This is a genomic window from Thermoproteus sp. CP80 (assembly GCF_002077075.2).
GTDB lineage: Archaea > Thermoproteota > Thermoprotei > Thermoproteales > Thermoproteaceae > Thermoproteus.
Genome location: NZ_LCWM02000009.1, coordinates 1 through 54,406 on the forward strand (window position 1 = coordinate 1; position 54,406 = coordinate 54,406).

The following is a 54,406-nucleotide window of genomic DNA, read 5'->3' on the forward strand; positions in this document are numbered from 1 at the left end:
CGCCCCGGGTAAGGTTTCCGGCGTTGACTCCAATTAAGCCGCAAGCTTCACCCCTTGTGGTGCCCCCCCGCCAATTCCTTTAAGTTTCAGCCTTGCGGCCGTACTCCCCAGGCGGCGGGCTTAACGGTTTCCCTACGCCACCGGCCGGGCCCTAAGCCCGGCCGACAGCTGGCCCGCATCGTTTACAGCCGGGACTACAGGGGTATCTAATCCCCTTTGAGCCCGGGCCAGGTCGGCTTGGTGAAGTAAAGATGAGGGGGATTGAAAAAGGAGGGTTAATACGCGCGGGTCGTCGTAGGACTGGACGATCAGATCTAGGAGATGGTTTTTCTCAAGTCCATGGAATCTTTTGGAGTTGCGGGTTATTTTTACTCCGTCAAGAAACCTAATCTCCTTGGCGTAGCATATGATGTCGTTCTTTGCGCTGAGGTAGACATGTTTTTCCTTGTCATCGTGAGGATTAAACTTAAGCTCCCTCAGAATGTTAATAACTTGTGTTCTTATGTCTACACTCTTGGCTGTGATGAATACCTTTCTTACCAAGAACTTGTACTTACCCTTTCTGCCAAGCGACACCGAGACGCCACCGTCACACGATGCCAGAACCTTTATAAACCACCTGGCGAGGTCTAAATCTTCATATAAGTCGCTTGGCAAGGTAACTCCACATCTGGGCTTGCATAAAATTCCTGGTGCAACTTCTGCTATACGCCTCACGTACCCTTCTCCTTTTATTTTCACTACGTAGGAGTGATTACTTCTCTTCACGACATAGCCCTTGTAGTTAAACGCCTTTGCGGCGGCTTGTCTGAAGCGTTCTATTAGGGCTGTATCTGTGGTGGTGAAGTAAAGTTCTTTCCCACGATATATGCCGCCATCGGAGAGAATAAACGGTAGCAACTCTATGGCCGAGCGTCTGTCGCACTCCATGGCGTTTTGCTACGCTTCAGTATATTAAATCTTACGCAACGCCGACCTGGGCCCGGTTTGCTCCCCCGGCTTTCGCCCCTCACCGTCGGGCGCGTTCTGGCCGCCCGCTTTCGCCACTGGTGGTCCTCCGGGGATTATAGGATTTCGCCCCTACCCCCGGAGTACCGGCGGCCTCTCCCGCCCCCTAGCCCGGCAGTATCGCCCCCTGCCCCCGGGTTGAGCCCGAGGATTTCAGGAGCGACTTGCCGGGCCGGCTACGGGCGCTTTAAGCCCAGTAATCACCCTGACCACTCGCGGGGCTGGTATTACCGCGGCGGCTGACACCAGACTTACCCCCCGCTTATTCGCCCGGCTCCTTACACCGGGCAAAAGCCGGGCTCTTCGCCCGGCACTCGGGGTGGCCCCGTCGCGGTTTCCCGCATTGCGGAGTATTCGCGCCTGCTGCACCCCGTAGGGCCTGGGCCCTTGTCTCAGTGCCCATCTCGGGGCTCACGGCTCTCACCGCCCCTACCCGTCTTCGGCTTGGCGGGCCGTTACCCCGCCAACAACCTGATGGGCCGTGCCCCCACCCTCGGGCGGATCCCGAGAGATCGCCCGAGATCCCTTTGGGGGAGGGGGCCTTCCAGCGCCCCTCCCCTATGGGGGATCAGCCCCAGTTTCCCGGGGTTGTCCCCCTCCCGAGGTCAGGTTGGGCACGTGTTACTGAGCCGTGCGCCGCGCCCGGCGCCCCGGGCGCGCGACTCGCATGGCTTAGCCCCACCCCGATAGCGGTCAGGTCCGGCAGGATCAACCGGTTTCGAGAGCGGCCGCAGGCCGCCCTCGGGGGCGGGACCACCCCGGACTCCGCGCGCGTACGGCGGCGTGGGGTTTTCTCCTCCGCGCCCCCGCCCGGGCTAGCCCCAGGAGGGGACATCGGAGGAACATGAGGGTAGTTCGGCCGAGGCCCCGCCTCGGCCACACGGATAAAGGCGCGTTATCTGTTGAATGCAACTAGTTAAATACTTTTCGCTATCTCTCCCCCCAGCTATCTATTTCCGTTATTATCCTGTTTATATCTCTTTCGGACGGATATAAGGGCGGGCGTTTCCATCTCCGTGTGTTTCGTGGTTGAGGGGAAGGCCTATGTAGGGGGCGCCGTCCGCTACGTATCTCTGCTGGTCGAGGGCGGCGTAATTAAGTCGCTTAGGGGGAGGGGCGAGGGGTGCAGAGTCCTCCAGTTTTCGGGGAGGCACCTCATACTGCCGGGCTTCGTGGATATACACGTCCACTTTAGGGACTGGGGGCTTTCCCACAAGGAGACGCTGGCCGGCGGCTCGGCGGCGGCGCTGGCGGGCGGCGTGGTGGCGGTGCTCGACATGCCTAACACCAGGCCCCACATAAGGACCGCGGGGCTCTACGCCAGGAGGCTGGCCGAGGGCTCCTCCCTGCCTATACTCTACGGGGTCCATATGGGCGTCCCGGAGGACCTCGGGGAGCTGGAGGCGGCGAGGCCCGGTTCGGTCAAGATATATCCCGAGGACGTGGCCCAGTTCGGCTGGCCGCATGTGGAGCGCCTTCTCGACAGATGCAGAGAGCTGGGCTGCACCGCCGTGTTCCACTGCGAGGATCCCCAATATATATCTGGGCGCAGGCCTCCGGAGGCCGAGGCCAGATGCGCCGATCGGGCCGCCGTCTATGCGCGGCGGGGCTACAGGATACATATCACCCACGTCTCTCTGCCCTATACGGTCGAGGCGTTGAGGGGGCTGGCGACCCTCGACGCGACGCCGCACCACCTCCTCCTCAGCTCGGACCGCTGCTCCGGCCCTCTCTGCAGGGTGAACCCTCCCCTCCGCTCCGAGGACCAGAGGAGGCGCCTCCTGACCCTCTTCCTGGCCGGCGCGGTCGATATGTACGCCACTGACCACGCCCCCCACGCGCTGGACGAGAAGCTTTCGGGCTCGCCGCCCCCCGGCATCTGCAGCCTGGACGTAGCGTCGTCCCTCCTGCTGAGGTTCTGGCGGGATGGGCTCCTCGGCCTCGACGACGTGCTGCGGCTCTACTCCTTCAGGCCCGCCCGCTTCGCCGGGCTCGACGTATCCCTAAGGCCCGGCGCCCCCGCCGCCTTCTCGGTGTTCCGGCTCGAGGAGTTCGCGGTCTCGGAGCGGGACTTCAGGGGGACTTGCAGGTTCTCGCCGCTGGTCGGCCTGAGGGCGTTCGGGAGAGCGGTGGCGGTGGCCTCCAGGGGCGTTCTGCGCCTCCTCGATACGGGCGAGGCGGTGGCCTAGCCCCGGCCGGGGCGAGCCGGTCTGTACCAGTTGTCCCTCTCGACGGGCTGGAACCCCGCCCTCCTTATGAGCTCCTCGACGTCCTTCCTAGTGGCTATGGGGGACCTCCTCCTCTGTCCCTCCAGCACCTTCTCCTCGTACAGAGTCCCGCCGAAGTCGTCGGCGCCGAAATACATGGCGAGCTCCGCCGACTCGGGGCCGTTCGTGAGCCAGGAGGACTGTATATGCGGTATGAACGACTCGCCGGTGAAGGCCAGCCTGGCGGCTGCCACTATTCTGAGCAACGTCGCCGACGTCCTTGGGTATCTGACCTTGGCCCCCAGCCTGTTGCCTTCGGGCTCGTAGTTCCACGCTATGAAGGCCAGGAACCCGTGCGTCTTCCTCTGCAGTTCGGCGATCTTGCGTATGTGCTCGGCCCAATCCTCGGGCCCCTCCACGTGGCCGTACATCATCGTGGCCGAGGTGGGTATCCCAAGCCCGTGGGCCTCCTCCATGATCCTCAGCCAGACCTCCGCGCCTATCTTCTTGGGCGATATCTCCTTCCTCACTCTGTCCACCAGTATCTCGCCGCCTCCTCCGGGCATGGAGTCCATGCCGGCCTCCCTCAGCCTCTCCAGCACCTCGCGCCACGTCATTCTCTCCCTCCGCGACAGGTAGTCCACCTCGAGCGGCGAGAGGGCGTGTATGGCTATATGGGGGGCCTTGGCCTTGATGGCTCTGAAGAGCTCCTCGAAGTACTCGATACCTATCTCGGGGTTGATGCCTCCCTGGATCAGAACTTGGCTGAGGCCGTGCTCGGCGTCGACGGCGAGCACCCTCTTCACCGCGTCGCCCACCGCGAGGGCATAGGCGTCCCCGTCCCCCCGCGCCCTCCAGAAGGGGCAGAAGTCGCACTCGACGACGCAGATGTTGGTGTAGTTCAGCACCATGCTCGATATGTACGTGGCGGTTCTGCCGTACAGCTTGGTTCTGAGCCTCCAGGCCTCCATGCCGAGCTCCCAGAGGTCGCGCCCCAGAAGCTCCCCGACGTCCACGGCAACCCGGCGACTCCGCCTTTAATAATTAGCGCCTCCGCGGCGCCTCATTAATTAAATACATGTCGTAGCTGTCGATGGAGCCGCGCGAAATCGTCGAGGCGGCCCTCTCGGGCTTGAGCAGGGGCGAGGCCGTCGAGCTGCTCGCCGAGGGGGACTTCATGGCGCTGGCCAAGGCGGCCGAGGAGGTGACGCTCAAGCTATGGGGCGACGCGGTCACCTTCGTGAACAACGTGGTGATCAACTACAGCAACGTCTGCGTGGCGAGGTGCCCCATCTGCGCCTTCTACAGGCCGTTGGGGCATCCCGAGGCGTACACCCGCCGGCCGGAGGAGGTGGCCAAGGCCGTCGCCGAGGCCTCCGCGAGGCTCGGCGTGACGGAGCTACATATAAACGGGGGCTTCAACCCCGAGCTCGATATAGAGTACTTCGAGGGGCTCTTCAGGTCGGTCAAAAGGGCGGCGCCCGGCGTGGCCGTGAAGGGGCCCACCATGGCTGAGGTCGACTACTACTCCCGCCTCTGGCGCATGTCGTGGAGGGAGGTGCTGGAGCGGTGGAAGGAGGCCGGGCTTGACGCCATCTCCGGCGGCGGCGCCGAGATATTCGCCGGGGAGGTGAGGAAGGCGGTCTCGCCGCATAAGATCTCGGGCGAGGAGTGGCTGAGCATAGCGGAGCTGGCCCACAGGCTGGGCATCCCCAGCAACGCCACCATGCTGTACGGCCACGTGGAGAGGCCGGAGCACGTGGTGGACCATATATACAGGGTGAGGGAGCTCCAGGAGAAGACCGGCGGCCTCCTCCTCTTCATCCCCGTCAAGTTCAACCCGCTCAACACCGAGCTCTACGCGAGGGGCGTCGTGAGGGGGATGGCGCCGGCCGCCTACGACGTCAAGGTCGTGGCGATAGCCCGACTGATACTCCTGGATAGGCTCAAGGTGGGGGCCTACTGGCTCTCGACGGGCAAGAGGGTCGCCTCCACCCTGCTCCTGGCTGGGGCGAACGACCTGGTCGGCACCATGTACAACGAGGCGGTGCTGACGGCCGCCGGGGCCAGGCACGGAGCCACTGCTGAGGAGCTCGCCGCATTGGCGAGAGAGGCCGGGAGGAGGCCGGCTCTGAGGGACACCTTCCACAGAGTTCTGCGATGGCTCTGAAGGTCGTCAGAATTAAGTACGCCCACAGCGAGCCGCTCTTCTGGAGGGCCAAGGTGCAGGCCATCGAGGCGGGCAACGTCGAGGCCGCCGGTCTGCTGCTCAGCGGCGTTGCGGATATAGGCTTCGTCCCGATTACCCTCGCGGCTGAGCACGGCCTGCCGATAATCCCGCGTCTTGCCATCTACAGCGTGGGGCCCATAATTTCGTCGCGTCTCTTCGCGGGGCGCGGCCGCGGCGGGCCTTGCGCCGTCAGCGACACGACAGTCAGCGCCAGGGCTCTGTCGGTCCTCCTCGGCCTCAAGTTCGAGAGGGTGGACGACCCCTGGCGCGCCTTGGATGCCTGCTCGCAGGTGCTGGTGGTGGGCGATGAGGCGTTGAGGATGGCCGATAGGGGCGTGCCCCACGTGGTGGACGTGGGCGAGCTGTGGAGCGAGCGGGTTGGCTCGCCTCTGGTCTTCGCGGTGTTGGCCGCCAGGCCCGGCGCCTCCGGCTTCGAGGAGGCGGTGGCCGAGATGGAGAACTCGGTGGCCAGCTTCTACGAGAACCCGGGCCCCTTGATAGACGCCGTAGCTAGGAGGCTCTCAGTAGGCAGGAGGCTCGTGGAGGAGTACTACCAGCGCTCTCGGTATCTGGTCAACAGCTCGGTGTCCGAGGCGATGAGGAAGGAGGCGGAGATCTTGGGCCTCCCTCCCCTGCGCTTTGCGCAAATTTAAAATAGGGACGGCGGCGGGGCCATGGAGCTGGTCCTGGCCCATTCCCCCGACGCGGACGACGCCTATATGTTCTACGGCATAGCGTCCGGCGCCGTCAAGAGCCGCTTCGCCTTCAGGGAGTTCCTGGCCGATATAGAGACCCTCAACAAGCTGGCCGTGGGCGGCGCGGCCCTCGACTTCACCGCCCTCAGCACGGCGGCCTTGGGCTTCACCGATAGGTACTACGTCTTGAGGGTCGGCGCCTCCATGGGCGACGGATACGGGCCTGTCGTCGTGACGGCGCGTAGGACCGACGACATAAGGCTGGCGGCGGTGCCCGGCAGATACACGACCGCGGCGCTCTTGCTCAAAATGGCTATGCCCGGCGTCAAGGCCGTCGAGGTGCCCTTCGACAAGATACTCGACGCCGTGTCGGCGGGCGTGGTCGACGCAGGGGTCCTCATACATGAGGGGCAGATCACCTACGGGCGCCTCGGCTTGAGGAAGGTGGTGGACCTAGGCGAGTGGTGGCTCAGCGAGAAGGGCCTCCCCACGCCTCTGGGCGTGGACGCGGTCAGGAAGGATCTGGGCCTCGACGCGGCCGAGGAGCTGAAAAGGCTCCTCCTAGAGTCGATAAGATATGCCGAGACCCATAGGGAGCAGGCCCTGGGCTACGCCTCAAGGTTCTCCAGGGGGCTTCCCCTCGACGACGTGGCGCGCTTCGTGGATATGTACGTAAACGAGTACACCAAGGATATGGGCAGGAGGGGGGAGGAGGCCGTCGAGGAGCTCCTCTCGGAGGCCAGGAGGCGGGGTCTCGTCGAACTGGGCGAGGCGGAGCTCGTTTGACGCAGGGAAAATTTTTAACGACCTGCATCAAGGGGGCTCTATGCAGGTCTCCATGGAGATCGCCCTTCTCCTCGAGGCGCTGGCGGCCTTCGGCCTGACGGCGGCCATGTACAGAGCCTTGCTGAGGCTCGTGAGGATAGACCCGACGGTGCTCGCCATAGCTTTCTACATGGTGCTTCTCACAGTCTCGCAGTACGCGGCCTCCAAGATAACCGACTACCTGGGCTTCTTGGTGCCGGCGGGCACCATGACCTACATAGCGACCGTGGCGATGCTCGACGTCATAGTCCTGAGGGAGGGGTTCCACTACGCCAGGAACGTGGTCCTGGCGGGCTTCCTCTCGCAGTGGCTGATCACCGCCGTCAACTACATAGTGGTGTATCTCCCCTCCCCCGTCGCGCCCAACTCGATATACGAGGCCGTGTTCTCCACATCGGCCAGAGTGGCCTTCGCCTCGCCGATAGCCTACCTCGCGGCGGAGACCTTAGACGCCTACATGGTCGCCAGAATAGGCGGGGCCATCTGGAAGAGAGTCTTCTACTCGGATCCGGTCGCAATGGCCGTCGACACCTTGGTGTTCATGCCCATAGCCTTCTGGGGCGTCTTGCCCCCGCAGGTCTTCTGGACGGCGACCGCCGGCTTGCTCATATCCAAGATCTCCATGGCGCCTGTCGTGGTCGGCGTCGTGTACCTCAACAGAAAATACTTGTTGAGACAGGCCTACGAGAGGGCCTCTTGACCGCGGTTCCGCGCGGCCGCCGACCGCCTCGCCACCATGTACTCCACCTTGAGCACTCCGCGGCATCTCCTGATGCGGCCCAGCAACGCCTTGAGGTCCGACGGGCTTTCGACGCTGGCCCTCGCAACTATGTACCCCGAGGGCGAACTGTAAACTTCGCTGACGTTCGGCGACTTGCTTATATAGGAGGATATCTCGTCGGGCCAGCCCAGATGGGCCACTAAAATCAGCACCTCCATGAACTATAATCTGCCTTAAAAATTTTTCCCATAGCTAAAGTCATTGTTTAAAAATAATAATTTTTATTATTACATAAAAATGAGTATTATCCTATTTTATAGCTAAATAGAGGCCGTAGGCGTTGAGCTGCCCTAAGCCTGTCACGGGATTCCACTGCTGCATAAGCACCGTGTAGAGGCCATTCTGGCCTCCGTACGTCGGGAAGAACACGCCTTGGAGGCCGCTGTAGAAGGCCGCTGTAGGTATCACGGTCCCCTCGACGTAGGGGGCTTGGCTTCTGGCGTAGGCCGCGTAGAGGGTCGGCGCCAGCAGGCCTATCTTGAACCCAGGCAGGCCGCTCTGTATCGCGGCGGTCATTCCAGCCGTCAGCGGGGACGCCAGGCTCGTGCCGCCGATAAGGCCTAGCAGACTCCCGTTGATCACTATGAGCACGCCCGTGTAGGGATCCGCGTCGGCGGCTACGTCGGGCACCCCTCTATGGCCCGCGGGGTAGAAGAAGTACTTATAGCCGTAAAGGGCGCTGAGGGTCGGCTCGTAGACGATGGGGCGTTGGTATGTTATTCCGGCCATCGCCTGGCCCGGCGTCTCGCCGAATATGAAGGAGTACCCGCCGCCGGAGCCCCACATGTAGCGGGAGTTCCAGCTCCACGCGCTTTCCACCCTAGTTATGAAGCCGTCTGAGACATATGCATGTAGCGACGTGCCGCCCACGGCTGTCACCCAGGGGTCGCTGGCCGGATACAACACGCTGGGCTCTATAGGCAGGCCGAGGTACTGCCAGAATATGTCGAAGGCGCCCCAGTCACCGGACGAGGCGAATACGCCTATCCCCTCGGCCGCCGCTTGCATGAATATCTCGTCGTATGCATACAGGAGTTGCGGCGTTGGCGGGGGCGCTATGTACGCATCCTCAGGCGCGCCCCAGCTCAAGCTTATGAAGTTCGCCATGGAGTTGTTGACCAGATATTCCACCGCTATGAACAGATCGTCGCCTGCGTCGGGCGATACCGCCAGCACGATGTTGGCGCCGGGCGCCATGGTGTGGGCGTACTCTATATCTAGCGCCGTCTCGTAGGACCAGCCGAGGGCTGAGCCGAGGTTGTACTGCGTTATCATCGGCATGCCCACGGGATAGACCACGCTGAGGGGCGCCTGGGGTAGACCGAACAGCTTGTTGAAGAGGGCGAGGTCGTAGGCTGCGGCGTCTTGGTATACGTACCTATAGGCCGCGGTGAAGTTCACGTCGCCGAAGGCGTCCACTATGCCTATGGTCACGCCTCTGCCGTCCGCGCCGCCTGACAGCAACGGCAGTTCGTCATATATGAACTGGAGGCCCTTGGGGAGCCATATCTCGAAGTCCCTGTACCTTATTTGGAGGGGCAACCCGCCGACATAGGTCACGTTGCCTAGGGCCTGCGACAGATCTCCGACGTTGGCGGTCACGTAGGCCGGCCTGTAGGCAGGCGCGCGGCTACTGCCCGCCGCGAAGTACCCTACAGGTATGCATTCGCCGACTATGATCCATTTGGCGATCGAGCTGGGGGCCGTCTGCAGGTCGGCTATCGCCGCCTGCACCGCCGAGACCGTGCCGTTGGCCACTACGGCCATTGGATACATACCGATTGTATTAAGGCCGTGTGACGACGCAACGCTCTCTACGTACGAGAAGACTTGGGCAGGCGGGCTGTACCACTGGGCGAACTGCTGCGGCGTTATGAATTTATGGTAGTAGGGGCTGGACGGCACGTAGTACTGCTGGTTGAGGAGGTAGTTCAGGCCGTTGGGCGTGGTCGCGTTGCTCAGCCACAGCCACACTATCAGATGCGCCGTGGCGTTCTGGGCGACGCCGGGAACCGTCTGGCTACAACTTAGGTAGAGCGGCTGGGCCGCCGCCACGGCCACGAACAACATCGATGCGATTACCAGTAGATTCTTGGCCATAAAGAGAATAAAATATAGGATTTTTAAGTATTGATAATTTGATATATCACCGTATAATAATTATTTTGTAATTAAATCGCTAAAGTTCTTATCAAAATATTTTATACAATATTTATAGACATTATTCAATATATTGAAATATTTAAAAACCCATCAGATCCGTCCAATATGCACAAATTGAAAGTAATCGCAATAACAATGGTGTTGGTGACACTATATCTGGTCGGGATCGCATCTGTGCCGAGCGCACCTCCCGCCTTCCCTCCCGTGAGGCCGCCTTCCACCCATATGCAGGTCACGCTGCCGCCCTCCTGGTATTCAGGCAACCAGGCTCCCGTCGGCGTGACGGACTACGGCGCTTACTACTCGGGCTCGGTGGAGACGCCCTACAAGTACTCCACCAGCGAGTTCATGGGCAACTTCACAATATATACCGCCAGCTTCACGTCTAACAGCAGGTATTATCCAAACAGCTTCTCGATACAGCTAAACGTAGTCCTCAACTACACCAAGACTAATGGACAGAGCGCATACCTCTGGGTTCAAGACGTCGCAGTTATAAACACAGCGACGAACCAGATGAACATAGTCGACAATATTTGGAACCTAACCTCAAGCAAGTCCGTGTTGAAGGGGGTGAGCGGTAACGGCAAGATCTATACATATCAAGGCCAGAACTACTATGCATACCAATATCCGTCTACGATATCCTTCGCATATCCTCTCCAGGTATCGCTCTTCGTGACGGTCTCGGTTAACTCGCAGAGATACCCCGTGATAAACTTCTATTTCATATACGGCGGGAAGGTGGTCCAATATGACAGCGTGGTGGTCAAGGTGCCCGTCCAGTCCGCCGCCTTCTACGTAGAGGGGTACACGACGTTGCCCAGCGGCCTTTATGAAGACGCCGAGCTGGTCACCGGCGGCCCCGGCGGAGGCTCCAACGCGTCGCCGTCGGCCTACAAGGCGTACTACACGCTCCAGTTCCTCAACGGGACTAAGCTGGTGTCGGTGCCTCACGCGTTCGACTACGGCGCCGATACGGCCGAGACCGTGACCGGCATGGCGGATACGGCCGTCGGGTCCTACACAGCCTACCTATATCCAGGCTCCGAGAGCTGGAGCGCCCTCTGGTGATTAGAGGAGGGATCCGGCGAATTCCGCTATTTTTTCCCTGGTCTCTCTGTCCTCTATCTGTAGGGCGGCGGCCAGCAAGATCTGCGCCAGCAACGTCCTCCCCTTATCGGCGCCCAGCCCGTTGACGAGCTGGGCCGTCAGGCTACCGACGAAGGCGACTGCCTCGTCCACCCTCAGCTCCAGCCCCTCCAACAAGCCGGACACCTTGTCCTCCGTCTTGTAGAGGACGTACATGGTGGAGAGGACCAGGAAGTCCTTCTCCCCTATCTTGTTCCGCTCTGCCCACTCGGCGACCGCCTTCTCGTCGCCTCTGGACATCGCGTCTGCGAATTCGGCGAGCTCCTTGGCCGATATCCCGAACAACTTCTCCGCGTCGGCTATAAACCTTGCCGTCCAGTCGGACGACATAAATTTATCGCTGTCCTTAGTATAAAAAAGTGAGGCCTAGCCGCGTCGGCGCCTCGTGGCTTATAGGGGGCGTGTCGGTGGATGTCTCCGAGCCCGTCCACGTCAAGTACGTGCTGTTGACTCACCACCACGCCGGCCATATCTCAGGCCTGGACAAGATATCTCCGCGGGCCGTCGTGGCGAATCCCTTCGAGGTCGCCATGCTGACCGACGGGGCGAGGTTTAGGGGCTACGTCGCCGCGGTGCTGAGAAGGGCGGGCGCGCCCCCCAGAGAGGTGCAGGCCGCGGGCGCCCGTGCGCGTTTCGCGAGGATGGCGGCCGGCTGGGTCGATCTGGACGAATTCTCGGCGCAGGTGCTGCCCTGCGGATCCCACACGTGGGGCCATACCTGCTTCAAGACCGAGGAGGGAATCTTCGTGGGCGATGTGGGCGGCTGGGTAGTGAGCGTGGGCTCCCTGAGGCGCGTAATAGCCCTGTTACGCTCGCTGGGCGGCCTCGCGGCCTACCCTGCCCACGAGCCCCCCACCACCGCCGCCCAATATGCGGAGATCCTGGAGGGCCGTCTGAGGAGCCTGTTGAGGGCCTACGGGGAGTGCTCCTCCGAGGGCGTTCCCTACGCGATGGCTCTATGCGCGAGGGGGGAGGGGGATCCGCTCAGGCTGGCCGAGGAGGGCATAGCGTTCGCCAAATACCTAGCGGAGCTCGGCCTGGCCAGGCTTGTCGTGAAGGACGGCAGATATCGCGTCAAGAAGCTGGGCTAGCGACCCGACCTTGAATAAATGCGACGGCGCGCGTCTGTCGTCGGTGGAGCCGAAGCCCTTGACGTACTCGGCGCAGGCCGAGAGCCGTGCCGCGAGGTCGGACTCCCTCAGGCGCGTGGCGAACGCCGCGACGGCCTCGCAGGGCAGATAGTCGACGTGCCAATGCCTTCTGGCGGGTCTTCTCAGATGTCTGGCGATCCTTTTGTGGCACGAGACGCCGCAGGAGCCGACATATGCGTAGAGCCCCTCGTCCAGATAGAACCTCCTCGCCTTGGTCTCCACCACGGAGCTAGGGCATCTGAACAGAACTAGGTAAGACATCTCCTCACCTCGGCGACGAGTCTCGGCAGTATCTCGGCCGCCTTTCCCCGTATCTTGAAGTCGGCTATATCGTCCAGCGCGGTCTCGCCGGGATCCACGACGGCAATGACGGCGCCGTTCCTCTTGGCGATCCGGGGTATGTGCGCGGCGGGGTAGACCGCGCCCGACGTCCCTACCACGAGCATGAAGTCCGCCGAGGACGCAAGGGACAAGGCCTCCTCCCAGGCGCCGCGGGGCAGGGGCTCGCCGAACCAGACCACGGCAGGTCTGAGCAGGCCGCCGCAGATGGGGCACCGCGGCGGTATCTCCCCCACGGGCTTCTCCACGGGGAACTCGCGGCCGCACGACGTACATCTAACGCGCCATATGTTGCCGTGGAGCTCCACGACGCGCCGCGAGCCCGCCTTCCGGTGCAATCCGTCGACGTTCTGGGTTATCACGGCCTTCAGGACTCCAAGCCTCTCCAGCTCGGCTAGAGCCAGGTGGGCCGGGTTGGGGTCTGCTGCATAGATCAGCTCCTGCCGCCATTTATACCAGCGCCACACCAGGTCGGGGTCCCTCTCGAAGGCCTCCGGAGTCGCGAGCTCCTCCGGCCTGTACCTCTCCCAGAGGCCTCCGGCGCCTCTGAATGTCGGCACGCCGGACTCGGCCGAGACGCCGGCTCCCGTGAAGGCCACGGCGGACTTGCTCGCGGCCAGCGCTCTGGCGACCTCCTCCATATAAATTGAGGCCTCTTTTAACCTTAGGTGATGAGCCAGGCTTAGGTGAAGGGCGGATGTGCGTCTGGACCTACGCTGAACTCGCCCGATGTGAGCAACCTTTAAATTTGAGAAATGCTGATCGGCGCATGAGATGGGCGCTGATCTTCGCCGTCTTGATGGCGGCTGCGCTCACGGCGGCCGCGTTGACGCTGGCCCCGCTAAGGCCCGGACAGACCGTGCAGGTTATCGGCACGACGACCATCAACGCGCTGGCGGTGAGCTCCAGCGGCGGAGGCGCCCTCGTCCCCATAGAGGTGACTCTGCTCTCCCCCGGCAACGGCAGGGCCTACGTCGCCGGCGTCCCCGAGGCCGGGGAGGGCTTCGGGCCGTCGGCGCAAGTGGCGCTGTACGTGGCCGCCAGGCTTGCCGACGTCCCTGCGGCCAACTACACCGCGTTGTTGAGAGTCACGGGCCTCGAGGCCAGCGTGGGAGGCCCGTCGGCCAGCGGCTACATCACGGCTACTCTCTTCGCCCTCATGAAGGGGCTTCCGCTCAGAAACGACACCGCCATGACGGGCATAATTCTGCCCGACGGGACCATAGGATGGGTCGGCGGCGTTAGGGACAAGGTGGCGGCGGCCGCCCAGAACGGCATAAAGCTGGTCTTGGTGCCTCTAGGCGAGCAGGACCAAGCCAGCGGCGTGCGCGGCGTCCGGGTGGTGCCTGTGGCCACAATACAGCAGGCGATACTATATCTTACGGGCTACAACGTGACTTTGCCCTACGGCCCGTCGTACCTCAACACGACCACGTTCGACGAGGTGTCTAGGTATCTCTACCAACAGGTTCTCGCCATATACAAAAACGCGACCGGTAAGTCGGCAGATGTCTACGCCAACATGAGCGCGATCTCGTCTGCAGCGGCCGGAGGCCAGTACTACACGGCGGCGTCTCTGCTGTTCAACGGTATATACAAGTACTACCTGTCGCAGGTGTCGAGCGGGGCGTTGAGCTCCAATGCTCTCTATAATGATGCCGTAAAACTCGCTAAAACCTATGAAAAAATCTCTAATAATATAACTATAACTTCTAATAATTTAGGCATTATAATAGGTATATATGAAAGAATTTATCAAATATATCAGCAAGCCAACTCCTCGAATCCAGATGCGGCCTTTATGTATGCGCGCGCTGTGACGCTACCCCCCTGGATAAATGCGGCGGAAATGCTGGCCTACGGCCGCGCGGTCAACGAGAGCTCGCTGAGGGATATGGCCGAGACGTATCTTGAGTACGCATACGTGATGTACTCCTATGTGACGGCGACGTACGGATCTCAACTGCCCTCAGATCTGATGGCCGAGCTGGGGCAGAGCTTCCAGCTGGCCCAGAGTCTCTATTCCAGCAGGCACTACCTCGCCTCGCTCGCCGCCTCTCTCGACACGATATCTCTGGCCGAGAACGCGCTCGCATCTCCAGGCGCCGAGAGCTTGGCGCCTGTCGAGAGGCAGACGGCCCTCGAGAATATATATAGGGCGGCGGCCTGCGGGTCCCCCAACATACTTCCGCTCAGCTACGTCCAGTTCGGCGACTACTATGCTAACAGCGATGTGGTGACCGCTCTGTATATGTATGAAGAGGCCTCTATGTACGCCGCGGCCATAGGCGACATTCTATGTTCCCTGAATTCCACCTATATAGTTGTCAAGGCCCCGACCACCATGCCCACGCTCGCGCCGCCTCCGGCGGTCACGTCGCCGGCAGGCTCCAGCTTAACTAATTATATAATTTCCATAATACTTATAGTATTTGTAATATCTGTAATTATAGTTTCTATAAAAAAGAAATAAATTACCAATATTCCTTTTCTGCCCTAAAAACCTCCCTGGATCTTCTGCGGGAGGTCCCGCCTTGGGTTTTGGTGGGCAACAACAGCGCTACGGCGAAGGTCAGCAGAGGTAGTACATATTCCCAATACGGCGAGTAGGCAAATACGGCAGCCACTATTCTCTCCACCACGCCTCCGCTGACGAAAAGCGCCGGTATGGCTATCAGGAAGAAGCCGACGACGCCCAGCACCGCCAACGCCCTATCTCTCACCCTCCTCATGGCAAGCCCCAGCAGTATCGCGACGGCCGTGAGGGCAAGCAGAGGCAGAAGCATGGTCCGTTCTACTCCCCCCTCTAAAAATGTGACGGTTAATTTAATCCATCGCATTATTAATATTTATAAGCCCCTCGACGGGGCGGGGCCATGTGGTTGCTCCCGTTGTCGAGGGCCGACGCCGAGAGGATAATCCGGAGGTCTTACAGCATAGCCTCCGACCACGCCAGAAAGGTGGGAGCCAGGGTCGAGCCGCTCGCGCCGAAACATATATACGGCGGAGATGCGGACAAGTACGGCTACAGCCTGGCCCTAGGGAGGATAAACCCGCCTCTAACGGAGGCCTCGCTCGTCGTCATATGGGGCTTCTATAACTACGACGAGTATTTCGACTACGTCAGATTTGTGGAGGGCGGCAGAGCCGTCGAGTGGTTCGTGGAGCCCATAGCCTACTACCCCGAGAAGGTCGCGGTCTGGATCGACGAGCCTCTTGTGTTCAGGTCGGGCTTCTCCATCGAGACCCATACGACCTCCAGCGAGCAGAGGGATAGAGTCTACGGCTGGCCTCTAGGCTTTGCCGTGTTGCCGAGACAGCCCCCTCCGAGGCCTAGGGGGAGGCGGGGCGCCAGGGGCGAGACCAGGGCCGGCGAGCCTCAGGCTTAATTCCTTTATCCGGCATATACAGCACGGTCTGAACCCAGCCCGCAATCTGCCCAGCTTGCGGGCGGCGTTCGCCCTCAGGCAGATGGACCCCAGAGGGCAGGCAGCGCAGTCGTATCTGGCGCAGTATCTCTTGTCGGGCGGCCTGCCAGCCCCAGGCGGGGGCCTGCCTCATGAGGTGCCTATCCACGGGAACCGCCGAGGTGTTCCCCGTGAAGAGCAGATATAGGCCCACAACCTTCGGGCCCACCCCAGGGATCCGCAGGAGGTCCGCCCTATCTCTGGGCCCAGCCGATAGGTAGGCGCTTAAGGCGGCCGGCAGACGCCTCAGCTGGTAGCTGTTCCCGACGGACGGCGCCAGTCCGGCGGCTTCGTCTAGGCGCTCGCTCCGGGAAAACAAGGCGCTGGTCTATCTGAGCGCGTTGGTGTGGTATGCGGTGTTCTGGGCGAGAAACGCGGCTATGAAGATCAAGCCCTCGTCACCCGGCGATATCGAGAGGTCCACGCAGTCTCCGTACCTATCCAGCAGCCCCCACACGGCGGGCTCCACGTCTCTATCCACGTCGTTTACATAGCGCCAGGGGCTGCACCATCCGCCCGAGAGGCGCGGGTCGGCCGAGGCGTCAACGCCTTTCCTCACGCCGAATTTCTTCACGTAGGAGCCTCCTCTCGGGGAGGGGCGACGTGAAACTGGGGTAGAGGGTCATCTATCAACCCTGAACCTAAAACAACGCCTCAACACCGCGCCTCCCTCCTCCCTCACCGAGAACTTAAGCACCAGCCTGGTGAGCTCCTCGGGGATCTATCACGGCAATGCCCACGCCCAAAGATAACCTCTTCTGCGGCGCGCCTCGGCGCGACCAGCTACGGCACGTGCGGAGCCCGCGATGACCCGGAGCCCACATGCTCGTAACGCCCGGCACGGCTGGGAACCGCGCCACGCATATGCGCTGCCGTCTTGTGAAAACTCGCATTATAATAACCCTGTTGTACCTCCCTCCTCAACCGCCTCGGTTCCACTTGCGCCTCCCGCCGGCATCGCGGCTCCGGCCCGGCGTAGGAGGCCGCCGATCGTCTTGCGGCCGGAGGGCCTTATGGGCATGGAGAGAGGGGGGAAGGAGAAAAGGAAAATAGCGCTGGAGATACTGAACGAGGCGGATAAGATAATGGAGATGGCCAAAATGCTGGCGGATGAGGACGACCCCTTCGCGAGGCGCGGCCTATACGCCTTCATGGACGCCGAGATGAAGGCACTGAGAACTTTGGTGCATGATCTGGTGTTCTTCCCCGAATAATTCCCCTTTTTCCCTTTATAGTGACGGCGCGTTGGTTCGACTTTTTCGGCGCCTCCTCCTCGCCTCGGCTTAGGGCCGGCGTCTTGTGCGGGGAAAAAGAGGGGGGTTATTCCCAGTCTGCCGGCTCCATATCACTAAGCTCCACGTCGATGTCGGCGGGCCTGCGCTCGGCGGGGCGGAGCCCAACGCGCTCCGTGGCCCCCGGGCGCCAGGGCATATCGCGGGGTCCCTGCGGCAGCCGTCCGCGCAGCGGTTCGTGCATGCGACGCAGCACCGCCCGAATTCGTCATCCATGTGCGCTCCGCTGTGCGTTGGTAAGTCGATCCGCCCCTCAGCGGATCCGCCGACGCCTACAGGGAGTGCATGAGAAAGGTTTGACAGGGGGCTAGCCCCCTGTCGGGCTTTTCATGGATGTTCCCTGTAAGCGCTGGCGGATCCGCCGAGAGGTGGGCGAGGCGGTTCAACTTGGCGGTATGCGCGGAGGCGCAGATGCTCCCCGCGGCCGACGCCGCGAAGAGGGATTCGAAACGTGTCCCACCTAACGCTCTAGGCGGCGCATCGAATCAATAAAACGGCCTTCTCTAACCTAGATTATGGAGAGGAAACTCTCCACGGACGAACCTAGACGTCGCCTTAAGCTCGCGCTTAAGCCGGCCGAGGGGCCTGTAATAGAGGAGGTTCTTGAGCATGTCTCCAACCACGGGGTCCTCCGCGGCCCCGTGGACTGGGTATTTAAGGCGTGGATCGCCTACGTCGAATACGCGACGCGGGGGATCGCCGAGGCGTTCCCGCTCACAGAGGAGGAGAGGGGGCAACTCCTCCACTTCCGGGACGCGGTGAAACGCCTCCTGCTGGAGGCGCAGAGGCAAGTAAAAGAGAAGCTGGCGTCTATATACAAAGCCGTTGTCGACGGCACCTACAGGATGAAGGGCAACAGGCTGTACGCGCCGGACGGGGCATGGATGTATGTAAGAGAGGGGTTCGCTCCGCGCATCATAATCCGCGGCGTAACAGCTAAGACACGCTTCCCCGACATACTCAAGCTTCCGCGTGAGCGGCTTGAGCTGCTCCAGCTGGGCTGGAGGGCGAGCGATGAGGGCAATGATGGCGGCCGACCCTACATGGGCACTACACAACCCTGGCAGGTGTTCGCCTGGGTTGCGACGAGATACGGGGCGCTCCGCGCGTATGTCGCCTCGGTCAACTTAACGCGTGAGGGGGCGAGCGTGGAAGTGGTTATCACAGCGAGGGGCTGGATGCAAAGGTGGAGTAAGGCGGAGGCCGTAGATCTGGTGGCTAGCCACCTCAGGCGCGGCGAATGGACGCCCTTGCTAACCATGTGGCTTGGCGACGGCAAAGCCGAACGGAGCGAGGTGTTAAGTGGCGAATACAAGCTTGTTATTGCGGCTAAGGAGCCCTGGAGGTTGGGCAGTAGCATAGGCGCAGAAAAGGCCCTCGTCGCCAGAGGCAAGGAGGCGTTTAGGAGGCTTAGGGAGTCGGCCGGCGTATACGGCGTGCTGCTGGATCTGCTGAGGGCCCACAAGTGGATTGAGATAAAGCTGGCCACCGACGACGCCCTCAGAGCGGCCTACAAGCTGAAGGCAAGGAAGAGGGGCATAGACGTCCTTAGGGAGGCGTTCGGGCAAAACGGCGAGATCCCTACGGAGCAGTTCTCACATGCCGAGGACGGACAGAGGAGAGGCGCCGTGGCTGTGGCGGGTGTCGTGATGTCCTTACGTCTCGTTAATGGTAGGGGCGGTTCGCTCTTGGCCGAACGCTACGTCCGCGATCTCGGGAGGGCGCTCGCCGTCGCCGGGAGGCTTGAGTCGGCCGGGCTTAAGCCTAACGTCGTCCGCACTAACCCCGGCTACACGGTGTATATAGCCACGGCTGACCTCTTGAGGCTGGCGGAGAGGGACGGCGAAATCAGGAGGGCCGTAGCGCTTTATCTCGCCGAGAAGGCCAAGAACGGCACGCAGAGGCAGAGGGAACTCGCCGAAAAGATCTTGCAAAGGCACCCCTTTTTATTCTCCCAATGCCTTTCTGTCGCCTCGACATCGCTATGCGTTGACCGATATCGAACCGAAACGCCGAGCTTGGCCGATGTGTGATGTAGAACCGACGACGGTATACGGAATCGGCCGACGTCCGGCCGCGCCGACGATAGCCGGAAAGAGCTCGCTGGAAGCCCCGGCCGGGATTCTTGGGCGGGTTCCCCTGAACCCGGGACCTCCCGCTTACAAGGTCCGCCGTGGACGTCGGCGGTAGCGCGACGCCCACTCCTACGCGGGGCTTAGCCCCAGGGCGCTCTACCGCGCTAAGCCACCGGGGCCTTACTCTTTACATATATTTCTTGTTTTTAAGTTTTCCACCAACGTTGACGGCTAGGCCCCCTGCTAGCGGCTATTCGGCGTCTCGACGGCTTCACGCGGCGGCTAGCCCTCGCGCGTCCTCCGCTCAGATCCCCTCTGTTATTTGTCTTGGCTCTAGCCGTAATATGCATAACGTACATAGCTACGCTCCGGCTAGCGCTTCCCCACCTCGTTGAGGGCGGCCTCTGCATGGATTCTAAACCCGAGACCACTGGGATCCCCCGGCCGTCGCATCAAGAAGAGCGTGGGGCCTGTATCCGGAGCTGCCTCCGGCATAGATCCGCCCTCCGAGTCGGCCCGATGGGCCATGGAGGGATGGCGCAATTGATCGGGCACGTCGGCGGGAGGTCCTCGGCGCGTCGAGGGGCTGACGTGCCGCTAAAGCGACCGGAGGCCGTGCGCGGCGGTCTTGAGCGTGGAGGCCGTCTGCGGCCGTGTGGACAGGTCGACCGTCCGGCCTGTCGGGACTCCTAGGCGTTAGATCTCCGCGGGGTCTGGGCTCGAGTCCCGGACTGGGTCTCGGCCAGCCTGGACCTGGGCTTCACGGCATATCCTCTCCTCAACGTGAGCTCTCTCATGCTGTATAGAAGTCTGCCGACGGCGACGGGCTTCCCGTCTTCGTCGAGTACGAGGACCTCGACGTTTGGCCTTAAGCCGCGCGAGTAGGCCTTGATGAACTTCGCGGGGACGCTACGTCCTTGCGACACAAATTTAGCCGTCTCCCTGTCGACGACCACATAGGGGGCCTTCATGTAGGGGGCCGCCTCGGCTAGGGGCAAGAGATATCCGTCGTTGTTTCTGAATGCAAATATCGGCTTGCCTTCATAATATATATATTTTATCCTTTTATATTTATTATATTTTATTTCTATTTTATCTTTATCTATATCTATATTTTTATATCCATATATGTATGTCAAAAGCCCATAGGCGTGCTCCTCCGGCGTCATGCTTTTAACCATGTATCGAATCCCTATTAATGCTGTACTGCGACATCTGCGGCGCCCCGATAGAGGGGCAGCCCTATGTAGTGAAGCTCGACAACGCGGTTCTCCACGTCTGTAGGCGGTGCGCGGCGTCTTACGGCGCCGTCTCGGCAGCCGAGCCGCAGACACAGAGGCGCGTGGCCCCGCCTCCGCCCAGACGCACGTCCGCCGCCAGGAGGTCCGCCGATAGGTACGAGGTCGTCGAGGAGTACGCCGAGGTGATAAGGAGGGCGCGGGAGTCCATGGGCCTCAGTAGAGAGGCGCTGGCCTCCTATATGGGCGTCAAGGAGAGCGTGTTGAGGCGCGTGGAGAGCGGCCAGCTGGTGCCCGACGTCCAGTTGGCTAGGAAGCTCGAGAAGGCGCTTGGTGTGAAGCTGTTGGTGCCGGCGCAACAAGGGGAGGCCGACGCGGGCGCTCCCGCCAGGAAGGAGCTCACGCTGGGCGATGTGGCGGAGGTGAGAGATGAGGAATAGGGCCCTTCTCGCCTATGTAGGCCCCAGGGATAGGAGGCTCGGCAGAAGGCTCGCCGAGTTCGAGGCCTTGGCTGAGGTGGCCGGCTATGAGGTGGCCGGCGTAGTGGCCCAGTACGGAGAGCGGGATACCCGTTTCTATCTCGGCAGGGGGAAGCTCGACGAGGTGGCGGGCATGGATTTCGACATTTTTGTGGCCTACCACGAGCTGACGCCGCTCCAGTCGTACAACTTGAGGAGGAGGTTGGGCGTCGATGTCATGGATAGGGTGTTGCTGATACTCAAGATATTCGAGCGGAGGGCCGGCGGCATAGAGTCCAAGCTGCAGATCGAGCTGGCGTCGCTCAAGTATCAACTGCCCTTGGTCAAGGAGTACCTCAGGAGGGCAAAGATGGGCGAGCAGATCGGCTATATGGGCGCGGGCGAGTACGCCGTCGACGCCTACTATAGGCATATGGTGAGCAGGATCTCCCACATAAAGAGGAGGCTCGATAGGATGAGGGAGGATAGGGTCGGGCTTATGAAGAGGCGGAGGGATCTCGGCGTGCCCGAGGTCGTGTTGACGGGATATACCAGCGTGGGGAAGACCACTCTATTCAACAGATTAACGGCGGAGCATAAATACGTCGACGGCAAGCCGTTCGCCACGCTGGACACGTATTCGCGCCGCATAAACCTATGGGGGAAGGAACTGGTGTTGACCGACACCATAGGCTTCATCGAGGATCTGCCGCCGGTTTTAATAGAGTCGTTCTACTCCACTCTGCAAGAGGTCGCCGACGCCGATCTGGTCCTCCTGCTGGTCGACGTATCCGACGACGAGGGGGAGCTGGCGAGGGAGCTCCAGACCTCGCTCGACGTGCTGTCGACCATCGGCGTATATAGGGAGAAGATCCTCCCCGTCTTGAGCAAAGTCGATAGGGTTGGCCTCTCCGAGCTGGTCGAGAAGGCCTCGATCGTCAGGAGGCATTTCTCCCTCTTCGTGCCCGTCTCGGCGTTGACGGGCTTCGGCATCAATACGCTCAAGCTTCTGCTCTTCTGGAAGACGCCGGGATATGCGATATACGAGGCGAGGCCCCCGATCGGGGGGCTCATGCTGGACGGGAAGTCGTACCTCCCGGTCAAGATGGGCGAAGTCAAGCGGTTCGAGAGCTCGTCTCTTAATTTATATACCGAGCTGAGGAGAGTCCTGTGAGCGAGGAGAGGCTCAACGCCTATCTCATAATGGTTGAGCGTAACGTCTCCTTCGAGTTCAACAGCCCCGAATACGGCAAGCTGGCCCGCAAGATGGTTGAGATGCTGTACTCAAGAAAGGAGCGGCTCTCGGACGACCGAATAGCCATCTTGATGAATATATCTACGGCAGAGGCCAGGAGAATTCTGCAGTTTCTTGCTAAGGGCAACATGATAGGCGTAGTCAAGACGACCACGCCCGACTATAGGATCGAGTACGCTTGGTATGTCGACGACGTGGTGATAGCCAACGCCATAAAGAAGAGGATAGAGTTGGTCTCAGGGAAGCTGGCCCTCCTGGTGAGAGCTCTGGCCGAAGGGACCTACTACGTCTGCCCGAACTGTCATCGGCGCTATTCGCTCGACGAGGAGCTGGCATACAACGGCGTTTGCCCTATATGTAAAGTACAATTAATTTATATAAATAATATAGATGAAATAAATAGAATAACTAAAGTTATTGAAAAACTTGAGAAATATGCGAGTAGTATTTAATGTAATTAAGCCTTTCGCTAAGGAGATCTTCGTTACGGGGTTTCACGGAGTAGGGATAGTGGGACATATAGCGGTTAAGCACCTCTCGAGGAGTTGCGACGTGGTGGGCTACGTGCGCTACAAGAAGATGCCTCCCGTGGTTGCCTACGAGGGCGATAGGCTGGCGCTCCAGTCCGAGATATTTTCCTGCGGTAAGGTGACAGGCGTCGTCAACAACTACGGCCTGATCGACGACGCCGTCTACGACTTCGTTGAGGCCCTATCCGAGTGGGTCGTCAGAAGCGGGTTCAAGCTGGCGGTGCTTTTCGGCGGCTTGGACGGCAGATTTAGGCGGGAGCAGGGCGATCTATTGAGAGTAGCCTACACAACGCCCTATATAAAGGCCGGCTACCCCCTCGAGGGCAGGCGGCTGGAGCAAGGTCTACAGATAGTAGGTCCTCTGGGGCTCCTCCTATCCCACTTCGAGATGAGGGGCTTCCCGGCTCTGGTAATACTGCCCTATGCGGACAGGCCGGCGGACCCGCAGGCGGCCAGCGTGGCTCTAGACCACTTCAGCCGGCTTTTCGACGTTCGCGTGGATACGACCGACCTGAGGCAACTAGCTGAGGAGCTGGAGAGGGAGTACGCCGAGGTCAGGCGCCAGCTTGAGGAGACCAAGAGGGAGGAGTCGCATTACTATATATAGTATTTAAGATCGAAACTATATCATCGATATTATTAGTAATTATAATATTTTTGTTGCTTAAATAATAATTATAAGCTATAATATATTTATATACCTTAGATATATGCGCTATATCGTCGTATGGAGCCTCGGAGGCGCCCCAAGACTCGTGCTGAGATAGGGGATACACCTCTGCCACCTCCTCAGGGATTACGCCGAATATGTCATCTATGAAATAAATATGTATGTACTTTCTAAATTCGCCTAATATTTTATTTAAATATATATATTCCCACGATTTGTTATAAGGTTTAAAATCCACCTTTAATAGTATAGCTACTGGCCTATCCGGACGCTTATAGTAATATCTGACCCTTATCCTATGCCTATACGGCTCCGGCCTATAGGAGGAGGTATCGCCGAAGAACAGCAGGCCGCTTGGCTCCGGATGGGTCGCGGGGTCGTACTCCTCCAATAGCTTCAGGTACTTCCCCATCCTCCTCAACGCGTTGTAGAGAGATCTGTGGGCGCGCGCCTTCTCCTCGAGATACTCCCAAAGCGTGCCTTCATGTATCCTCTGCTTGATCTCGAGGATCTCCTCTCTTAGTATGGCCAAGTTGTGTTCCGCTATGAGCTCGGTTCTCTCTAGCTTGGACATCTCCCTAAGCTCCTCGACCGGCTTCTCGCAGAGCTTGGTGCTACAGGGAAGGTAGTCGATCTTAGCCTCGTCGAGCCTCACCGTCCTGTCCCTCAACATTATTCTGTCGTCTCTGGCGTAGAGCACATACGACGCGCTGTCGAAGAGGTCTACGCCCGCGGCAACCGCGAAGGGCAGTATGAGGGGGTGGCCTGCGCCGAAGAGATGAAGAGGCGCCTCCCTCCTCATGTTCAGCTTGACCTTCAGGACCATCTCTATAATCTCGTCGAAGCGGTACTCCTCCAGAAGCGTTGTGGGGCTTCCCACCGCATATATGTCGAAAGGCAGTGCGGACATGCGCCTGGCCGATCTGACGAGCAGATCTCCGTAGATTCCGCCCTGTATAGGCCCCACGAGCAACATGTCGCCCAGCTCGCCGCGCATCTCGACGGCCCTTAGAGCCCTCCTCAGAGTTTCCTCCACCTTTATGGAGGCCGAGGAGTAAGACTCCTCGGAGTCCATCGGAAGGTCCAGCATCACGCCTATATCGCTTCCGATCTCAAACTGGTATCTAAGTATTTCGTCGGGCTCTATCTCTATTACGCCATATCTCATCAACTGATAGGCGCCTGAATCCGTCATCACGACGCCGTTCCACCCGAGGAGCCTCCTTACATCTATAGGTTTTCTAAAAATATTATATATAAAATATGAATTAGTTATAATATTTTTAAAATATTTTTCTATTATTTTTAATGAAACTTCTTGTTTTTTAGGGTCAACTACGGGGAATATGGCAGGGGTCTCCAATACGCCGGACTTCGTGTAGAGCCTTCCGACCCTCCCCAGAAGGTCTTTCGCCTCTAGCTCGAAACTCATTCACCGCGCTGCCTCCTGACGAACTCCTCGTATATCTGTTTGACCCTCTCGGCCAGCGGCCCCGACCCCTCTATGCCTATCTCGCTCACCCTGACCTTATCGCTGATGAGCACTATATTGGACTCCTCGATGTATTTCACCATGCCAGGGAAGAACTTCTCGGCATATTTCGCGAAGCCCCTTAGATCTATTTCTCTCTCCACGGAATTTATATATACAATATACCTAGATATTAACAATGATTTTGGATATTTATTTCCAGATTTTGTTACTGAATTCATAAGAATTATATTTAACTGGCTATCCACTGCGTGCAACACGCCTCTATACTCCTCGCCGTTGTGAAGACCTACGATAACCTCCTTACCCAGCAAGTTGTTAATCTCGGCGATAAACCTTTTATTGGCCTCGGCGAGTACAGACATACGGTGGTCAACATATTAGTTTTAAAGCTTTATTCGTATCGTAATTTTGTGTTTTATTAATACATACTATATAAATCTATTAAATCAATTATATCTTTAATAAAAGTGAAAGAAAAGAAGGAATTAAAACTTTATATTTTCAACAATTCCGGAAACACATGCAGTTTAAGGAAAAAGTCGAAGATATAAGGAACTTGGAGGGCTCTTTAAAACGGATACTGCTCAGCGGCGATGCAGAGGCAGATTTGGAAATTCCACTAGATCTTTTAAATTTAAATATGAATAAAAATGATGTAATTATAATTAATATTGATAAAAATAAAGATGAAAATTATAAAAATAAATACGATATATATATGTGGGGTATTTTGTATAGCAAAAATAATAATATTTCCTATATATCTATTGGCGGTTTAATATTTAAGATAAAAATAGATTTGCTATATAACGTTGGTGATAAATTATATATTGGCATCAAGTTTAGTTCATAGCAACTCCCACCGACTACTCCGCCCTAATATACACCAAGCTTATTCCTCCCCGTGATACCTAGTCCGTGATCTGTCCCTATTGCGGATCTCCCAGAGTTGCCGTGTCCAGCGGGGAGTATGTATGCACCGACTGTGGAAGCGTCATAGGGCCTGTCCTCTACGTGCCGCGTCGAAACATCCAGATTCCCATTGATATTAAAAAAATATCGCTTAAATTCCTATTATATAAATTAAATAAAGAAACAATAATATACTCAAAAAATGTAAAATATAAAGATAGAATAAAACAATATATGGAATCTCTAGCTAAGGACTTGGATGCGCCCGGCTACATTCTCAATACCTCAATCAAGGTGTTGGAGTCTATCGACAAGAGGAAGATTCAAGGCAAGAATCCGAGGGTGGTGGCAGGCACCATATTTTATTTGGTTAGCAATAGATATGGTCTTAGTTATGATAAAAATAATATTGCAAAAAGATTAAATATCAGTAAATTAAGTATAAGAGATACTGCAGTTTATCTAAAAAAGATATGCAAGGAGCTGCGCTGAGCGGATTAATCAAGCTGATGGAAATAGGACATATAGATGAGAGGGATGAATTACTTAGATACAAAAAAGATATTATTAATATTATAGGAAGAGTATTCTCAAAAAATATAGATAAAACTATTTATATAAGATATAAACTTTACTATAGATTAACTGGAGATATTTCAGAAGCACTATACCACCTCATGAAGTCGCTGGAAATGGAAGTACTCTATAATTTATTTATTGATAATAATATTGAAGATATTATATTAATTCCAGGAAAATTTATCTATATAACTACTAAAGAAGGAAAGCAAAAAACTGGAATATATGCCACAAGTAATATAGTAAATAGATTTCTTCTATTGGCCCGAGCGAAGGGACTTAAGCTTCTGCAGTCCAATCCATCATTTAGATATGGCCTATCGCTCGGCCCTCTGCGGCTCAGGATCTCGATCGATCTACCGCCTATAGTCGCGGCTCCACATATCTACGTCAGAATACATAGAGGCGTGAAGACCCTCGAGGATCTGGTGGTAAGCGGGCTTCTGGATAGAAACGACGCTGTACTTATATATAGAGAAGTTGTGGAAAGGCGCAAAGACTTGATAGTGGCAGGGCCGCCGGGTAGTGGAAAGACGACTTTGTTGCAGGCAATAGATCTAGAACTGCCTCGTTGGCTACAGAGGGTGTATATAGATGAGGCGGATGAGTTTATAGATCTGCCTGATTTCAATCAGATAAAAATAAATTCTGTAAGTAAACTAAAGGAAATTTTTTCTTCAATGAATAGAAATATAGATTTATTTATTATAGGAGAGCTTCAATATCCGGAGCACTTCGAGGCGTATAGAGCCGCCCGTGCCATAGGTCTACAGGCCCTAGGCACAATGCATGCAGCCGATCTGGGCAAAGCCAGAAGCAGACTGGCGGATTCACGCATAGATCAAGATAACATAGTCATAGTACAACTTAAAAAAGAATATAAAGATAAAATAATTAGAAGAATAGCTGAAATATATGTTGGATGAATTAATATATTTAAAAATTAAAAAGCTTGTTGAGAAGGAATATAATCGCTTTATTATTTTAAATGGAGCAATTATGCTGTTAAGCGTTCTCGCAATCGGTTTATCTTTTCTTATATCATATATATTAATTTATATATCATTTCCCCTTTTCTTAATACATATATTTATTTTTAGATTTAATATTACTAAATTAAGAAATAGATTAAATGCGTTAATGGATAGGGCCTTATCGATGAAGGAATTCAGGGAATACCTCGGCACCCTATATGGCGAATATGCGCTTGACGAATTGAGCTACATAAAACAGCTGGAGGGAGGAGATATACGCATCTTGTCAGACCTAGAAGATCTAGAAGAGGGGAAAGTGCGCGCGTCGAGCGTTCTATATAGATCCATGTTGTCGGCCGCCAAGTCGAGGATACTGGTCTCCTCGCTTGCGGGCATCTCGTCGAGCGTGATACTGCTGACGATAGCGCCTATCTATCCTATAGTTAAAATAACAATAGTTGCTTTCCTAATTTTATCTATATATTATACATATAAAATTATTTCACTATAATTATTTAATATTAAATAGGTATTTATTAATCGAACTTAGTCTCGCCTTCTTCCTCCTTCTTCTCGCCTTTCTTTTCCTCCTTCTCGAGCTTTGAGGCCGCTATTATTTCATCTATTCTGAGTATCATGGAGGCGGCCTCCACGGCGACTTTGAACGCGTTAACCTTGACCGACAGCGGCTCTATCAAGCCGAGAGACGCCATGTCGACGACCTTGGCCTGGTAGACGTCTAGGCCGTACTTCCAGCCGTCTGTCTGCTCGTGTTTGTGCCGCAACTCCGTGAGTATATCCACCGCGTCGAGGCCGGCGTTCTCCGCAAGGGCCTTGGGTATGGACTCCAGCGCGTTGGCGAAGGCCTCTATCGCGTACTGCTCTCTGCCTCCTATCTTGGTCGCGAACGTCCTGACGGCTCTCGCGGCCTCGACCTCGGGGGCGCCTCCGGCGGGCAGTATGAAGGGCTCCTCCACAACGTCGGCCACCACCGAGAGCGCGTCGTCTAGATTGCGCTCCGCCTCGTCCACAAGCCTCTCGAAGCCGCCTCTGATCAGTATCGACACGGCCTTGGGGTTCTTGCACTGCTCCACGAACACCATCTTCTCGTCGCCTACGCGCCTCTCCTCGACCAGCCCGGCGAAGCCTAGATCGGCCTCGGACAGATCCTCTATGCTGGTGACCAGCTTGGCCCCGGTGGCTCTGACCAGCTTCTCGATGTCCGAGCGCTTGACGCGCCTCACGGCGAGTATTCCAGCCTTGGCAAGATAGTACTGGGCTATGTCGTCTATGCCCTTGGTTGTGAACAGGACATTGACGCCGGCGGCCTTCAGCTTGTCCACATAGCCCTTGAGGATCGACTCCTCCTCCTCGAGGAAGGCCCTCATCTGCCTCGGGTCGTTTATCCTGATCTCGGCGTCTATCTCCGGCTTCTCGACCTCCAGAGGGGCGTCCAGAAGAGCTATCTTGGCGTTCACCACGCGCTTCGGCATGGCGGGATGCACCACCTCCTTGTCCACCACTATGCCGTAGACGAGTTGTGTGTCGAGGAGCGAGCCGCCGTGTTTCTTGACTAACTGCACATTGTCCAGATCAGCCACCCAGCGGTCGCCCCTCTGCTCAGCTATCTGCAAGATGGCCTTGACGGCCAGGTCGGCGAAGTAGTCCTTCACGGTCTCGGAGATCTTGCCGCCCATGGCCGTGGTGGCTATCTTCTTCAACATCTCGGCGTCGGTGCGGTTGACCGGCACTGCGACCTTGCGCAGATGCTCCACAGCCACATCTAGGGCCTTCTTGAAGCCCGACACGACCACCGTTGGATGTATGTTCTTCTCCAGCAACTTCTCGGCCTCGTCGAGCAGGGCCCCGGCCAGCACAACCGCGGTAGTCGTGCCGTCGCCGGCCTCCTCCTCCTGGGACTTAGATATCTCCACTAGTAGCTTCGCTATGGGGTGCTGGACGTCCATCTCGTCCATTATGGTCGCGCCGTCGTTGGTTATCGTTATGTCGCCCAACGAGTCGATAAGCATTTTGTCCATACCCTTAGGCCCTAATGTTGTTCTCAACACCTCGGCGACGGCCCTCGCTATCATTATGTTCAACCTCATGGCCTCCTTGCCGAACGCCCTCTGGGTGCCCTCCTTGAATATCAGAACGGGTACTCCACCTATCTGCGTCAAATATGCGGTTTGGGAGCTCATGGGGTTTTACGAATTTCGCGTATATAAAAATTTTTTCCCAATACGGCAACGCGAGCCCCGGCCGGTACGGCGGAGGTCCACGCGCTCGGCGTAAAGTATTTTTAAGGCCTTGTTCGTGGCCCTTCAATGGGAAGGGTGAAGCCTCGCTACATAAAGTCTTTAGCGGAGAAGCTTCTGGAGATGTATCCGGACAGATTCGCCGATAGTTTCGACGAAAACAAAAGGGCTGTGGCCGAGCTGGCCGATCTGCAGAGCAAGAAGGTTAGAAACAGAGTGGCGGGCTATATAACGAGGCTTGTCAAGGCCAGGAAGACCTCTCAGAAACAGGAGGGGGTGGGGACGGTGGCGCCATGACGTTCAATAGGGGCGACTACATACTGCTGGACTACACCGTCATCGTAAAAGACGACAACAAGGTGATCGAGACAACCAACGAGGCCACGGCTAAAGAGGCGGGCATCTACAGGCCCGAAGACGTCTATGAGCCGCGGCTCGTGATACTTGGAGAGACTAAGCTCTGGGAGCCGCTCGAGAGCGCTCTCCTAAACGCCGAAGAGGGCAAGGACCTAGAGGTCGAGATACCGCCTGAAAAGGCCTACGGCCAGAGGGATCTCGGCAAGATAAAGACCTTGTCGATAAGGGAATTCCATAGACACGGCATAGTGCCTCACGTGGACGACGTGGTGGAGATAGAGGGGAGCAGGGCCAGGGTCATCTCGATCTCCGGCGGCAGAGTCACCCTCGACTTCAACCACCCTCTGGCCGGCAAGACGTTGGTGGTCAGGGGCAAGGTGGTGAAGAGACTGACTTCCAACGAGGAGAAAATAGCGTACCTAGTAAAACAATACATGCCTAGGATCCCCCTCGATAAGATCTCAGCGTCCTTCTCTCAAGACGGCTCCGAGGCCCAGGTGAGGCTACCCGCCGAGGTCTTGCTCTACGAGAAGATCGGAAACGTGTTGCTCCAAGTAGCGTCCGAGATAGGTAGCAGATTTGCGGAATTAAAGAGGGTGACCTTCACGGAGGAGATAGAGCTCAAGAAATAGGGAGACTCGGCCCAGGATATTGAACCGGTATGGGAAAGACGGGTCAAAGCCAAACATTGAACCGACATGTCGAGGTGAAATACGGCGGAAGGTACAAGTTGAATCAATGTACGGCCTAGGCGCATCCCACGTGTAGATATGCGGTGACAGAGGAGGTTGCATGCACTCAATACGGCCTAGTAGCCGATAGCGTAGTGGGCGGAATTGGAGCTGCCTTCACGAGAAGAAATGTATAGCGTCAAAAATAAAAGGGGGGATTCTGCCCCATCCATGACAACTACCGTAGGCATAAAGGCGCGCGACGGAGTCGTCTTGGCGACCGATAAGAGGGTGACCGCCGGCTACTACATAGCGCATAAACGCGGCGAGAAGATCTGGAAGATTGACGACCATGTAGCCGCTACTATGAGCGGAGGCGTCGCGGATCTCCAGGGCTTGTTGAACGTGCTCACCGTGTTGGCGAGGGACTACAAGTCTGAGCACAAGAGACCTATACCCGTAAAGACCTTGGTCAACTACGCCTCGTTGCTCCTCTTCTACTCAAGGCCGATGATCTACATCGTCCACTCGATCTTCGGCGGGTTCGACGAGGAGGGGCCGCAGCTGTATATGCTCGACTGGCTGGGCAGCTACAGCGAGGAGCGCTACATCTCCACGGGGAGCGGTTCGCCGTACGCCATGGGCGTCCTGGAGGTTGGCTACAGGGAGGACATGTCGGTCGACGACGCCGTCAAGCTCGCCGAGAACGCAGTGAGGGCGGCCATGAGGAACGACCCGGGCTCTGGCGAGGGCATCGACATAGTGGCCATAACCAGGGACGGCTTCAGGCGGGTGTTATCCGCCCGGCAGAGGGTGGCCATCGCCGAATAGAAAAATATATAAGGCCATAATAGGCCGTTGTTGTGGCGTATTCTTTAGATATTGAATCGAAGATCAAAGAGATTCTATCGAGCGTCGAGGTATCCAAAGTAGAAGTAGAGGGGCCTTCTATCTGTATTTATATCAAGAATCCTGCTAATCTAAGCAATGAAGAAGTAGCAGAACTAGCAAAGACCCTCAAAAAGAGGATTGTGGTTAGGAGCGACGCCTCGGCCAGGCTGTCCAAGAAGGATGCGGAGAAGGCTATCTTATCCCTCGCCCCTGATCTCGTAGAACACATACACTTCGAGGATGCGGGCGATGTATATGTATATCTCTCGAGGGCCGTCCCCGAGAGGGATTTCAAGAGGCTTGCGAGGGAGATCTTCTCGTCGACCGGCTGGCGCGCCATAATAGAGATGGGCGTGCCCAGCATGATGAAGCTACCGTCTAAGGACATAGTCGACGTCAGGACCATCTACCACGGCGCCTACGACAAGAGGATCTTTATGATGAGGGAATTGGGCGCCAGGATACACCACGAGCCGGTCGTGAAGGAGGGACCCATAACCGTGTCCTTCCTCGGCGCGTCTATGGAGGTCGGCCGGAGCGCCATATTGGTCGACACAACCGAAAGCAGAGTGCTTCTGGACTGCGGCCTCAAGCCCTCGCAGTACGAAGAGGAGTTCCCATTGCTGGAGCAGATAGACCTGGACTCCCTAGACGCGGTAGTGCTGTCGCACGCGCATATGGACCACGTGGGCTGTCTCCCCTATCTCTACAAATATGGATATAGAGGGCCCGTGTATATGACCGACCCCACCAAATATCTTACATATATACTCTTGACCGACTACGTCGAGCTGAAGGAGCGCGAGGGGCAGATCCCGCCCTATACTAAAAGCGATATAGAGACCCTCATGTACCACATAGTCACTCTAGACTACGAGGAGGTCACAGACATAGCGCCGGACGTAAAGCTGACTCTGTACGATGCGGGCCATGAGATAGGGTCCGCGCTGGTGCATCTGCATATAGGCAACGGGCGCTACAACATACTGTACACGGGGGATTTCAAGTTCGGGAGGACCAACCTCCTCAACAAGGCTGTGAATAAGTTCAAACGCGTCGAGATGCTAATAATGGAGTCTACCTACGGCGGCCGCGACGACGTGCAGCCGCCCAGGGTCGAGGCTGAGAACACCTTGGTCAAGGCGGTGACCGAGACCGTGGAGAACAAGGGGAAAGTACTCATACCGGCCTTCAGCACCGGCAGAGCTCAGGAAATCCTCTATATATTGAATAGGGAGATCAACCGAGGGAATCTGAAGAGGGTGCCCATATATGTAGACGGCATGATAGTGGAGACCCTGAACGCCTACCTCATGTATCCGCACTTCTTGAACAGAGAGGTGGCCGAGGAGATCTACGGAGGCGTGAACCCCTTCACCTCTTCGGGCGACATAGAGGTCGTCGAGAGGGCCAAGAGGATAGAGGACAGGATAAACCAGATAGCGCGCATAACGCAAGACGGGAGGCCCGGCATCATAATCGCCCCCCACGGGATGCTGAACGGCGGACCCATACTGGACTACTTCGTGAATCTGGCCTCAGATCCCGCCAACAAGCTGATATTCGTCTCGTATCAAGCCGAGAACACGTTGGGACGGCGTATACTCAACGGCGAGAGAGATTTCCTGGTGAGGAGCATATCCATGGGCGAGGCCAAAGTCTCGATGAGGATGGGCGTCTTGTCGATACCCGGCTTCTCGGGCCATAGCGACAGGAGGGAGTTGATGAAATACGTGGAGACGGTGGAACCGAGGCCGCGCAAAGTGGTCCTAATCCACGGCGAGCCCTCCAAGATCGTCAGCCTGGCCACCTCCATAGAGCTACGCTACAAGATAACCACAGTGATACCGAAAGTCGGCGAAAGGATAAGAGCCCTCTAACCGCGTCCACCCTTCGGTTCCGGCGGACTCGGGGACTCGCGGCCTCCGCTCATAGGTCGCGGAGGCAGGCCCCGGCCGGGTTGGGGATGCGCCCTCCTCCTCTCCGCGATATAGGCGCCTGGACGGAGCTCTCCGGCCCAGGCCCGACGCGGCGAGCTATATCGCGCAGTCCCGACACGACGCGATCGCACTACGTGTGGAGGGCGCCGGCCGCCCGTCGGCTAAAGGACAAATTTTTAAATACCCGGTGTAGGGCCGACGTCATGTCGAGTGATATGTCGAAGTGCCTGGCCACGTTGGGCGCCACGCTTCAAGACTCAATAGGGAAGAGGGTGTTGGTCAAGCTGAGAGACGGATACGAGATCAGGGGCATCCTGAAGTCTTTCGACCAGCACGTGAATTTGCTGCTTGAAGACGCCGAGGAGGTTATCGACAACAATATAGTGCTGAAGAGGGGCACCGTGGTCGTTAGGGGCGAAAACGTCCTCTTCGTCTCGCCGACATGAAGGGCACACCCTCGATGGGGAAGCACAGCAGAGGCAAGACGCACATACGCTGTCCCAGATGCGGACGCCATTCCTACAACGTAGCCAAGGGGTACTGTGCAAGCTGCGGCTGGGGCCGCTCGAGACGCCTCCGCAGATACAGCTGGGCCAACTGACCTCCTCACCGCCTGAAGGGCGGGCCGAGGGAAATAACAAAAAGCCCCAGCCGGCCTGCGCCCTACCGCTATTGCGGCCTCAACTTTCTCATCTCGGCCAGTTGCCACTCGAGGATCTCCCGGGGCAACGAGCCCGGCTTGTATATCTCGGCGAGCTCCTCAAGACATTTAGAGAGCGGCTGCATGAATAAAAACAGGCAGTATAATAATATGGACCTCGAGTTCTGGCTCCTCGACATAACTTATTCGGTTGTCGGAGGAACGCCGGAGGTTAGGATGTTTGGCGTCTCCAAGGGCGGCGAGCGCGTGGTTGTAACAGACAGAGGGTTTAGGCCTTATTTCTATGTAAAGGGTAAGCCGTCCAACCTGAGGCAGGCGCTGGCCAAGATAGCCCCCATCGAGGCCGTAGATGTCGTCGAGAGGAGGTATTTCGGCAGGCCTGTCGAGCTGTTCAAGGTCACCGCGCGCGTGCCGGAGGACGTGAGGCGGCTGAGAGAGGCCGCCCTTGCCCTAGAGGGCGTCGAGGGGGTTCTCGAGGCCGATATTAGGTTCTACATGAGATATATGGTCGACGTGGGCGTCATGCCGTCCACGTGGCATCTCGTCGAGGTCTCGGAGGAGGGCACGCTGGGCGGCTTGAGGAGATATGCGGCGCGGCGGCCTCCCACCCCCATTTTGGAGAAGACCGGGGTGTTGCCCGACCTCAGAATAGCGGCGTTCGACATAGAGGTCTATAACGCGCGGGGCACCGCCGATCCGGCTAGAGATCCCGTCGTGGCGATCTCCATCAAGGATTCCTCGGGCAGGGCCTTCGCGATAACTGCAGATGAGCGGGACGACAGGAGGGCGTTGCGCGAGTTCGTCGAGTATATAAGGGAGTACGACCCGGACATAATACTCGGCTACAACTCCAACGGCTTCGACTGGCCCTATCTGGCCGAGAGGGCTAGAAGGCTCGGCGTAGCTCTATCCGTAGATAGGCTGGGCGGAGCCCCTCAGCAGAGCGTGTACGGCCACTGGTCGGTCGTGGGCAGAGCCAACGTGGATCTCTACAACGTCGTGGATGAGATCCAGGAGATCAAGGTCAAGACTTTGGATAGAGCGGCCGAATACTTCGGCGTCATGAGGCGCGACGAAAGGACGTTGATACCTGGCCACAGGATTTACGAGTATTGGGACGACCCGTCGAGGAGGCCCATCTTGATCAAATACGCCATGGAGGACGCCGCCTCCACCTACGGGCTGGGCGAGAAGCTGCTGCCCTACCTAATCCAACTGTCATCGGTGTCGGGCGTGCCGCTAGACCAGGTGGCCGCGGCCTCCGTAGGGGCTAGGGTCGAGTGGATGTTGATGAGATACGCGTACCGCATGGGCGAGGTGGCGCCCAACAGAGAGGAGAGGCCCTACGAGACGTATAAAGGCGCCATAGTGCTGGAGCCGCGGCCCGGTATATACCAGGACGTCGCCGTGCTGGACTTCACGAGCATGTATCCAAGCATAATGATGAGGTACAACCTGTCCCCCGACACGTACCTAGAGCCCGGCGAGCCCGACCCGCCCGAGGGGGCCTACAGAGCGCCGGAGGTCGGCCATAGGTTTAGGAAGTCGCCGACCGGCTTCATACCGCAGGTGCTGGCCTCTCTGGTTAAGCTGAGGAGGGAGGTCAGAAGCGCGATGTCCGGCCTCGACCCAAACAGCGTGGAGTACAAGCTACTGGACGAAAGACAAAGGGCCCTGAAGATAATGGCTAACGCTATGTACGGCTACATGGGCTGGCTAGGGGCCAGGTGGTATAAACGCGAGGTCGCAGAATCCGTCACGGCATTCGCGAGAAATATATTATCAGAAGTCATAGAATTCGCTAAAAATATAGGGATAAATGTTATATATGGCGATACAGATAGCTTATTTGTTAAGTATTCGAGAGACATCGATAAAATAATAAATTATGTAAATGATAAATTTAATATAGAAATAAAATTAGAGAAGATATATAAAAAACTTCTATTTACAGAATCGAAAAAGCGTTACGCAGGCCTTCTGGACGACGGAAGGATCGACATAGTGGGATTTGAGGTCGTGAGAGGCGATTGGTGCGAGCTGGCAAAGGAGGTACAGCTGAGGGTGATAGAGTATGCGCTCAAGTCGCAAAGCCCAGCGGAGGCTAAAACTAAAATTGTCAGTTATGTAAAATCTATTATAGATAATATTAAAACTTATAATATAGATATTGATGATTTGATAATATGGAAAACTATAGATAAGGAATTAGATGAATATAAAGTGACTCCTCCGCATATATATGCAGCCAAGATGCTTGAGAAATATGGATATAAAATACATAAAGGCATGAGCATTGGATATGTAATAATAAAAGGCGGCGATAAATTGAGCTCAAGGGCCAAGCCCTATATTTTAGTCCAAGATATAAGGGAGGTCGACGCCGACTATTACGTCGAGAGGCAGATAGTCCCGGCGGCGTTAAGGATAGGCGAAGTGATCGGCGTGAAGGAGGGCGATCTGGTGGGCAGGGGCGGCTCTAGAACCCTGCTCGATTTTCTAGGCTAGCATGGCCGTCGTGTCGGCAGGATGCGCGTCGCTCGGGAGGTAGCCGACCTCCTCCCCGCCCTAAGGGGCGGGGCTCTCGCCATAGGTAAATACTTAAAGATGTTATTAAGGTGTAGGCCATGGGAGCCTTAACCATAGTCTCGAAGTACATGATTGTCGCCCAGATCGAGGTGGGCGGGGTCGTGGATAAGTCGGACATAATAGGGGCTCTGTTCTCGCAGACAGAGGGTCTATTGGGCAAGGATATGGACTTGAGGGAATTGCAGATGATGGGGCGCATAGGCAGGATCGAAATAGATATATTGGAGAAGGACGGCCACACGAAGGCCCGAGTTAACATACCCTCTAACTTGGATCGCTACGAGACCGCCCTGATAGCGGCGCTTATAGAGAGCGTGGAGAGAGTCGGGCCCTATCCCGCCAACGTCAAAATACTGGAGATCAGGGATCTGAGGGAGGAAAAGAGGAATAAAATAGTCGAGAGGGCTAGGGAGCTGATCAAAATGATGGAGGAGGAGGTCCTGCCCGACACCAAGGAGATACTCGAGCGACTTAAGGAAGATGTGGCCAAGGCCGAGGTAATCGAATACGGCCCTGAGAGGTTGCCGGCAGGTCCCGACGTGGATAAGGCCGACAGCATAATAATAGTGGAGGGCCGCGCGGACGTCGTTAATCTGGTCAAGCACGGCTATCGCAACGTGATAGCCATAGAGGGTATAAGCCAGGGCATACCTCAAACAGTTATAGATATCAGCAAGCGCAAGAACGTGACGGCGTTCGTCGACGGGGATAAGGGCGGCGAGCTCGTGCTGAGAGATCTATTGAAGGTGGCGCATATAGACTACGTAGCCAGGGCGCCTCCCGGCAAGGAGGTGGAGCAGTTGACCGCAAAGGAGATAGCGAGGGCTCTGAGGAACAAGATGACCGTCGAGGAGTATCTGGCCCAGCAGCAGGCCAAGTCGCAGGAGCAGCCCCAGACGCAACAACAGGCCCAGCCCCAGGCGCCACAGCCTCAGCCGGCCGGGCGCCCGCCGGAGGTGCCCGACTTTATAAAGGCTAAGATAGACGAGATGCTCGGCACGCTTGAGGCCGAGATATACGATGAGAAGTGGAGCCCCATAAAGAGGCTTGCGGTTAGGGAGCTTCCCGACTTCCTGTCGTCATCTGAGGGCAGCGCATACGCCATATTGATGGACGGAATAGCAACCCAGCGGATAGTGGATCTGGCGACCAAGAGGGGCGTTAAGTACATAATTGCGGCGAGGGTCGGGCCTGTGGCCAAGGCGCCTGACGACATGTCGATAATGTCGTTCGACGAAGTTAAGACCGCCTAGCCGACCTTAAAGAGGCCATATGGCCCGCGTCGGGCTAACATGTCCGGCCTAGGGGCGCCTGAGGGCGATCTGTTTATTAACGCCAAGAGGAAAGACCTGTGAACGAGCTGGTCGAGGTGGGCGAGGTAGTCCACAAGGCGTTAAAGTACGCCATCGATATCGTCCACCCAGACATGCCCATTCTGGAGCTCTGCGAAAAGATAGAGCAGTTCATAATCGCGCAGGGGGCCAGGCCCGCGTTTCCGGTCAACGTCAGCGTCAACGAGGTGGCGGCGCACTATACTGCAGTCAAGAACGACGGCAGCAGAATCCCTAGGAACTCGGTCGTGAAGATAGATATAGGCGCCCATAGGGATGGCCGCATCGTGGATGCCGCGATCACGGCGGCGATGGGGACCAACGCCTACGACGGCTTGATAAAGGCCTCCTACAACGCGCTCAAGAGGGCCTACGAGACGTTGAGGCCCGGCGTCAGGGCCTGGCAGATCGGCGAGGCGATAGAGGCGACCATAAGGGCGTTCGGCTACAGGCCTATCTACAATCTGACGGGGCACCGGATAGAGCGCTATGTCCTCCACGCAGGCGACGTGATACCCAACTACGGCGATAGGTCCGCATCGCAGGTCATCAAGGCGGGCGACGTATATGCCGTGGAGCCCTTTGCAACAAACGGTAAAGGATATGTTGTAGATAATAAAAATATAACCATATTTAGACTTATGAGAAATAAGTCTAAAAAATATCAAAAATATATAGATGTAATATATCAATTCTCCAGCAATCTGCCCTTCACGCCCAGATGGTTCCCCCAGATCCCCGACGCCTTTTATAAAGACGCCTTGCTGGAAGGAGTTCTCTACGGCTACGAAGTTCTGGTCGAGGAAGGCGGCGGCTTCGTCGCCCAGTTCGAAGACACGTTTCTTATCGAGGACGACGGGGCGAGGCCTCTGGCGAGAACCCTCGACCTAGTCACCTGACCAGCCGTAGCCTAACCACCGAATTGCCGAGCTTGACGACCGCCTCCTCTCCCGCCTTAGCCACGTTGATCTTCCTCCCCTCGGGCATTAGGTATGTCCCGTTGGTGCTACCTAGATCCTCGAGGATCAAGCCCTCGGAAGACACCACCACCCTTAGATGTTTCCGAGAGACCGAGGGATCCGGCAACACCAGGTGGTTGTCCAACGCCCGACCTACCGCCACTATATTCCCCGAGGCCTCCAGGTCGAAGGCCTTGGCTGTGCCCGCCAGCCCCTTGACCGGCGACTCCAATATCTCGATGACCAGCTGTCTGTAGTGAGCAATCACCTTAGGGCCCCTCTCGGCTACGCTCACGGTGCCGGCGGTCGGCTTGGCGGCGCCGCATATCCTACAGATATCTATATCGTCGGAGTTCTCGGTGCCACAGACGGGACATCTCCAAGGCATCCATCAAGGAGCGCCGGCCCCGCTTATATAGTTTTCCAGTATCTCGAGGACCCGCTCTGCGGTGGGCCTGGCCTCCGGTCTCGGAGACAGCGTAGACATTATCAAGCCCGAGAGCCAAGACGGGATCTCGGGCCTGTATCTATCGGGTGGAGGTATCTCGTACCCGTTCACCACGAACGACTGCGGGTTTATCCCCGTCAAGCTTTCATACATCACACAGCCAAGCGAATATATGTCTGAGGCCTTTGAGGCCGTCTGGCCGTAGAGAGTCTCAGGCGCCGCATAGGCCGGCGAGAGGTACGATGCGGCCACGGCCTTGCCCACGGCGAGCTTCGCAATGCCCAGATCCCCTATCTTGACGACGGTCCTCTCTTTGTCCTTGAACATAATATTTTCAGGTTTTATATCTAAATGAACTAGATTATTTTTATGAATATCGCTTAATCCTCTCGCTATTTGTAGAAATATCCTAAGGAATTCATCCAAGGAGAGGACCCTCCTCTCGGTTAGATATTCCCTCAGAGATCCGCCCTCCATGTATTCAAGTATCATGTACGGGGGATTCTTCATATAGCTACCCACGGATCTATACTCAGCAGACGGTATAGATACCTCGTAGGCCCTCACCACGTGGTCCGACAAGACCTCCAGGTATCTATTCATCTCCTGTCCAAATATCTTTATGACGCCCCAGCTAGACGCGAGAGGATTCCCCCTGTCGTCGGTATATCTGAGCACCTTCGCCGCAAGTTTCTGCCCGCCAGCCGAGACCCTCAGGACGTAGCTGAAGCCGCCAACCCCCACCACGTCCTCCACGTAATATTTATTACCAAGCCAAGAGTAGAGCCACCCTACCGGCGGCGACGTAGACCTATAGGCAATTCTTTTATTAAAAATAAAGAAAGTAATTAAAAATAAGAATGTATTTATAAAAACAAAAAGAAAAATAAAATTAATCTTAAACATACTAATTAAAAAGAAATAATTAAATAGATAGGCAAGAAAAGCCAGAGGTCCATATAGATGTATCGGCAGATCGAATACGGCGAAGACAAAACCCTGCAGGATAGGCAACGCAAACATGTAGGGGCCTTGTATCGCCATGGATATCATCGCAGGAACGGCGATATCCAGAGTTTTATTAATTCTATAATAGGAATATTCATAAATTTCAAATAATACTAATGCAATAAAAACAATAATTGAATCAAGTATAATATTAATTATATTATATTTTTCAAGTAAAAACAGATCAGAGTCGAGAAACAGCAGAGCCACAACGGCTATGTAGAGCACTACGCGCATAGCCATTACGTATCTACCCACCATGGCCCTTATTAATAATATTGATATAATTAACATATAAATAGAATCAATAATATCGTTATTTAATAAATATGACTGTATTAAAATTAATATAGAGATTGTGATAAATAAAATAAATAAATTTGAAAAGACCTTCCGTGTTTGATACGCAACGGCTATCGCCGAGAAGAGCATTTAGATAGCCCGAGGAATTGGGTCTTTAAAGTATACGTATAGTACACGTCTACATAAAAATGCAGGTCGCTAAGAGGTATTGGTGTTGGTCGACAGATACGGAAGGCCGTTCCTGAAGCTTAGGGTGGTAGTTAACGACGTCTGCAACTTCTCCTGCATATTCTGCCACTTCGAAGGCCAGCCGAGGGGCATCGGCCGTAGCCTCAACGCAGACGACTATGGGTTTCTAGTCGACGTGCTTTCGAAGGTCGGCGTAAGCGACTACAAACTGACAGGCGGGGAGCCGCTTCTGAGGGGCGATATAGTCGATATAGTGAGGAAGATGGGCAGAGGCGGCGTCGAGATCTCGATGACCACCAACGGCTTCAGGCTGGCGGAGCTGGCCGAGGACCTCGCCGCCGCGGGGCTCCGGAGGGTCAACGTGTCGATACATTCGACGGATCCCGAAAGGTTTTCTAAAGTGGCGGGGGTGCCCAGGGAGTGGTTCTACAGGGTGTTGGCCGGCGTGCGTGCGGCGGTCAAGGCGGGCATGAAGGTTAAGCTCAACGCGGTGCTCCTGAAAGGAGTGAACGAGGACAGGGAGTCGCTCAAGTCGTTGGTCAAACTCGCCGCATCTGTCGGAGCGTCTCTCCAGTTGATAGAGCTCATGCCTGTAGGTCTCGGCAGCAAGATATTCGGCGATCTGCAAGCCTCGGCCGACGAGGCGGCCGAGCTGCTGGAGGGCATGGGCGCAAGGCCCGCCCACACCAGGAAGGACCTACATAACAGGCCTATCCTGAGGCTGGCCGGCGTCGATATAGAGATAGTCAAGAACTGGAACAACCCCTACTTCTGCGCCGGTTGCACGACCATGAGGCTTACGAGCGACGGGAAGCTGAAGCCCTGTCTCTACAGAGAGCCGGTGGCCGATCTCTACGGCCCCATCAAGGAGAGGGACGCGGAGAAGGTATACGAGGCGGTGTCCCGTGCGGTGTACGCCCGCGAGCCCACCTTTAGGCTGAAGATATCTCACTCGTCCTCGCTGTAGAACGGCAGCTCCTCCTCGCCTTCCTGCTCGGAGGCGGCCTCCCTATATTTATCTAGAGAGTTTACGATGGATTGAAACTTGTCCTGCCAGACCGGCACTAGCCTGTTGATTTCCGAGCTTATCTCCTCGTAGTGCTTTAGGAGGAGCTGTCCCACCTCCGTCAGCTCCGTCTTGCCCCTCTCCCGTCCGCCCCGTTTAGATTGCACCAACGGAACTTGCAATATATCTTCAAGTTTCTTTAGGTATGTCCATATAAATTTATAGGAAAACCCCAATTTCCGCGCCGCAGAGGCTATGGAGCCGGTCTCCTCTACGGCCTTCAGGATATCGTATATACCAGGCCCTATTATCTGGTTGCCGTTCCACTCCACCCAGACTCTGTACTTCACCTTGACGTCATTGGGCACAGATAAGGATCTGCTGTCGTTATTTACTTTTGCCGTAATAATTTTTCTACTGGAGAGGCCTTTGTAGGCGTGATGGTGGACATATCGGCGAAGGGAGACGTGGCCAGATACGCCGAGGCCTCTGCCGAGGCCTCCGTAGCCGATCCCATCGGCTGTGCCGTGGCCGCATCTCTGGCGGCTAAACAGGCGTATAGATACATACCGCTTTTGCATCCAGTGCCCCTATCCGCCTCGGCTGAATGCGGCGGAGGGGCCGTGGAGGCGAGGGCCTGGACTGTGTGGAGGACAGGCGTCGAGATGGATGCCCTATTCGGCGCTCTCGTGGGCGCCATAGCGGCGGGCGCCGCCTCCATAAGGAGGCTACGCGTAGATACGAAGATCAAGGGCGTGGAGTACAGACTGGAGGAGCCGAGGGGGTCTGTGAAGATCAGCCGCCCGGATCTCGGCTATGTAGTTAAAGCCTATGGTTATATACATTTAACCTCCACGGCCCCCATCAAGGCCGGCTCGGTCGAGAAGGGCGACCCCATCTGCGCCGCGAGGACGGTGGCTCCGCTCAACGCCAAGAGGCTATGCGAATTGTTGCCGGTGGACTGCGTGAAGCTGGAGTATGCGAACAGCAAGGTGGAGGTAGGCGACGATACCGTAGCCGTCGAGGTGGTGCTGAAGGGCAGAGACGCCTCGCCGAGCCTGGAGGCCCTATTTGCGGCGGGCTCCGCGCTTCTGACGATTTGGGACATGTTGAAGAAATACGAGAAAGACGAAAACGGGCAGTATCCCGACACCTACGTCGAGCTAGGGCTTTAGCCTATCGCCTCTAAACGGCGATGGGAAGAGATCCCTGAGGCTCGCCGTAACCACCTTCCTTTTGTCCGCGGTCGCCATGACTACAAGCGCGTCGGGGTTAAACTCGGCTATGACCTGCCTACATGCGCCGCAGGGGGCCGCCGGCTCGTCGGAGTCGACAACGACGGCGACGGCCACTATGTCTCTATCTCCCTCGGATACGGCCTTAAACACGGCGACTCTCTCAGCGCATATGGTCAGCCCGTAGCTGGCGTTCTCCACGTTGACGCCTGTGTAAATCCTGCCGCTTCTAGTCAACACGGCTGCGCCCACGCGAAACTTCGAGTAGGGCGCATATGCGTTCCTTAGGGCCTCTCGGGCCTTCTCCACGAGCTCCTCCATAAAAATATAAGGGATAAAAGAGAGTTAGTGGCCGCAGAGGTGAGAGCAGCGATCATAAAGACGGGGACGGAGCTGGAGGACGGGGCGCTAGCCTCGATGCCTAAAGACCTAAAATATGTTGCGGCGCAGATAAAATCAATTATAGAATCATACAAAAATTCAGATATATCTACTATTATTAATAATTTATCTAATATAAAAAATATAGAAGATATAATAGTATATATTACGATACTGTCCTACCTGGCGGGCAACAACGGCGTCAGGAGCGACACGTTGTTCGACGTATTCCCGCGGGAATACGAGAAGCTGGACGGCCTTTCCGCATCTAAGCTGAGGCGCTTACTTATAAATACACTAGGTAATATTGACTCTATAAATATATATATAAATAATATCATAAAAACAATAGAATTTTTAAAAAATAAAAAGGGATTATATCTCTGGATATTAAGGGAAAAACGGCTGGATAGATTTGAAAAAGATGTGAGGGAGTTCATCTTCGGAAACAGCGGCGGCTACTCTGTCGATAGAGGCATTAAATTATTTCTAAGAGTATTTATAGATAAAAACAGTATACCTCTAGCATATAGGATAGCTTATAATAAAAACGAAGTTAGAAAATATAGAGTACATGGGGATTTCTACACCACGCTCACCACCATGCGTAGCGGCTCCTTCGAGGACGTCGATTCGCCGACAGCCTCCAAGGTAAGGCAGAGGGTGGCGAGGGCCTTGCTCTGTAGGGGCAGAAAGGAGCGTTGCGATCCGTTGCAGATACGTCTCAAGTCCGTGAGGGGCTTGGTGAGGGCGGTCGCCTACCTAAGCGGCGATCCCATAGCCTACGAGAGGGGCGCCTATTATATTGGCAAGAACTACTGCGCGAAGCTCAGATGCGAGGAGTGCCCCATAAGGAGCGTCTGCAGGAAATATATATTTATAGAAGTTAAGTAACATGTTAAGGGGGAAGACTGCCGTGGTCACCGCGGCCAGTAGAGGTATAGGGAAGGGAATAGCCAGAGTCCTCGCGCAGGAGGGCGCAAACCTCATCATAGCGTCAAGGGATCTGGAGAGGCTTTCGAGGACTGCGTCTGAGATAAGGTCCGAGTTCGGCGTCGAGGCAATCCCCGTGCAGGCAGATCTGACGAAGAGAGCCGACGTCGCCAAGATAGCCGAGACGGCGGCGAAGAGCTTCGGCGGCGTGGATATACTGGTCTACAATACCGGCCCTCCCAAGCCGGGGGCCTTCATGGAGCTCACAGAGGAGGACTGGGACTACGCGGTGAGGCTTCTGTTGATGAGCGCCGTCTGGCTGACCAGAGACGTGTTGCCGTATATGATAGAGAGGAGGCAGGGCCGTATAATATATATAACGTCGCTGACGCTGAAGAGGCCTCTGCCCAACCTAACTCTGTCCAACGTGATAAGGCTGTCGATAGCAGGCCTCGTGAAGACGTTGGCGTACCAGCTGGCCCAGTACGGCATACTCGTCAACGGGATCCTCCAGGGCTACGTCGAGACCGAGAGGGTGCTGGAGGTGGCTAGGGACAGAGCCTCCCGGGAGGGCAAGCCTCTGGAGGACGTGTTGAAGGCCATGGCCGGCGAGATACCGCTCGGCCGCATGGCCAAGCCCGAGGAGGTAGGGGAGCTCGTGGCCTTTCTGGCCTCCGAGAGGGCTAGCTACATCACCGGATCGCTGATCGGGATCGACGGCGGATACGTCCAGTGCATCTAAAAAGCCAGCCCTATGCTTCCCAACAGCCTTCCGGCCAGCTCGCCGTCTACGCCGTAGCCGTACTTCACCTCCAGGAACTGGCTCCTGAACTCGACGACCTTTCTGCGTACTTGGCTGGGCTCTCTGCCGTCTATGAGGAGCTCCTTGAAGAAGCCGGCTAGCTCGGCCATGTCTCCTTCGCGCATGCCCCACCTGGTGACCTCCTGGACGCCTAGCCTAATCCCGCTGGGCTTCACCGCGCTTTTGTCCCAAGGCAGCATGTTCTTGTTGACGATTATGTTGGCGTCTTCGAGCAGTTTGGACGCCGCCTCGCCGCCGCCCAGCCTCGAGACGTCCACGGCCACTTGGTGGGTCTTGGTGAAGCCCAGATGCTCCGCCACCACGTCGAACCCGTTGGCGTGTAGCGCCTCGGCGAGGGCCCTGGCGTTTCTGACTATCTGCTCGGCGTATTGGGCGCCGAACTGCCTCATCTCGGCCAGAGCGACATAGGTGGCGGCGTATCTATGCATGTGGTAGTTAGACGTAAATACGGGGAACACCCCGCGGGCGATCGACTCGTTGACCTCACCCTCCAGGGCGCTGGCGATAAGCCCTCCCTGGGGGCCTGGAAAGGTCTTGTGCGTCGAGGAGGTGGTCACATCAGCGCCTTCCCTCAGCGGGTTGGGGAACTTTCCGCCCAGCACGAGGCCGAAGACGTGGGCCGAGTCGTGGATGACGTAGGAGCCGACCGCGTGGGCGGCCTCCGAGATCTCCCTCACGGGATGGGGGAACAAGTAGAGAGAACCGCCCAGAACCACTATGTTAGGCCTATTCTCCTCTATGACTCTACGCGCCCTATCTACGTCTATGTTGAAAGCCTCGACGTCCCAAGGCAGATCGAGCACCTTGAGCTTCAGGGCCTTGGGGCCGCCGACTTGGTTGTGGCTTATATGGCCGCCCGCCCTGGTCGGCAGCGACGCCATGGTGCCCCCCTCCGGCGCCAGGCCGTAGTACGTCGCCAAGTTGGCCACCGTCCCCGAGATGGGCCTCACGTCGACGTACCTTGCGCCGAGAATCTCGGCGAAGCCTCTCGACAAGGCCTCCTCGAGGAGATCCACGTATTTAGTCCCTCTGTAGTACCGCCTGCCCACGGAGCCCTCGGCGTATCTCCCCATCAAGTCGTTGAGGTAGGCCAACTCGGCTAGCGGCGACATGACGTTCTCCGACGCTATGAGATTGACGGTCTGCCGCCGCCTCCACTCGTTGTGCTCCAGAAGCGCCTCCAAGATCTTTCGAACGTCCTCAGGATACGCCATAGACCGAATCACCCTGCCATTTATAAAATAATCGAGGGCCCCCTAGGCTGGGGTACGGTCGGCCGAGGCCGTCTTAGGCGTCGCGCGAGGCCCAGAGATAGGCCTGCCCTCATGACAGTGGATCTCGCCAACTCTCGACGGAAGCTGCGCCGGCCCGCCTTCATGAACCCCGCCGGTGGCGGGGCGGAGACGCAGATGGGCAACTGAGGCGGAAAGTAGGTTGTTCTCAGCCGCCGCCTTGTTGCTCCTCGTCCTCGCCCGGCAGCTTCATCAACGAGAACCTCTTGGGCCTCTCCTCCTCGACCTTCTGTCTCAGCTTGTCGGCGTATTTGGAGGCCAAGGAGTCCACTATGGACATTATGTGCTTGACTGCGTCGTTGTCGAGAGCCAGGAACTCATGCAGCCTGCCCTCGTCTAGATATTTCGACAGCGAGGGGTCCATGGGTATCTGGCCGAGGAAAGGCACGCCGGCCTTCTCAGCGATCCTTCTGCCCGCCCCCTCGCCGAATATATAGTAGGTTTTTCCGCTGTCGGGACACACGAAGCAGCACATGTTCTCCACTATGCCGGCAACGGGTATCTGCACCTTCCTCGAGAAGTCTATCGCCTTCACCACTATACGGCGTGAGATCTCGGACGGTATGGTCACTATTATGCTGCCGTCTATCCCGCCCTGCAGGCTCTGGGCTATGGTCAACGGGGCGTCGCCGGTGCCCGGCGGGAGGTCCACCATAAGCACGTCGAGAGGCCCCCAGTCCACCTGCGATATGAAGTCCCTCAATGCCTGGGTCACCAAGGCGCCTCTCCAGATCACGGCCGTGTCATCGCTGGGAAGCATGAAGTCTATCGACACCACCTTGACCCCGAAGGGCCCCGACACGGGCACGATCCTCCCCGTCCTGGAGTCGACATAGAGCGTGGAGCCGGCCACGCCCAGCAGCTTGGGTATCGTGGGGCCGTATATATCGCCGTCCAGAATGCCCACCCTATAGCCCCGCAACGCGAGGCCTAGCCCAACGGCGGCGGTGACCAACGATTTGCCCACGCCGCCTTTACCCGATATGGTGACCAGCTTGACCTTGACGCCCTTTAAATAGTCGGCCAGAGAGCCCGGCGGCGCCGCCCCGCCGCGTACATTTACTTTGATATTACTCATATAGCTCTCTACTTCAGTAGGTATATATCCATGTCGTTGCCAGCGGGCTCTAGAGCCCTGCCACCTCCCTGAACTCGCTGTATATATCGCCGCCCACCCGAGCCCATTTATTCAATAGGCCGCACGCCACGGCGAATTGCCCCATGCGGCTGTACACATCGGAGCACCCAATCCTCTCGACCGCGGCGACGGCCCCATCTAGGCACACGACCTCGAGACCCAGGTCTCCTACCAGCGGTAGGTCAGCCCCAGAGGGCCCCACCCTCGATTGGATTAGGTCTCCCATGCGCACCGTCCGGCCGTCGGCTGTGCAGGATATCGGTAGGCTGCAGTAAGCCTCGACGCGGTCGCCCAAACCGTAGATAGTTAAGCCGACAGGCACGTCGCCCGAGACCCTCGAGCCCCTCTCGAAATGGATCGCCGCAAGGACGAATCCGCCGAGCGGGACTACGTAGACCTGCGAGATCCCCAGAACCCCGGAGTAGTTTCTATAGAACCAATCGACGAACTCGCCCAGCTCGTCGCACATGAGGTTTTTAAGCGACCCTCCCTTTTATCGGTAATGAGGTGGGCCCGTCATCGCGGATATGATGAAGAGGAATACTGGGTTCCGATGTATTTTGTTTAGTTGATCTGAATGGCTTCATGCACTACGTGGAACTCGCAGATGCCATAGCGAGGTGGCTCGAAGAGACGGGCCGCCGGCAGGACGCGGGTTGACCTCAGTTCGGCTCATCGACATCGTCGGAAGACTAGGTTCTGAAGGCCTGACGGCGGTCGGGGGAAGCCCGCCCTCTCCGGCGCATTGAGGCGGTGGGCTTAGGACGAAAATAATTAAAAGGAGTGGAGCGGCCCGCCCTCGATGGGCGAGAGCAGTGAGGGCTACGAGTACCTAGTGCCGCTGGAGAGGTATCTGTCCTCCGGCATCAGGCTGGGCACCAAGATGTCCAATAAGTACTTGGAGAAGAGGGGCTTTATCTACGCTGTGAGGCCGGACGGGCTGAGGATTTTCGACATTAGGAAAATAGACGAGAGGCTGAGGATAGCCGCGAAGTTCATAGCAAGATACAGCCCCGACAGGATATTGGTGCACACGACGAGGCCCTACGGATTCAAGCCCATAGAGATGTTCTGTAAATACGTCGGCTGTAAGTACATAGCGGGTAGATTTACGCCGGGGATTCTGACAAACCCCTATCTGCCCGAATATATAGAAATAGATCTGCTAATAGTGGTAGATCCCAAGCTCGATTCGCAAGCCGTCAGAGAGGCCGCGGCCATGGGGATACCGGTGGTCGCCTTAGTGGATACCGACACGCCCCACGACTTTATCGACTTGATGATACCGTGCAACAACAAGGGGAGGCGCAGCCTTGCCCTCATATTCTGGATCTTGGCCAGACAGGTTCTGAGGGAGCGAGGGGAGCTTAAGCCGGACCAAGATCTGCCGGTTCCGCCTGAGGAGTTCGAGACTAAGCTAGTAGAGAGTAGATAATATAACTGCGATATATCCTCATGACTAGAGTCAGGAAGCCGGCTGTCGCCGGCTATTTCTACGAGGCCGATCGAGAGGCCCTCATCGAGAGGATTAGGTGGAGCATCGGCCATGAGCTAGGCCCCCGGACGGAATCCCTCAATCCCGAGGGGGCCCGCGCGCTGGGGGCTATAGCGCCCCACGCGGGCTATGTCTACTCGGGCCCCGTGGCGGCTTGGGCGTACGCGGCGCTTAAGGGCTACGGGAAGCCCGACACGGTGGTGGTCGTCGGGCCTAACCACTACGGCGTGGGGGCGCCCGTCGCAATAATGAAATCGGGCGTCTGGGAGACGCCTCTAGGCGCGCTCGAGATCGATGAGGAGGTGGCCGAGTTCCTGCTGTCCGAATACAGATCCCTCGAGGACGACTTCTACGCCTTCTCCAAGGAGCACTCGGTCGAGGTCCACATGCCCTTTATCCGGTATTTCTTCGGCGACGTCAAGATAGTTCCGGTGGCCCTATGGCGCCAGACGCCCTCGACGGCCAAGGAGCTGGGCGCCGCCCTCGCCAAGATGATATCCAGCTTTGGGAAGAAGATATACATAATAGCAAGCTCCGACCTCAACCACTATGAGCACCACGAGGTGACCGCCAAGAAGGACGAGCTGGCCATATCTAAGATTGTGGAGGGCGATGTGGACGGATTTTTCGACGTAGTTTCCAGGTACGACATATCGGCGTGCGGCATAGGTCCCATAGGGGCCTTGATGAAGGCCGCCTCGACGTTGGGGTTCAGAGCCAAGTTGTTGAGGCACGCCACCTCGGGGGACACCAGCGGCTATATGGACGAGACGGTCGGCTACGCCAGCGTGTTGTTCTACGCATGATAGATAAACGTAAAAACGATCATATATTCCTCGCGGCATCGCCCGAGTCGCAGGTCGGCGACAACTGGCTGGACGACGTGGTCTTGATACATAGGGCTCTGCCGGAGCTCGACCTAGACGACGTCGACACCAGGGCCACGTTTCTGGGCAGCGAGATATCTATGCCGTTCATAATAGGGGCGATGACCGGCGGGACCGAGCTGGCCGAGAAGATAAACGCAAGGCTGGCGAAAGCCGCCGAGGAGCTGAGAGTGCCTATGTACGTGGGCTCCCAGCGCATAGGCATAGTGAAGCCTGAAGCCAGACGTAGCTTCGAGGTGGTCAGGTCCAACGCGCCGACGGTGCCCAAGATAGCCAACCTAGGCGCCCCGCAGATCTCCAGGCTTTCTGACGAGCAGTTGCTGCGCTGGGCCGAGGAGGCCGTCGGCATGATCGACGCGGCGGCTCTGGCGGTCCATCTAAACCCCGCCCAGGAGGTCTTCCAGCCCGAGGGCGAGCCCCACTTCAGAAACGTGCTGGAGAGGCTGAGGTTCCTCAAGAGGGCCTTGAAGGTGCAGCTGATAGTCAAGGAGGTGGGCAACGGAATCTCCAAGGAGGTGGCGAGCCTCCTTAACGGAGTGGCCGATATAATCGACGTGGCGGGCGCGGGCGGCACCTCCTTCGTGGCCATAGAGGCCTTGAGGGCTAGGGAGGAGCGTCCGGAGCTCTACGAGATGTCCGAGGTGTTTAAGGGCTGGGGTATCCCCACGGCGGCGGCTATATGCGAGGTAAAGTCGGCCTTTAGGGGTTTGGTGATAGCTTCCGGCGGCATAAGGAACGGGCTGGACGGGGCGCGGGCTTTGAGCCTCGGCGCCGATTACTTCTCGGCATCTCAGCCGTTGCTCAAGGCGGCGTTAGACGACAGAGTGGCCCAAGCCATATCCAAGATATGGCGGGAGCTCCGCGTGGCCATGTTCCTGACGGGGGCGGCTAAGATACAAGACCTGAGGCGGGCGCCCAAGGTGCTCGGGCCGCGCCTCGAATCGTGGTTAAGGCAACGCGGCGTTGGCTGCTAGGCTGTACTCCCCTCGGGCGTCCGCATAACTTTCAGCCCCCTTGTGATCCGCACTGCGGTGAGGGGGGCGTCGGGGCGCGTCCGCCCCGTGAGGATGCGCCTGAGGGTGGGGAAGGCCGGGGATGAGGTGTGGGAGCGGGACGCCTTGGGGGCTGTGAACATCGGCCTCAAGCACATCCAGATGGGGGGCTTCGTGGCGTCGGCCCCGACGGGGGCCCATGCGGCGCGGGCGACGCCGGTGATCCCGCGCCTAGGCCCAACCCCGCCGGCGGAAATATCCGCAATTATCGGCAGATACCGCTAGCGGGGAAACGCGCCGCGCGATGCGCCTGGTTAGCCTCAACAAGAGGCTTATAAACCGGCGAAGGCCATATCTCCATGGTCTGCCCCAAGTGCGGCAGTAGGGATGTGAGGATCTCTCCGTCCGGCAAGTACGTCTGCAACTCGTGTGGATACTCCTGGCAAATGCCCATGGCCGACCTTGGATGGGCCCGGAGGATTTTCAACATAGAGAAGCTCTACGAGGAGTTTAAGGACGTGAGGCCCATAGATTGCGCCAGAATGAAGGGCGAGATGGTCAAGAGGGGTGCAAGCGAGGGAGACGCGGCCAAGATCGTGAGGAGGATCGCGAGGAGAGCTATACGCATGACTAACGACAAAAACGAGAGGGAGGCGTTGGCGGCAATTATCGACGGGTGTTAAGCCCTCTGTTGCGCGCGCGCCCTCCTGCAGCCGCGGCCGGTACACCTAGACGCTATGAAGCCCACCTTCTGTCCAGGCGGCGCGGTCCTCGGGACGGGCGTGCCGCCCTTCGGGTGGCTGCCTCCTCCGTGCGGATGCGCGTAGGGGCTCATGGCCTTGCCTCTGACCAAGGGCCACTTCCAGGCCTTGGCCTTAGACCTGTGGTACTTAGCCCCGGCCTTCAACATGGGCTTCTCTATCCTGCCGCCGCCGGCGACGATCCCCACCGAGGCCCTGGCGTCCGAGCTTACGTCGATCACGCGGCCGCTGGGCAACCTTATGGAGGTCTTGCCCGCCTCGGCCTTATGGGCGAGGATGACGGCGTAGGCGCCCCCCGATCTGGCGTACTTGCCGCCGTCGCCGTACATCTTCTCGACGTTATACACCATGGTGCCCTCCGGTATCCTGCGTAGAGGCAGTATATTGCCGGGCCTCACCGAGGCCCCCTCGCCGACCTCTATCCTCTGCCCCACGTACATGCCCTCGGCGGCGAAGTTGAGGAACTCGGCGCCGTCCGCCATCTTTATCTTGGCCACGGGTGCGTTGAGCCCCGGCTCGTGGAGGAGCTCGACGACGTAGCCGTGGCCCGAGACGTCGCGCGGATACCTCACCGCGCCGTCTCTCCTCCAGCCGGGCGATCTGAACTGGCTTCCTCCTCTGCCCCTTCTCTGCACCAATATGCGCTTACCCACGGCCCGCGAAGCCTAAAGCTATATAAATGTTCGCCCGGGACGCGCCCGTGAACGTGTTGGAGGAGCAGGTGCTCAGCGACTTGAGGTCCAGGGGATTCAAAATCGTCGAGAGGATAGAGGACGGCCTCTTCGTGGCCGAGAAGGACGAGAGGTATCTATTCTACGTAATGGTGGAGGGCGTCGAGAAGCCCTTGAGGCAACTGTACAGAGTGCTCAACATGGGGGAGACCCTGTCGGCGCCCGTCGTGCTGGCCCTTGTCAGCAACGACGGAGTGGTCACCTACTACTCGGCGCACAAGTTGAGGTTGCCCCGGAACGTCCATGCTCAAGCTACTTGAGAGGCTGATCTCCATATCCAGGGAGAGAGGGATCAAGATCGAGGTATCTTTCAGTAGATGTAGGGGGAGGTTGCTCATAGATAGGGAGATAAAGGCGCTGGACGAATACGGAAACGTGGTCCCCTGGAACCGCGCGTTTCCGGGCGTGGCGGTTCAGAACGTGCTAGATCAATGCCGGGTGAGGAAGGTCGAGGTCTACAGAGGCCGGGAGAAGGCGTTTGAGGCATCAGACCTGGAGTCAGCCCTCCGCGAGCTCTCCTCGTACCGGTAGACCTCAACATCTTTATATAAGAGCCTATTGATGCCGGTGTACACCAAAGTTGTAGCCACGTTGGGGCCTTCCACCGACAGACTAACAGACTTAGGCCGGTTGCTCGAGTCGGTGGACGGAGCTAGGATAAATATGTCGCACGCGACGGAGCGCGAGCTGGAGGCTAGGGTGAAGGCGGTGCGGCGGTTCGAAAGAGATAGGGGGAAGCCGATAGCGATCATCGCCGATCTGAGGGGGCCTGGCGTGAGGACAGGCCCGATGGAGCCGCTCCGGGTGGTTGCCGGCGAGAGGGTCATCTTCAAGCTGGCCGATAGGGGCAGAGGCTTCGTGCCTATACCCAGGCGCGAGTTCTTCGACGTGGTGGAGAAAGGCGACGAGCTGCTCATGCTGGACGGCAGGCTCGTCTTGAGGGCCGTCGCGGCCTCGGGGCAGCAGGTGGAGGCCGAGGCTCTGTCGTCGGGGGAGATAGGCAGCAATAAGGCCGTCGTCGTAAAGGGCAAGGACTTCGACATAGCTCTCCCCGTCGAGGAGGACCTCGCCGCGCTCGACGCGTTGGCGCGGTATGGAGATGACATAGACTACGTGGCTCTGAGCCTGATAAAAAGCGGCGCCGAGGTCTCGCTCATGAGGAAGATCGTCAGGGAGCGCGGCCTCGCCTCCGACGTCATGGCCAAGATAGAGACTAAAGGCGCCGTGGATCGAATAGATGAGATCATCGACGCGGCGGACTACGTGGTGGTGGCCAGAGGGGATCTGGCTCTGCACTACGGCCTCGAGTATATACCGAAGATCCAGAGGGCGTTGATAGAAAGGGCCCTGGCCCGGGGGAAGCCGGTGGCCGTGGCCACCCAGCTGCTGGACTCTATGCAGGCCAGCCCGACGCCCACCAGGGCCGAGGTCAACGACGTATATGCCGCCGCATCGCTCGGAGTCGACTCGCTCTGGCTCACCAACGAGACGGCGAGCGGGAGCTACCCCCTGGAGGCCGTGTCTTGGCTCAGGAAGATCATCTCGATAGCTGAGGTGAAGCCGCTCGGGAGGCCCAGCCCCGCCAACGCGAGGGATAGATTCGCCGAGGCTGTCGCCGACATGGCCGCGGA

61 protein-coding genes, 1 tRNA gene and 1 rRNA gene (1 of these 63 cut by a window edge) are annotated in these 54,406 nt (G+C 57.2%); 41 read left to right on the top strand and 22 right to left on the bottom strand.

Features of this window, described 5'->3' with window-relative positions; genetic code table 11:
- Nucleotides 1–1,727, bottom strand: a 16S ribosomal RNA gene (locus tag B7L68_RS02880); the annotation flags it as partial.
- 297 nt (nt 1,728–2,024) lie between these two features.
- Between B7L68_RS02880 and B7L68_RS02885 the strand changes: the two genes are divergently transcribed.
- Nucleotides 2,025–3,197: an amidohydrolase family protein gene (locus B7L68_RS02885; RefSeq protein WP_081246189.1), complete on the top strand. Its 1,173-nt coding sequence runs from the start codon at nt 2,025–2,027 to the stop codon at nt 3,195–3,197.
- On the opposite strand, the gene B7L68_RS02890 is transcribed toward B7L68_RS02885, so the two are convergent.
- A complete protein-coding gene (locus B7L68_RS02890; protein ID WP_081246243.1) occupies nt 3,194–4,186 on the bottom strand; it encodes a CofH family radical SAM protein in 993 nt (330 codons plus the stop codon). The genes B7L68_RS02885 and B7L68_RS02890 overlap by 4 nt on opposite strands.
- A gap of 122 nt (nt 4,187–4,308) precedes the next feature.
- Here B7L68_RS02890 and B7L68_RS02895 point away from each other — a divergent pair, with 122 nt between their 5' ends.
- Genes B7L68_RS02895 through B7L68_RS02910 form a run of 4 tightly spaced genes read left to right on the top strand, consistent with a single transcriptional unit; the run spans nt 4,309 to nt 7,665 of the window.
- Nucleotides 4,309–5,385, top strand: a complete 1,077-nt coding sequence (locus tag B7L68_RS02895; RefSeq protein ID WP_081246190.1) for a CofH family radical SAM protein — start codon at nt 4,309–4,311, stop codon at nt 5,383–5,385.
- The gene (locus B7L68_RS02900) at nt 5,376–6,098 is read left to right on the top strand and encodes an MqnA/MqnD/SBP family protein (protein ID WP_081246191.1); all 723 of its coding nucleotides are present in this window, start codon (nt 5,376–5,378) and stop codon (nt 6,096–6,098) included. The genes B7L68_RS02895 and B7L68_RS02900 overlap by 10 nt, the downstream gene beginning before the upstream one ends.
- Nucleotides 6,099–6,119: 21 nt before the next feature.
- Entirely contained in the window at nt 6,120–6,926 is an 807-nt protein-coding gene (locus B7L68_RS02905; RefSeq protein ID WP_081246192.1) for a menaquinone biosynthesis family protein, read from the top strand.
- A 40-nt stretch (nt 6,927–6,966) separates the two neighbouring features.
- Nucleotides 6,967–7,665 (top strand): queuosine precursor transporter, encoded by a 699-nt coding sequence (locus tag B7L68_RS02910; RefSeq protein ID WP_238136295.1) that lies wholly within the window; start codon nt 6,967–6,969, stop codon nt 7,663–7,665.
- Here B7L68_RS02910 and B7L68_RS02915 read toward each other — a convergent pair.
- Nucleotides 7,647–7,904 carry a hypothetical protein gene (locus tag B7L68_RS02915; RefSeq protein WP_081246193.1) on the bottom strand — a complete coding sequence of 86 codons (258 nt, stop codon included), beginning with the start codon at nt 7,902–7,904 and terminating at the stop codon, nt 7,647–7,649. The genes B7L68_RS02910 and B7L68_RS02915 overlap by 19 nt on opposite strands.
- Before the next feature lie 91 nt (nt 7,905–7,995).
- Entirely contained in the window at nt 7,996–9,846 is a 1,851-nt protein-coding gene (locus B7L68_RS02920) for a protease pro-enzyme activation domain-containing protein (RefSeq protein ID WP_081246194.1), read from the bottom strand.
- A 168-nt stretch (nt 9,847–10,014) separates the two neighbouring features.
- Between B7L68_RS02920 and B7L68_RS02925 the strand changes: the two genes are divergently transcribed.
- Entirely contained in the window at nt 10,015–10,983 is a 969-nt protein-coding gene (locus B7L68_RS02925) for a thermopsin (RefSeq protein ID WP_238136296.1), read from the top strand.
- Here B7L68_RS02925 and B7L68_RS02930 read toward each other — a convergent pair whose 3' ends face one another.
- On the bottom strand, nt 10,984–11,391 hold the full coding sequence (locus B7L68_RS02930; protein ID WP_081246195.1) for a hypothetical protein: 408 nt from the start codon (nt 11,389–11,391) through the stop codon (nt 10,984–10,986).
- A 29-nt stretch (nt 11,392–11,420) separates the two neighbouring features.
- Between B7L68_RS02930 and B7L68_RS02935 the strand changes: the two genes are divergently transcribed.
- Nucleotides 11,421–12,152, top strand: a complete 732-nt coding sequence (locus B7L68_RS02935; protein ID WP_081246196.1) for an MBL fold metallo-hydrolase — start codon at nt 11,421–11,423, stop codon at nt 12,150–12,152.
- On the opposite strand, the gene B7L68_RS02940 is transcribed toward B7L68_RS02935, so the two are convergent.
- Nucleotides 12,084–12,473 carry a DUF123 domain-containing protein gene (locus B7L68_RS02940; protein ID WP_081246197.1) on the bottom strand — a complete coding sequence of 130 codons (390 nt, stop codon included), beginning with the start codon at nt 12,471–12,473 and terminating at the stop codon, nt 12,084–12,086. The genes B7L68_RS02935 and B7L68_RS02940 overlap by 69 nt on opposite strands.
- On the bottom strand, nt 12,461–13,192 hold the full coding sequence (cobB, locus tag B7L68_RS02945) for an NAD-dependent protein deacetylase (protein WP_081246198.1): 732 nt from the start codon (nt 13,190–13,192) through the stop codon (nt 12,461–12,463). Before cobB ends, B7L68_RS02940 begins: the two co-directional genes overlap by 13 nt.
- Nucleotides 13,193–13,320: 128 nt before the next feature.
- Between cobB and B7L68_RS02950 the strand changes: the two genes are divergently transcribed.
- A complete protein-coding gene (locus B7L68_RS02950) occupies nt 13,321–15,024 on the top strand; it encodes a S16 family serine protease (protein WP_081246199.1) in 1,704 nt (567 codons plus the stop codon).
- A gap of 1 nt (nt 15,025) precedes the next feature.
- On the opposite strand, the gene B7L68_RS02955 is transcribed toward B7L68_RS02950, so the two are convergent.
- A complete protein-coding gene (locus B7L68_RS02955; RefSeq protein WP_081246200.1) occupies nt 15,026–15,337 on the bottom strand; it encodes a hypothetical protein in 312 nt (103 codons plus the stop codon).
- A gap of 90 nt (nt 15,338–15,427) precedes the next feature.
- On the opposite strand from B7L68_RS02955, the gene B7L68_RS02960 reads away from it, so the two are divergent.
- Nucleotides 15,428–15,940, top strand: a complete 513-nt coding sequence (locus B7L68_RS02960) for a hypothetical protein (RefSeq protein WP_081246201.1) — start codon at nt 15,428–15,430, stop codon at nt 15,938–15,940.
- Between the two features lie 170 nt (nt 15,941–16,110).
- Nucleotides 16,111–16,239, top strand: coding sequence for a hypothetical protein (locus B7L68_RS09025; protein WP_255408298.1), 129 nt, complete (start codon nt 16,111–16,113; stop codon nt 16,237–16,239).
- Between the two features lie 107 nt (nt 16,240–16,346).
- Here B7L68_RS09025 and B7L68_RS08950 read toward each other — a convergent pair whose 3' ends face one another.
- Nucleotides 16,347–16,592 carry a hypothetical protein gene (locus tag B7L68_RS08950; protein WP_238136297.1) on the bottom strand — a complete coding sequence of 82 codons (246 nt, stop codon included), beginning with the start codon at nt 16,590–16,592 and terminating at the stop codon, nt 16,347–16,349.
- Between the two features lie 445 nt (nt 16,593–17,037).
- Between B7L68_RS08950 and B7L68_RS02975 the strand changes: the two genes are divergently transcribed.
- Both B7L68_RS02975 and B7L68_RS02980 read left to right on the top strand, forming a co-directional pair.
- On the top strand, nt 17,038–17,232 hold the full coding sequence (locus B7L68_RS02975; protein WP_081246202.1) for a hypothetical protein: 195 nt from the start codon (nt 17,038–17,040) through the stop codon (nt 17,230–17,232).
- Between the two features lie 593 nt (nt 17,233–17,825).
- The gene (locus B7L68_RS02980) at nt 17,826–19,343 is read left to right on the top strand and encodes a hypothetical protein (protein WP_081246203.1); all 1,518 of its coding nucleotides are present in this window, start codon (nt 17,826–17,828) and stop codon (nt 19,341–19,343) included.
- Between the two features lie 75 nt (nt 19,344–19,418).
- Here B7L68_RS02980 and B7L68_RS08615 read toward each other — a convergent pair.
- Together B7L68_RS08615 and B7L68_RS02985 are read right to left on the bottom strand one after the other, a co-directional pair.
- A tRNA-OTHER gene (locus B7L68_RS08615) sits at nt 19,419–19,564 on the bottom strand.
- Between the two features lie 510 nt (nt 19,565–20,074).
- Nucleotides 20,075–20,566: a PUA domain-containing protein gene (locus B7L68_RS02985; RefSeq protein ID WP_081246204.1), complete on the bottom strand. Its 492-nt coding sequence runs from the start codon at nt 20,564–20,566 to the stop codon at nt 20,075–20,077.
- 17 nt (nt 20,567–20,583) lie between these two features.
- On the opposite strand from B7L68_RS02985, the gene B7L68_RS02990 reads away from it, so the two are divergent.
- From B7L68_RS02990 to B7L68_RS03005, 4 genes are read left to right on the top strand one after another with little or no spacing between them, the layout of a single operon-like run.
- A complete protein-coding gene (locus tag B7L68_RS02990) occupies nt 20,584–21,063 on the top strand; it encodes a multiprotein bridging factor aMBF1 (protein ID WP_081246205.1) in 480 nt (159 codons plus the stop codon).
- Nucleotides 21,053–22,255 (top strand): GTPase HflX, encoded by a 1,203-nt coding sequence (gene hflX / locus B7L68_RS02995; RefSeq protein WP_081246206.1) that lies wholly within the window; start codon nt 21,053–21,055, stop codon nt 22,253–22,255. Before B7L68_RS02990 ends, hflX begins: the two co-directional genes overlap by 11 nt.
- A gap of 29 nt (nt 22,256–22,284) precedes the next feature.
- Nucleotides 22,285–22,788 carry a transcription factor gene (locus B7L68_RS03000; protein WP_081246246.1) on the top strand — a complete coding sequence of 168 codons (504 nt, stop codon included), beginning with the start codon at nt 22,285–22,287 and terminating at the stop codon, nt 22,786–22,788.
- The gene (locus B7L68_RS03005; RefSeq protein WP_081246207.1) at nt 22,772–23,473 is read left to right on the top strand and encodes a proteasome assembly chaperone family protein; all 702 of its coding nucleotides are present in this window, start codon (nt 22,772–22,774) and stop codon (nt 23,471–23,473) included. The genes B7L68_RS03000 and B7L68_RS03005 overlap by 17 nt, the downstream gene beginning before the upstream one ends.
- Here the strand turns inward: B7L68_RS03005 and tgtA are convergent.
- Nucleotides 23,421–24,968: a tRNA guanosine(15) transglycosylase TgtA gene (gene tgtA, locus B7L68_RS03010; RefSeq protein WP_081246208.1), complete on the bottom strand. Its 1,548-nt coding sequence runs from the start codon at nt 24,966–24,968 to the stop codon at nt 23,421–23,423. The genes B7L68_RS03005 and tgtA overlap by 53 nt on opposite strands.
- A complete protein-coding gene (locus B7L68_RS03015; RefSeq protein WP_081246209.1) occupies nt 24,965–25,393 on the bottom strand; it encodes an Lsm family RNA-binding protein in 429 nt (142 codons plus the stop codon). The genes tgtA and B7L68_RS03015 overlap by 4 nt, the downstream gene beginning before the upstream one ends.
- Nucleotides 25,394–25,551: 158 nt before the next feature.
- Here B7L68_RS03015 and B7L68_RS03020 point away from each other — a divergent pair, with 158 nt between their 5' ends.
- From B7L68_RS03020 to B7L68_RS03035, 4 genes are all read left to right on the top strand, one after another.
- Nucleotides 25,552–25,884, top strand: coding sequence for a DNA-directed RNA polymerase (locus B7L68_RS03020; RefSeq protein ID WP_081246210.1), 333 nt, complete (start codon nt 25,552–25,554; stop codon nt 25,882–25,884).
- Between the two features lie 65 nt (nt 25,885–25,949).
- On the top strand, nt 25,950–26,435 hold the full coding sequence (locus B7L68_RS03025; protein WP_081246211.1) for a TFIIB-type zinc ribbon-containing protein: 486 nt from the start codon (nt 25,950–25,952) through the stop codon (nt 26,433–26,435).
- Nucleotides 26,417–27,448, top strand: a complete 1,032-nt coding sequence (locus tag B7L68_RS03030; RefSeq protein ID WP_081246212.1) for an ATPase, T2SS/T4P/T4SS family — start codon at nt 26,417–26,419, stop codon at nt 27,446–27,448. The genes B7L68_RS03025 and B7L68_RS03030 overlap by 19 nt, the downstream gene beginning before the upstream one ends.
- A 214-nt stretch (nt 27,449–27,662) precedes the next feature.
- On the top strand, nt 27,663–28,007 hold the full coding sequence (locus B7L68_RS03035; protein WP_081246213.1) for a hypothetical protein: 345 nt from the start codon (nt 27,663–27,665) through the stop codon (nt 28,005–28,007).
- Between the two features lie 25 nt (nt 28,008–28,032).
- Here B7L68_RS03035 and thsB read toward each other — a convergent pair whose 3' ends face one another.
- Nucleotides 28,033–29,697, bottom strand: a complete 1,665-nt coding sequence (gene thsB, locus B7L68_RS03040) for a thermosome subunit beta (RefSeq protein WP_081246214.1) — start codon at nt 29,695–29,697, stop codon at nt 28,033–28,035.
- A gap of 126 nt (nt 29,698–29,823) precedes the next feature.
- Here thsB and B7L68_RS03045 point away from each other — a divergent pair, with 126 nt between their 5' ends.
- The 9 genes from B7L68_RS03045 to map all read left to right on the top strand — a co-directional run bounded on the left by B7L68_RS03045 (nt 29,824) and on the right by map (nt 39,093).
- Nucleotides 29,824–30,051, top strand: a complete 228-nt coding sequence (locus tag B7L68_RS03045; protein ID WP_081246215.1) for a 30S ribosomal protein S17e — start codon at nt 29,824–29,826, stop codon at nt 30,049–30,051.
- On the top strand, nt 30,048–30,743 hold the full coding sequence (locus tag B7L68_RS03050) for a peptidylprolyl isomerase (RefSeq protein ID WP_081246216.1): 696 nt from the start codon (nt 30,048–30,050) through the stop codon (nt 30,741–30,743). Before B7L68_RS03045 ends, B7L68_RS03050 begins: the two co-directional genes overlap by 4 nt.
- 270 nt (nt 30,744–31,013) lie before the next feature.
- Nucleotides 31,014–31,613 (top strand): proteasome subunit beta, encoded by a 600-nt coding sequence (locus B7L68_RS03055; RefSeq protein ID WP_081246217.1) that lies wholly within the window; start codon nt 31,014–31,016, stop codon nt 31,611–31,613.
- A 32-nt stretch (nt 31,614–31,645) separates the two neighbouring features.
- Nucleotides 31,646–33,553, top strand: a complete 1,908-nt coding sequence (locus tag B7L68_RS03060) for a beta-CASP ribonuclease aCPSF1 (RefSeq protein ID WP_081246218.1) — start codon at nt 31,646–31,648, stop codon at nt 33,551–33,553.
- Between the two features lie 263 nt (nt 33,554–33,816).
- Complete coding sequence (locus B7L68_RS03065; RefSeq protein ID WP_081246219.1) at nt 33,817–34,059, top strand: LSm family protein; 243 nt, start codon at nt 33,817–33,819, stop codon at nt 34,057–34,059.
- A complete protein-coding gene (locus B7L68_RS03070; RefSeq protein ID WP_081246220.1) occupies nt 34,056–34,214 on the top strand; it encodes a 50S ribosomal protein L37e in 159 nt (52 codons plus the stop codon). Before B7L68_RS03065 ends, B7L68_RS03070 begins: the two co-directional genes overlap by 4 nt.
- Nucleotides 34,215–34,424: 210 nt before the next feature.
- Nucleotides 34,425–36,782, top strand: coding sequence for a DNA-directed DNA polymerase (locus B7L68_RS03075; protein ID WP_081246247.1), 2,358 nt, complete (start codon nt 34,425–34,427; stop codon nt 36,780–36,782).
- A gap of 119 nt (nt 36,783–36,901) precedes the next feature.
- Complete coding sequence (gene dnaG, locus B7L68_RS03080) at nt 36,902–38,116, top strand: DNA primase DnaG (RefSeq protein WP_081246221.1); 1,215 nt, start codon at nt 36,902–36,904, stop codon at nt 38,114–38,116.
- 98 nt (nt 38,117–38,214) lie between these two features.
- Nucleotides 38,215–39,093 (top strand): type II methionyl aminopeptidase, encoded by an 879-nt coding sequence (map, locus tag B7L68_RS03085; protein WP_081246222.1) that lies wholly within the window; start codon nt 38,215–38,217, stop codon nt 39,091–39,093.
- On the opposite strand, the gene B7L68_RS03090 is transcribed toward map, so the two are convergent.
- Both B7L68_RS03090 and B7L68_RS03095 read right to left on the bottom strand, forming a co-directional pair.
- Nucleotides 39,086–39,541, bottom strand: a complete 456-nt coding sequence (locus B7L68_RS03090) for an FHA domain-containing protein (RefSeq protein WP_081246223.1) — start codon at nt 39,539–39,541, stop codon at nt 39,086–39,088. The two genes, map and B7L68_RS03090, sit on opposite strands and share 8 nt — an antisense overlap.
- Nucleotides 39,542–39,544: 3 nt before the next feature.
- Nucleotides 39,545–40,870 (bottom strand): serine/threonine-protein kinase, encoded by a 1,326-nt coding sequence (locus B7L68_RS03095; protein WP_238136298.1) that lies wholly within the window; start codon nt 40,868–40,870, stop codon nt 39,545–39,547.
- A 253-nt stretch (nt 40,871–41,123) separates the two neighbouring features.
- On the opposite strand from B7L68_RS03095, the gene moaA reads away from it, so the two are divergent.
- Entirely contained in the window at nt 41,124–42,068 is a 945-nt protein-coding gene (gene moaA, locus B7L68_RS03100) for a GTP 3',8-cyclase MoaA (protein ID WP_081246225.1), read from the top strand.
- Here the strand turns inward: moaA and B7L68_RS03105 are convergent.
- Nucleotides 42,050–42,475, bottom strand: coding sequence for a winged helix-turn-helix domain-containing protein (locus B7L68_RS03105; RefSeq protein WP_081246226.1), 426 nt, complete (start codon nt 42,473–42,475; stop codon nt 42,050–42,052). The genes moaA and B7L68_RS03105 overlap by 19 nt on opposite strands.
- A 72-nt stretch (nt 42,476–42,547) precedes the next feature.
- On the opposite strand from B7L68_RS03105, the gene B7L68_RS03110 reads away from it, so the two are divergent.
- Nucleotides 42,548–43,282 (top strand): cyclic pyranopterin monophosphate synthase MoaC, encoded by a 735-nt coding sequence (locus tag B7L68_RS03110; protein ID WP_238136300.1) that lies wholly within the window; start codon nt 42,548–42,550, stop codon nt 43,280–43,282.
- Here the strand turns inward: B7L68_RS03110 and cdd are convergent.
- Nucleotides 43,271–43,663 carry a cytidine deaminase gene (gene cdd, locus B7L68_RS03115; protein WP_081246228.1) on the bottom strand — a complete coding sequence of 131 codons (393 nt, stop codon included), beginning with the start codon at nt 43,661–43,663 and terminating at the stop codon, nt 43,271–43,273. The genes B7L68_RS03110 and cdd overlap by 12 nt on opposite strands.
- Nucleotides 43,664–43,702: 39 nt before the next feature.
- On the opposite strand from cdd, the gene B7L68_RS03120 reads away from it, so the two are divergent.
- Nucleotides 43,703–44,617 carry a hypothetical protein gene (locus B7L68_RS03120; protein ID WP_238136299.1) on the top strand — a complete coding sequence of 305 codons (915 nt, stop codon included), beginning with the start codon at nt 43,703–43,705 and terminating at the stop codon, nt 44,615–44,617.
- 1 nt (nt 44,618) lies between these two features.
- Complete coding sequence (locus tag B7L68_RS03125) at nt 44,619–45,398, top strand: SDR family oxidoreductase (RefSeq protein ID WP_081246230.1); 780 nt, start codon at nt 44,619–44,621, stop codon at nt 45,396–45,398.
- Here the strand turns inward: B7L68_RS03125 and glyA are convergent.
- From glyA to B7L68_RS03140, 3 genes are all read right to left on the bottom strand, one after another.
- On the bottom strand, nt 45,395–46,693 hold the full coding sequence (glyA, locus tag B7L68_RS03130; protein WP_081246231.1) for a serine hydroxymethyltransferase: 1,299 nt from the start codon (nt 46,691–46,693) through the stop codon (nt 45,395–45,397). The genes B7L68_RS03125 and glyA overlap by 4 nt on opposite strands.
- 226 nt (nt 46,694–46,919) lie before the next feature.
- Nucleotides 46,920–47,849 carry an Mrp/NBP35 family ATP-binding protein gene (locus B7L68_RS03135; RefSeq protein ID WP_081246232.1) on the bottom strand — a complete coding sequence of 310 codons (930 nt, stop codon included), beginning with the start codon at nt 47,847–47,849 and terminating at the stop codon, nt 46,920–46,922.
- A gap of 49 nt (nt 47,850–47,898) precedes the next feature.
- Nucleotides 47,899–48,378 carry a hypothetical protein gene (locus B7L68_RS03140; RefSeq protein WP_081246233.1) on the bottom strand — a complete coding sequence of 160 codons (480 nt, stop codon included), beginning with the start codon at nt 48,376–48,378 and terminating at the stop codon, nt 47,899–47,901.
- 333 nt (nt 48,379–48,711) lie between these two features.
- Between B7L68_RS03140 and rpsB the strand changes: the two genes are divergently transcribed.
- The 5 genes from rpsB to B7L68_RS03165 all read left to right on the top strand — a co-directional run bounded on the left by rpsB (nt 48,712) and on the right by B7L68_RS03165 (nt 51,966).
- Nucleotides 48,712–49,344 (top strand): 30S ribosomal protein S2, encoded by a 633-nt coding sequence (rpsB, locus tag B7L68_RS03145; RefSeq protein WP_081246234.1) that lies wholly within the window; start codon nt 48,712–48,714, stop codon nt 49,342–49,344.
- A 20-nt stretch (nt 49,345–49,364) separates the two neighbouring features.
- Nucleotides 49,365–50,210, top strand: coding sequence for an AmmeMemoRadiSam system protein B (gene amrB, locus B7L68_RS03150; protein ID WP_081246235.1), 846 nt, complete (start codon nt 49,365–49,367; stop codon nt 50,208–50,210).
- Nucleotides 50,207–51,265, top strand: a complete 1,059-nt coding sequence (gene fni / locus B7L68_RS03155) for a type 2 isopentenyl-diphosphate Delta-isomerase (RefSeq protein WP_081246236.1) — start codon at nt 50,207–50,209, stop codon at nt 51,263–51,265. Before amrB ends, fni begins: the two co-directional genes overlap by 4 nt.
- Before the next feature lie 87 nt (nt 51,266–51,352).
- Nucleotides 51,353–51,568: a hypothetical protein gene (locus B7L68_RS03160; protein ID WP_143615284.1), complete on the top strand. Its 216-nt coding sequence runs from the start codon at nt 51,353–51,355 to the stop codon at nt 51,566–51,568.
- Nucleotides 51,569–51,642: 74 nt separating this feature from the next.
- Nucleotides 51,643–51,966, top strand: coding sequence for a TFIIB-type zinc ribbon-containing protein (locus tag B7L68_RS03165; protein ID WP_081246238.1), 324 nt, complete (start codon nt 51,643–51,645; stop codon nt 51,964–51,966).
- On the opposite strand, the gene B7L68_RS03170 is transcribed toward B7L68_RS03165, so the two are convergent.
- Nucleotides 51,963–52,697 carry a 50S ribosomal protein L2 gene (locus B7L68_RS03170; protein ID WP_081246239.1) on the bottom strand — a complete coding sequence of 245 codons (735 nt, stop codon included), beginning with the start codon at nt 52,695–52,697 and terminating at the stop codon, nt 51,963–51,965. The genes B7L68_RS03165 and B7L68_RS03170 overlap by 4 nt on opposite strands.
- Before the next feature lie 47 nt (nt 52,698–52,744).
- On the opposite strand from B7L68_RS03170, the gene B7L68_RS03175 reads away from it, so the two are divergent.
- The 3 genes in view from B7L68_RS03175 to pyk are tightly spaced (at most 30 nt apart) and all read left to right on the top strand, a layout consistent with a single transcriptional unit that may run on beyond the window.
- A complete protein-coding gene (locus tag B7L68_RS03175) occupies nt 52,745–53,035 on the top strand; it encodes a ribonuclease BN (RefSeq protein WP_193432463.1) in 291 nt (96 codons plus the stop codon).
- Complete coding sequence (locus B7L68_RS03180; protein WP_081246241.1) at nt 53,019–53,306, top strand: hypothetical protein; 288 nt, start codon at nt 53,019–53,021, stop codon at nt 53,304–53,306. The genes B7L68_RS03175 and B7L68_RS03180 overlap by 17 nt, the downstream gene beginning before the upstream one ends.
- Nucleotides 53,307–53,336: 30 nt before the next feature.
- A protein-coding gene (pyk, locus tag B7L68_RS03185; RefSeq protein WP_081246242.1) for a pyruvate kinase crosses the window boundary here: on the top strand, nt 53,337–54,406 show its 5' portion. The gene runs 277 nt beyond the window's last position; the window shows 1,070 of its 1,347 coding nt (coding positions 1–1,070); the start codon lies at nt 53,337–53,339; its stop codon lies beyond the right edge, outside the window.

What these genes read in the sequence shown, in the direction of transcription:
- B7L68_RS02930 (WP_081246195.1), bottom strand. Translation starts at nt 11,391, where the DNA reads ATGTCGTCCGACTGGACGGCAAGGTTTATAGCCGACGCGGAGAAGTTG.
- B7L68_RS02980 (WP_081246203.1), top strand. Translation starts at nt 17,826, where the DNA reads ATGGAGAGGAAACTCTCCACGGACGAACCTAGACGTCGCCTTAAGCTC.
- B7L68_RS03050 (WP_081246216.1), top strand. Translation starts at nt 30,048, where the DNA reads ATGACGTTCAATAGGGGCGACTACATACTGCTGGACTACACCGTCATC.
- B7L68_RS02955 (WP_081246200.1), bottom strand. Translation starts at nt 15,337, where the DNA reads ATGCTTCTGCCTCTGCTTGCCCTCACGGCCGTCGCGATACTGCTGGGG.
- B7L68_RS02895 (WP_081246190.1), top strand. Translation starts at nt 4,309, where the DNA reads ATGGAGCCGCGCGAAATCGTCGAGGCGGCCCTCTCGGGCTTGAGCAGG.
- B7L68_RS03125 (WP_081246230.1), top strand. Translation starts at nt 44,619, where the DNA reads ATGTTAAGGGGGAAGACTGCCGTGGTCACCGCGGCCAGTAGAGGTATA.
- tgtA (WP_081246208.1), bottom strand. Translation starts at nt 24,968, where the DNA reads ATGAGTTTCGAGCTAGAGGCGAAAGACCTTCTGGGGAGGGTCGGAAGG.
- cobB (WP_081246198.1), bottom strand. Translation starts at nt 13,192, where the DNA reads ATGGAGGAGGTCGCCAGAGCGCTGGCCGCGAGCAAGTCCGCCGTGGCC.
- B7L68_RS03165 (WP_081246238.1), top strand. Translation starts at nt 51,643, where the DNA reads ATGGTCTGCCCCAAGTGCGGCAGTAGGGATGTGAGGATCTCTCCGTCC.
- B7L68_RS03005 (WP_081246207.1), top strand. Translation starts at nt 22,772, where the DNA reads ATGCGAGTAGTATTTAATGTAATTAAGCCTTTCGCTAAGGAGATCTTC.
- B7L68_RS02920 (WP_081246194.1), bottom strand. Translation starts at nt 9,846, where the DNA reads ATGGCCAAGAATCTACTGGTAATCGCATCGATGTTGTTCGTGGCCGTG.
- hflX (WP_081246206.1), top strand. Translation starts at nt 21,053, where the DNA reads ATGAGGAATAGGGCCCTTCTCGCCTATGTAGGCCCCAGGGATAGGAGG.
- B7L68_RS03055 (WP_081246217.1), top strand. Translation starts at nt 31,014, where the DNA reads ATGACAACTACCGTAGGCATAAAGGCGCGCGACGGAGTCGTCTTGGCG.
- B7L68_RS02890 (WP_081246243.1), bottom strand. Translation starts at nt 4,186, where the DNA reads ATGGAGGCCTGGAGGCTCAGAACCAAGCTGTACGGCAGAACCGCCACG.
- B7L68_RS02940 (WP_081246197.1), bottom strand. Translation starts at nt 12,473, where the DNA reads ATGTCTTACCTAGTTCTGTTCAGATGCCCTAGCTCCGTGGTGGAGACC.
- B7L68_RS03090 (WP_081246223.1), bottom strand. Translation starts at nt 39,541, where the DNA reads ATGCCTTGGAGATGTCCCGTCTGTGGCACCGAGAACTCCGACGATATA.
- B7L68_RS03070 (WP_081246220.1), top strand. Translation starts at nt 34,056, where the DNA reads ATGAAGGGCACACCCTCGATGGGGAAGCACAGCAGAGGCAAGACGCAC.
- B7L68_RS03015 (WP_081246209.1), bottom strand. Translation starts at nt 25,393, where the DNA reads ATGTCTGTACTCGCCGAGGCCAATAAAAGGTTTATCGCCGAGATTAAC.
- B7L68_RS03140 (WP_081246233.1), bottom strand. Translation starts at nt 48,378, where the DNA reads ATGTGCGACGAGCTGGGCGAGTTCGTCGATTGGTTCTATAGAAACTAC.
- B7L68_RS03045 (WP_081246215.1), top strand. Translation starts at nt 29,824, where the DNA reads ATGGGAAGGGTGAAGCCTCGCTACATAAAGTCTTTAGCGGAGAAGCTT.
- glyA (WP_081246231.1), bottom strand. Translation starts at nt 46,693, where the DNA reads ATGGCGTATCCTGAGGACGTTCGAAAGATCTTGGAGGCGCTTCTGGAG.
- B7L68_RS09025 (WP_255408298.1), top strand. Translation starts at nt 16,111, where the DNA reads ATGAGGTGCCTATCCACGGGAACCGCCGAGGTGTTCCCCGTGAAGAGC.
- B7L68_RS02925 (WP_238136296.1), top strand. Translation starts at nt 10,015, where the DNA reads ATGCACAAATTGAAAGTAATCGCAATAACAATGGTGTTGGTGACACTA.
- B7L68_RS03000 (WP_081246246.1), top strand. Translation starts at nt 22,285, where the DNA reads ATGGTTGAGCGTAACGTCTCCTTCGAGTTCAACAGCCCCGAATACGGC.
- cdd (WP_081246228.1), bottom strand. Translation starts at nt 43,663, where the DNA reads ATGGAGGAGCTCGTGGAGAAGGCCCGAGAGGCCCTAAGGAACGCATAT.
- B7L68_RS03180 (WP_081246241.1), top strand. Translation starts at nt 53,019, where the DNA reads ATGCTCAAGCTACTTGAGAGGCTGATCTCCATATCCAGGGAGAGAGGG.
- B7L68_RS02985 (WP_081246204.1), bottom strand. Translation starts at nt 20,566, where the DNA reads ATGGTTAAAAGCATGACGCCGGAGGAGCACGCCTATGGGCTTTTGACA.
- thsB (WP_081246214.1), bottom strand. Translation starts at nt 29,697, where the DNA reads ATGAGCTCCCAAACCGCATATTTGACGCAGATAGGTGGAGTACCCGTT.
- B7L68_RS02960 (WP_081246201.1), top strand. Translation starts at nt 15,428, where the DNA reads ATGTGGTTGCTCCCGTTGTCGAGGGCCGACGCCGAGAGGATAATCCGG.
- B7L68_RS02990 (WP_081246205.1), top strand. Translation starts at nt 20,584, where the DNA reads ATGCTGTACTGCGACATCTGCGGCGCCCCGATAGAGGGGCAGCCCTAT.
- B7L68_RS02975 (WP_081246202.1), top strand. Translation starts at nt 17,038, where the DNA reads ATGGAGAGAGGGGGGAAGGAGAAAAGGAAAATAGCGCTGGAGATACTG.
- B7L68_RS03030 (WP_081246212.1), top strand. Translation starts at nt 26,417, where the DNA reads ATGCAAGGAGCTGCGCTGAGCGGATTAATCAAGCTGATGGAAATAGGA.
- B7L68_RS03135 (WP_081246232.1), bottom strand. Translation starts at nt 47,849, where the DNA reads ATGAGTAATATCAAAGTAAATGTACGCGGCGGGGCGGCGCCGCCGGGC.
- fni (WP_081246236.1), top strand. Translation starts at nt 50,207, where the DNA reads ATGATAGATAAACGTAAAAACGATCATATATTCCTCGCGGCATCGCCC.
- B7L68_RS02915 (WP_081246193.1), bottom strand. Translation starts at nt 7,904, where the DNA reads ATGGAGGTGCTGATTTTAGTGGCCCATCTGGGCTGGCCCGACGAGATA.
- amrB (WP_081246235.1), top strand. Translation starts at nt 49,365, where the DNA reads ATGACTAGAGTCAGGAAGCCGGCTGTCGCCGGCTATTTCTACGAGGCC.
- B7L68_RS02905 (WP_081246192.1), top strand. Translation starts at nt 6,120, where the DNA reads ATGGAGCTGGTCCTGGCCCATTCCCCCGACGCGGACGACGCCTATATG.
- rpsB (WP_081246234.1), top strand. Translation starts at nt 48,712, where the DNA reads ATGGGCGAGAGCAGTGAGGGCTACGAGTACCTAGTGCCGCTGGAGAGG.
- B7L68_RS02910 (WP_238136295.1), top strand. Translation starts at nt 6,967, where the DNA reads ATGCAGGTCTCCATGGAGATCGCCCTTCTCCTCGAGGCGCTGGCGGCC.
- B7L68_RS03095 (WP_238136298.1), bottom strand. Translation starts at nt 40,870, where the DNA reads ATGGTGGGTAGATACGTAATGGCTATGCGCGTAGTGCTCTACATAGCC.
- B7L68_RS02900 (WP_081246191.1), top strand. Translation starts at nt 5,376, where the DNA reads ATGGCTCTGAAGGTCGTCAGAATTAAGTACGCCCACAGCGAGCCGCTC.
- B7L68_RS03110 (WP_238136300.1), top strand. Translation starts at nt 42,548, where the DNA reads ATGGTGGACATATCGGCGAAGGGAGACGTGGCCAGATACGCCGAGGCC.
- B7L68_RS03035 (WP_081246213.1), top strand. Translation starts at nt 27,663, where the DNA reads ATGGATAGGGCCTTATCGATGAAGGAATTCAGGGAATACCTCGGCACC.
- B7L68_RS03065 (WP_081246219.1), top strand. Translation starts at nt 33,817, where the DNA reads ATGTCGAGTGATATGTCGAAGTGCCTGGCCACGTTGGGCGCCACGCTT.
- B7L68_RS03075 (WP_081246247.1), top strand. Translation starts at nt 34,425, where the DNA reads ATGGACCTCGAGTTCTGGCTCCTCGACATAACTTATTCGGTTGTCGGA.
- B7L68_RS02950 (WP_081246199.1), top strand. Translation starts at nt 13,321, where the DNA reads ATGAGATGGGCGCTGATCTTCGCCGTCTTGATGGCGGCTGCGCTCACG.
- dnaG (WP_081246221.1), top strand. Translation starts at nt 36,902, where the DNA reads ATGGGAGCCTTAACCATAGTCTCGAAGTACATGATTGTCGCCCAGATC.
- B7L68_RS03020 (WP_081246210.1), top strand. Translation starts at nt 25,552, where the DNA reads ATGCAGTTTAAGGAAAAAGTCGAAGATATAAGGAACTTGGAGGGCTCT.